We start from the raw sequence: 55220 nt of genomic DNA, 5'->3' as shown, positions 1-55220 counted from the left end.
CGGCCCGCAACAATTTCCGAGACAGAAACAGAGACAGCAGCCCGCAGGAATCCAGGGGAAATTATTACAAAGACAGAGACAAAGACAATAGCCCGCAGGAATTCCGGGGCAACCATTTCAGAGACAGAGACAAAGACAGAGACACTCGCCCTGTTGACACTGCCTCCAATACAGTCGTGCAACCAGACGCAGACACAGACGACATGATTTACGGCCGCCATGCGGTACAAGCAGCTTTAGAAACAAACCAAGTCCTCAACCGGATCTGGGTTGTTCCCCACCTGCGCTACGATCCCCGCTTTCATAGCTTGCTAACCGAAGCCAAAGCCAACGGCAGCATCATTGACGAAGTTGACGATTTGCGCCTCGACTACATCACGCGCAAAGCAAACCACCAAGGCGTAGCCGCCCAAGTATCAGCCTACGAATACCTGGATTTGAGCGAACTGATCGCAAAGGCTAAGTCGGCTTGCGAAGATCCAGTAATTGTGGTAGCAGAAGGACTCAACGACCCGCACAATCTAGGGGCGATTATTCGCACCGCAGAAGCATTGGGATCTCAGGGCATGGTGATTCCGCAGCGGCGGGCGGTTGGGATTACCTCAGCAGTGAGAAAAGTGGCAGCAGGGGCATTGGAAAGCCTGCCTGTGGCGAGGGTTGTCAATCTTAACCGGGCGCTGGAAGAACTCAAAGAGGCTGGATTCTGGATTTATGGCACTGCAGCAGGCGTCGGTCAATCTATAGAGACAGTCAAGTTCTCCGGGCCCACTGTTTTAGTGGTAGGTGGTGAAGCTGACGGTTTGAGCCTTTTGATACAGCGCGGATGTGACGGATTAGTTTCAATTCCTTTAAGGGGTCATACTCCTAGCCTGAATGTCTCGGTAGCAACGGGGATGGCTTTATACGAAATTTACCGTCAGCGCGGGCCCAAAAAGTTTCACGTACACGGATCGTAAAGGTGGTTGAAAAAAAGAGCACAACAGAGTAGTTTATTGTCAATGCCGCCCAGCATGGAGTGGCACGACACCCGGAACAAGTAAGGATAGCCGATCGACTGTCGTTACTTGTTCAGGCGAAAGTAGAATGGGCCTGCCCCCTAGGTTCAAACAAGAATTCGACACCAATCTATTTAGATATCAGCTTTAAATAGGTTTGGATCGGTTCTTGGCAGCAGTCAGCCACGTGTAAATAACAAAAGCCTAGGCGTGTTCGCAGCACCCTGAAAACACCGTCAAATACATTAGAAAAGCACATGAAAGAATTCTTGATTAGCTTGCTCAACTTTTTCGGATTGGCTTGGTGGGTTGAAGTTAAAACTTCAGCGCCGCGGTGCATTTACTATTTTGGCCCGTTCTTAACCAATGGAGAGGCGGAAGCTGCAAAAGCAGGATATGTAGAAGACATAGAAAATGAAGGGGCCGAAGGTGTTAGTGTTTCGATTTACCGCTGCAAACCAATTACTTTGACTGTTGCAGAAGATTTGGGAAAGTTTGGTGATGGAGGGCTGTGGCCGGTTTTGAGCGGTCAGTAGAAGCAGGGGGAGTTTTGAGTTTTGAGATGGCTACGCTTCCCTCGCAACGCTGTGCGGTTTTGAGTTGTGAGTTTTGACACTCCCCTGGCTAAAGCCGAGGGGATTCTTGATTCGCAGAATCGACTTGCCGATGCAGAATTACTTCAACATCGGTAGCGGTCAATTCTCCACAAGCGTTCGGATCTAAGATCCAAGTTCCGACGTGCCCCGCCGTACTCAATCCCCGACTTAGGATGTTTTTGGCTGCGTTCCAATCCCTGTCAATTACGCACCCACACCGACAAGCGTGAGTTCGCGTTGACAGACTTTTCTTGACAACTGTCCCGCAGCTAGAGCATTCTTGACTTGTTCCATTGGCTGGCACGGCAATTGTAATTCTTCCGAATACTTTGCCAAAATATTCCAGCCACACTCGAAACATATACCAAGATGCGTCGTTAATCGATTTAGCTAAACAGTGGTTCTTCACCATATTTTTAATCCTCAAGTCTTCGTAGGCTACACAGTCGTTTGACTGGATGACGTATCTTGCTAATTTCACAGCAAAATCTTTACGTTGTCTACTTATTTTGAGGTGGCGTTTCCCTAGAATCACTCTAGCTTTTTTTCGGTTTTCTGAACCCTTGACTCGCTTTGAAACTCGTCTTTGGGCTTTCTTTAATCTGCGTTCTCCTTTGCCCAGGAAGCGCGGATTATCAACTGCAACGCCATTAGAGTCTGTGTAGAACTCTTTTAAACCAACGTCTAACCCGATGGCGCTGCCTGTAATTTCAACCTTCTCGGAACGGTCAACTTGAACGCAAAACTGGACGTAATATCCATCGGCTCGTTTGACTAAGCGCACTCGCTTAATTTGACTGCGCTGATAGAAATGTAAGTCGCGAGTTCCTTTCAGTTTGAGTTTCCCGATTCCTTTTTTGTCAGTAAAAGTGATAGATTTCCGATCGGTTGCCATCCGCCATCCCGTAGTCTTGTATTCAACCGAGCGGTTGTCTTTCTGAAATTGCGGGAATCCTTTTTTACCAGGAACTTTCTTCTTGCAGTTATCGTAGAATCGGGAGATTGCCGACCATGCTCTTTCTGAGCTAGATTGTCGAGCCATGCTGTTCAAGTCATCGCAAAACGTCCATTCTTTAGCTAAAACAGCGCTGTACTTATTTAAGTCATACTTATCGACTTTTTCGTTCTCCATCCAAAAGCGCAATGCTTTGTTGCGGATGAATTGTACTGTTCTAATTGCTTCGTCTACAGCGTCAAATTGCTGTTTTTTTCCGTATGCTTTGAACTCAAAAACTAGCATGACTTCGACCTCATCACGATACTTCTTATACTAACAACATCGGCTTAATGCACCTCAAATAGTTCATAAAGATTTACATAGTTGCACTCTACAGCGCAATCCTGAAATCCAACAAAAGAAACTGGGAGGCTAAAGCCTCCTTCTGCCTTTCATCCCCGGACTAAAGTCACGGGGTTTTCATGCTCGATCTTTATAACTTCAAAACTCTTGAGTGTTGGGTAATAAATTGCTTGTGACAAACTCAAAACTCAACACTCGCAATTGCCAACTGCTTCGGGGTGACTCTCAATCCAGCGATCGATGTCTGCGATTACCCGATCGGGAATTTCCCAAGGGAACAAGTGGGCTGTATTGGGATAACACTGCCACTGACAATCATGGAGGTGGCGGGCGGTTTCTAAACTGGATGCTGAGGTGATGTGCCGATCGCCTTCTCCGGCCAACACCAAGCTGGGACAATGAATGTCGTGCAGGTGCAGCAGTCGATCGTATCCAGCCCTCAGAGCGGTATTTAACGCCTTGGTGGCCGTGTTGGAAGTCTTGAGGTAGGCGGGGGTACCTGCCTGTGCTAAGTAGCGGTAAGGGGTGGCGTTATGCTGCTGTATCAAGTAGCGAAAGAGCGATCGCCTAGCAAAAGTATCAATATTCCATTGCCAACCGGGTATCATCCAATTGATAATTCCGGCTAAACCGGTGTAAAAGTTATCTTGCCAAGAGATGGGAGGATGACTTCCTCGCGGTTTGGCTGCGGATGCGAGTAGAATCAAACCTGTGACTCGCTGGGGATATTTCATGGCTAATTCCAGGGCTAAAATCCCTCCCAAAGACCATCCGATCACCAAACACCGATCGACTCCTAATTTGTCTAATAGTGCTTCTAAATCGACCAGATGATCGGTCATTTCAAAGAAAGTTGAGGTGTGGCTGTTGCCGTATCCGCGCAAGTCTGGGGCGATGGTTTGGAACCGCTTTGATAGGTGTTCTGTAAAGACCGACATACAATCGCCGGAACCTGGATGGCCGTGCAAGCAGAGAATAGGAAATCCTTTGCCTTTGACGGAAACACTGAGTTGTTGATGCGGCATTTTTTAACTGTTTAGGCGGTGCGTTGTCCCCGCTATAAATTGTATATTCCAGCGGTCAAAAGCTGGGGTTTCGGACCATGTAATCGGCAATTTTAGAAATAGACTGGCGCATTTGTAGCTCGCCGCTGCGGCTGTCAATCACAGTAATCACATAGGCCTCGTCGTCAATGCTCATCGCTAAAGTTGTGCCTAGCACCTTGGAATTTTGACCGGTTTTTTCGCCCAACCACTGAGCTTTAGTTCCTTGTAAGGCGGCAAATCCCAGAGCGTGATCGTACTGGCGGTTGAGAGTTTCTATTAATAGTTTAGCACCGGGTGTTTCGCCGTTGTAAATTTGCACCATCATTTCGGTGAGTTCGTTAGCAGTCAGGCGGTTGCGACCGGAACCGGGGTTGGAGGGCATAATTCTTTCCCCCATTAATTTGAAGTTGACGCGGGTGACTTCGTAGCCGCTATTATCTAAATATTGATTGATGTAATCCGAACCTAAATAATCGATTAGTTGATTGGTGGCGATATTGCTGCTGCGATAGATCATTTCTTCTAACAGTAGCTGTAGCGGATAATTGCGATTAGACCTAATCTTTGCCGATGCGTCTTCGGTGAAATTACCGCGAGTGACTAATACTTCCTGGTTCAGACTAATTTTTTCTTTTTCGACTTTTTGCATCAGGGCGACAGCAATCGGCAATTTAATTAAGCTGGCTGGACTGACAGGAGGTACATCGCCCCGCAGGTGTACGCACTCTCTAGAAAGGTTGCAAATGCCTATCGAAGCTTGAGCCGACAAACCGCTTTCCCGCGCAAGCACACCCAACAAATCTGATTTTGCTTGCTGGACTTGAGAGGTGGCTGCTGTTAAATTTTCCCGGTATTCTTGAGTTTTTGAGGCAGTGAGGGAAGCTAAAAATGAATTTTGAGGAACTTCCTGCAAGTTGTTGAGGGCTTGATGCCAGAAAAATTGAGTTTGCTGCGAAGATTCGATCGACTTATTTTGCTGCCCTTTAGTTTCTACGGCTCTGTTGGCTAAACGGACTGCTTGCTGTAAGTCGTCGTTAGCCCTCTGTTCTACTAATATTTGAGCTTCCACCGCTTGCAACTGCTGTAGCAGTTGTTCTTGAGGATTGGCGGTGAGGGGAACTAAGCGGGAGAGGAGGGTTGGTTCTGGGGAGGGAGAGGAGGGTTGTTCTAATTCGGCGATTAGCCCATCGCGAATTTTGTAGAGTTCGCCTAGGGAACGCGGGTTAGATGATTGAGAGAATGAACTTGCGATGGTTAACATCTGAACCAGTCCAATGCCGGCTACTACTGCCGCCATCTTGTTGGCGATCGACAAAAAACGCCTGAGCTCTGGCATATTTAACATCCTCAACACAACCAAATTCTATATAAGCAGCTATTGTTACATCAGTCAAACGGTTTTAGATTTTAGATAGGAGAACAAATCTAAAATCTAAAATCTAAAATCTAAAATAGTTCGATCGCGCCAATGTGGCAAAATAATCAAAATAAAGGGAGCGATCGCACGAAGGCAATCAACCCCCTCTAAATATTGCGAACTATCTACTTTTTGCGCCGCCGTCGCCAGTCAGCACCCAACCGCTTGAGGTAATCCCAGCCGCGTTGGGGCCAGACATGATCGCTACCAATCTTTTCGGCAATCCAGCGAGCGACTTTGGGGCCTGTCCAGTCTCCGCCGTCGGGGGCAGGGCCTAGCAGGGCTTGTCGCAGTTCTTCTTGCTGTTCAGGATTCAGCAAGGATTTTGCAGGAGGGGGCTGGCGGTCTCCGCTGCGATTTCTCACAGAGTTAGGCCCTTCTCGGTTATAGCGCTGGACAATTTCTTTGGCGTAGTCGTAGTTGAGGCCTACGACTTGGGCTGCTTGTTTGATAGTCCAATTTCGGGACACTAACAGCAGCAAGTGCCAGCGGCGCGACTCTGTGGTGTTTTGTGCCTGCCGGTAGCGAATTTTGAGTTCCTCTGCCGTCAGGTGGGATTCTAAGTGAGCTTTAGGTGGCATTCCTCCAACGGGGCATCGGGAACTTCTTACCATATATCTTTGGTTTTGGGGATAATTCCGGATGAAATTATTTTCCTGGGGATCGTTCGGGCAAATAAGTAGCTTTTTTTACCCCAGATGCACGCAGCTAGTCGCATTTGAGGAAGGACTGCTGTTTTTTTGCAGGTGCGGGCAACAAAAGACCTCGGCGTGCCGGTGAGCGTTTCGAGCTTTTTTGTGAACGCCAGATTTCTGACAGCCTTTTTGACCTTTGGCACAATGGGCGTGGATCGGAAAATGTCGATCGCTATTTTCTTCGATCGCGCAGCCCCCATTAATTCACTCGGCTGACTGATAACTTTCAGTCATTTTTGACTAAAAAAGTGTTCTTCATAATCTGACCCTAATTATTAGGGTATCGACCCCCATAATCTAAAATTAGATTATCAGGATTTTCTATTTATAGTTCATTTTTTCGGGGGTTTCAGGAGGGGATTAATCTCGTAAAAAATCAGCTTCAGATGCGGGCAAGTCTGCTTTTTGAAATAAATTCAATCTAACAAGACTGGTATTTTTTATAAAAATTAGTATTGTCTGAATATTCCCAAGAATAAAGCAGTCATAATCTGGTATTAGTGGATTTTTCATGCCATATTCTTCTCCCATAAATCCTGGGTTGCGTCGAAGAGAAGCTGGGTTCTAATATTTTAGAATTTAGATTACAGAATTGGGAATGACTGATTTCCTAATGATTGTGATCTTGCATACACATTCTTGAAGACCGAACCTAATTATGTAGGGGTCGCATTGCACACCTTACCCCTTACTCATATAAATCTCGCGTTAAACCACTTTTTGCATCAGTCCTGATACAGTTGCATTCTTGGTTTGTTAAAAAATTAGGTAAAAAACTCGATCGCTATTTTGTGTTCGGTGGGATTTGGGGAATTTAATCTATTGTATATAAAATGACCGATCGCCCGTTAGCTGAGCCCTCTTCGAGGCTCGAACTTTCGCCACAAAAATAGCCGACTTTGCCTTCGGGCTGTAAGCAGGTACAATTGCCAGTTATATTAACTGTATTGTCTCAAAGTAGAAATGATAAAGGTACGAGCATGGCATCCATCCGCGAGTTGCACCGACAACTGGTCAATAAAGAACGCTCTGCTGTGGAAATTACTCAAGAAGCATTAGACCGAATTACCCAGCTAGAGCCGAAGTTGAAAAGCTTTCTGTGCGTGACAGCAGACAGCGCATTGGCGCAGGCCCATAAAGTGGATGCCCAAATCGCAGCCGGAGAGCAAATTGGCCTGTTGGCCGGCATCCCGATCGCCGTTAAAGATAATATGTGCACCGAGGGCGTTCCCACAACCTGCGCCTCTCGGATTTTGGAGAATTTTGTTCCTCCCTACGATGCCACCGTCGTCTCGAAACTCCAAGCAGCCGGTGCGGTGATTGTGGGTAAGGCGAATATGGACGAGTTTGCAATGGGGAGCTCGACAGAAACTTCTGCTTATCAAGTTACCGCGAATCCTTGGGACTTGGAGCGCGTGCCCGGAGGGTCTTCTGGCGGTTCTGCCGCAGCGGTAGCCGCTGGAGAATGCGTCGTGAGTTTGGGTTCGGATACTGGGGGCTCAATCCGCCAACCTGCAGCTTTTTGCGGGTTGGTGGGGCTGAAACCGACTTATGGGTTGGTTTCTCGCTACGGTTTGGTGGCCTATGCTTCTTCTCTCGATCAAATCGGGCCCTTTGGCCGGACTGTTGAGGATTCGGCGATTTTGTTGGGGGCGATCGCCGGTTATGATCCGAGAGATTCCACGAGTCTTAATGTCCCAATTCCTGACTACGCTCAAGCTTTAAGACCCAGTTTGCGACCGAAGGGTCAGATTAGAATTGGTGTAATTAAAGAAACTTTTGGTGTAGGGCTGGACTCCGGGGTTAAAGACGCTGTTACTAAGGCGATCGAGCAATTTCAACAATTGGGCGCAGAAATTCAAGTCATTTCTTGTCCCCGGTTCCGCTACGGTTTGCCCACTTACTACATTATTGCTCCCTCGGAAGCTTCGGCAAATTTGGCGCGATATGATGGAGTTAAGTACGGTTTCCGGTCAAAAGACCCCGATAATCTTTTGGATATGTATGCCAAAACCCGCTCTCAAGGGTTCGGTGCGGAAGTTAAACGCCGGATTGCGATCGGCACTTACGTATTGTCGGCTGGATATTACGATGCCTATTATCTAAAAGCTCAAAAAGTTCGGACTTTGATTAAAGAAGACTTTGAAAAAGCTTTTTCTCAAGTTGATGTTTTAGTCTGTCCCACTGCTCCTACTACCGCATTTAAGGCAGGCGAAAAATTCAATGACCCCCTGAGTATGTATTTGTCAGATTTGATGACTATTCCGGTGAATCTTGCTGGTTTGCCAGCTTTGAGTTTGCCCTGCGGATTTGATGATAAAGGACTGCCCGTGGGTATACAACTGATTGGTAATGTTTTGCAAGAATCTCGGCTGTTTCAGGTGGCTCACGCTTACGAACAGTCTACGAATTGGCACTTACACCACCCGGAATTGCATTAATTTCTGAAAATCGGCGGAATACGGTGGCGGAAGTTAGTAATCGATCTTGGCTAATTGTCTGAATTAATAATTTGCCATTAGCTTTTGAGCGATCTCTAATTTCCCGCGTGCTCTATCTATGAACAATCTGCTAGTATTCCTTTTGTCTAAATCGCTAATAGCTTTTGGGATAGTTTTGGCCGTTGCTTATTCTGCTGCTTGTGTATTCCTCTTTGTAGCGCAAGGTAAGTTTATCTTTTTTCCTGCGCGGGCGATCGAAACTACGCCAGATGATTTTCAGTTGAAATATCAAGATGTCTGGCTGCCAATTCCAACTAAAACAGGCGCGGTGGACAGCGTGCACGGGTGGTGGATTCCTGCCTCGGAAAATCCCCCCAGCCCCCCCTTAGCAAGGGGGGGAGCAAGAAAGGGGGAGGCTGTTCCCTCTGTTAACACCGGAGACTCGGATACCCCCCCCAGCCCCCCCTTGCCAAGGGGGGGAGCTAGAGGAGTCGGAACGTCCCCGCAAAGTGAGAGACCGGCAGTCGCTCCGGTTCCCCCCCTTAACAAGGGGGGGTTAGGGGGGGTAATTTTGTATCTGCACGGCAATGCTTCAAATGTGGGAGCAAATGTCGAACACGCTCATCGATTTCATCGGTTAGGTTTGTCGGTATTTGTGATGGATTATCGTGGTTATGGAAAAAGCCAGGGCGATTTTCCGAGTGAATCTCAGGTTTATGAGGATGCTCAGCTTGCTTGGGATTATTTGGTGAAACAGCGGGGGATTAACCCGAATCAAATTTATATCTACGGTCATTCTTTGGGAGGGGCGATCGCGATCGATCTAGCCGTGGGTCACCCGGAGGCGGCAGGGGTAATCGTAGAAGGCTCTTTTACTTCCACGCGGGCGATGGTGAATTTCCAAAAAGGGCTGTTTTGGATGTTTCCGATCGATGTTTTGCTGACACAGCGGTTTGATTCTCTTTCAAAAGTCGATCGCCTGCAAATGCCTGTGCTGTTTATTCACGGGGCTGCTGACAATGTAGTTCCAGTGGAAATGACCAAAAAACTGTTTGATGCAGCACCTGAACCCAAACAGTTGTACATAGTTCCTGATGGAGGTCACACTAATGTGGCACAGATCGGGGGCGCAGAATATATGCAAATACTGAGCCAATTTATAGGTTCTTCAAAGTAGTAGATAAAAGCTATTGGCGGTAACAGGTTAAGTTTGATATCTGTACCGCCTACTCGCACTTCTAACAGTACATATTAAACAGAGTAGTGATGGGGATAATACTGCTTAGTAGAACCTTAATACATTCAGCCACCAGTCATTCAAAGCATAGCAGTAATTACAGTAATTGTTCGTGCTGATCGCTGGTTCTTTCTTAACTTCGCAGCCTCGCCGAGATGTTTTTTGGTCTGGCATCCGGGCACCGCAAAGATTGGCATCTGTGAGATTAGCTTTGTTCAATCTCGCATCCCTCAAGTCGGCATTTCTCAGGTCTGCACCGCTGAGATTTGCACCGCTTAAATCGGCTTCTTTGAGGTCTGCACCCCTGAGATTTGCACCGCTTAAATCGGCATTTCTCAGGTCGGTTCTACTTAGTTTAGCTGCGCTCAAATTACTGCATTTTAAATTAGCCAACTGGAGGGATGCGTCTCGCAGAAAACTCTCGCTGAGGTTGGCATTTTCTAAGTTGGCTCCCCTGATGTCGGCCCTGCTCATGTCGGCTTTGCTGAGGTCGGCGTCAGCCAAAAAGGCGTTTCTCATGTTGGCGTTGTTTAAATTAGCTTCCATTAAGTCAGCCGCAGTCAAGTCGGCATCAACTAAGTCGGCCCTGCTGAGAGTGGCGCGGCTCAAGGAAGCGCCAAACAAATCTGCACGGCTCAAGGAAGCGCCAAATAAGTCGCATCCGGGACATCCTCTGGTTTCTAGCAGCCGCTTGACTAGAGACAGATTTTGAGCTTGTAAGGGAAGTGCGGCGCAAAATGGGAGTAGCATTATCGCTGCAGTCAGAATTTTCAGTTTGATTTTGGTCATAGTCTTGGTAAGTCCTGTAACTGCCTTTCAACACCGATTTGTCTGCTGGACTTACGCGCGGGGGACCAAAAACCCGGTTTCCTCGTTAATTCCTGGCTGTCAAACCCAATATTCTAAGCAGAAACTGGGTTGTTTGCGTAAGTCCTAGTCTAGTGGATGGACGCGACTCAACGGTGTAAGGTTCGATCGCGCTCACGGAAGTTACTTACGCCTTGGGGATGAAAGCCCGCACATCAAGGCTCCCCTGCAGCGGCGATCGGCCCGAGGCGCTAAATGCCGGGGATTCTGGCGACGGCTGCAGCAAGTGGCAGACTCCGACAACGGATAAGTATTTGTAATCGATGCAGTTGGATTTTGCTGCCGAGGGCGATCGTTCTCCGTACAGGCGATCGGTAAATAAGCCAATTGGCTTAGACTCTTAAGACATATTGCTGATGCGCTGCCTTCTCTAAAAAAGATAGCATTTTTGTGTGATCCCCGAAATAATACCGAGCCAGCAAGTATAAAAAAAATACCACGTGTCTCGGCGGGTGGGAAAATAGGGTACAGCTAATACTTTCAGACGAGGAAAATAGATGTCGAACAGCATAGATCAACTTGCAGAAGGCGGGAGGGGGATCAAACTCATGTGGCAGATTGCAGACGATCTCAGTTACACCCGGACTCTCGACAATCGAAATTGTTTGTCGCTGAGCAAAAATTACGAAGTAAAAGGCTGCAATCGCTCCCAAAATATAAAAAAAGCTAGCGTTTTAGATGGGTTAATGAATTTATTAAACACCTGGGATTGGCAGACTGAAACAGAGCAGGAAGAAGAGCTGCATGAAACTTGTATTCAACATATTAGCCTGCAAGTCAACACAGATGTCAATGCTTTAACTCAAGTTTTGTTGTGGTTTGAGCAGTTGAAAGATTTATCGCTCCCCAATGAGGTTTGGTGTAAGTTTCAGTTGGCGTTGGCTGAAGGTTTCAGAAATGCAGTTCGCCACGCTCACAAAAATCTGCCAGTAGAAACTCCTGTTCAACTGGAAATTAGGGTGTTTAACGGACGGTTGGAACTCAAAGTTTGGGATTGCGGCCCGTGTTTTGATTTTGATGCTAAGCTAAAGGAAATTCTGGCAGCAGATAGAAATAACGGCTTGGATTTAGAGGTTTTGAACGATGCTTGCTTAATGCCTAGCAGACAGAAAACTTTGGAACCGTCTCTCTTTCTAATTGCTGGGTAAGCTGTTGTGCATTTAAATTGAATGTCAAAAAATAATCTAAGCTTTGTGGGGAGTAGGGTTGGGCCTAAGAACCCGCCCTCAATATGCAATTTAAATGCGTGACAGCTTAGCTTTGGGGTGATGGACAATTAACACACTGGCACGGTGAAAAATGTGTTATTCTAAAAACGGTGTTAGGGAAAAAGTTACGGGTTTTGTCTCCGCGTGGCTGAGGGGTTTTGAATACTGCCGACTTGCTGCGGCTTGGGTTAAGAGCTATGGTATTGGGTGATTCTATAGCGGTTCGATTGAAACGGGTGCATCTGTCTAATTAAATATTAAAAACTCAACATTAAAAGTTAAAAATTATTCACACTAATTTTTGACGTTTTAATTTATCATAGTATCTGGTCGCTCACCGATTACTAATGATTTCCAAAGAAACTTTATTTGTTCTGTCTCTATTTCCCTACTTGGGATTTCTCTGGTTTTTGACTCGATCGGGAAAAACACCTCGTTTAGCTCTGATGGGTTTTTACGGCACTCTCGTTTTTGTAGCGGTGACGATTCCCGCCGCAATTTACGCAAAAGTTACCTACAACGAGTCACTAGCAAATGTCGATTGGCTTCACGGTTCTGCGGAACTATTCTTAACACTTGCCAATATTTTATTAGTTTTAGGCTTTAGAGAAGCGGTGATTAAAGCCAAAGCATCCTCACAAGAATAAACTTGAGAGGGTAGTCGGGATTAATCCGAAACTTTGATTTGACTAGCGTCTGTTTAGGATCGCGAATTAAATAACTTACAATTTTAATTGTTATTGTGGGATGGGCGGGACGCCCATCCCACAAACTTGTGGAAGTTATTTAATTCTCATTCCTTAGTTGGGCGAGATAATTGACATACTTGTGAAGGCGATCGGTTTCAGTGTCGAGTAAACGACTAGCCCAAGAATGTACATTAAGTTGCGATCGCATTTCTCGAAATACCGCAGCATCCCCGCGATTGTGTAGAGAAAAAACCCAAGCATCAAATCCAGCAGACTTGAGACGGCTAACAGTTCCCTCGCCATCTTGCACCCACAATTGAGGGTTAATGCGAAGGGGTTGACAGGAATATTCACCGACAACAATTCCCCCCACCGACACGCTAGCACCTTCTCCCCGATTGGAAAGTTCTTGCAAAATAGCTTTGAGGGAATTGAGTTTTTTCCCGTCTTGTACTTGTTGCGGTGTCAGCTTGACAATCACCATTTCTAGAACTTCCACAGGTTTTGTCGATCGTACAACGTTGACTGGTTCCGCCGGCCAAGAGTTATTTATTTCCGGTTCCGCCTTCTGGATTTCCTCTGCAACCTGTACTGTTTCAACCGGCTTTGCAGTGTCTACAATTATCTGAATTTCCTCCCCATCTTTCTCAATTTTTCCACTAATCAGTAAGATCGCATTCTCTACAATGTAAGGTTTCACTTGTTCGTAAGCCTTGGGGAACACCACAGCTTTTATTTGAGCAGTCAAATCTTCTAATTGCAAAATTGCCATCGCATCGCCTTTTTTAGTCACTACCATTTTAATAGCGCTAAGCATGACAATAACTGATACTTTCCCCTTTTTATCTGCTAACTGTTCGAGAGTCACAACATCGGGGTCTTCGTTTACTTGCATGAGAAACTTTAGGGGATGTTCTGACACATAAAAGCCAAGCAGTTCTTTTTCTAAACGCAATTTCTCCTGTTTTTCAAAATCTGGTACCACTTTAGATTTGGGCGCGGACTCATAGGTATTGACTGACTTCCCGAAGCTATTCGCACCTAACAAGTCAAAAAGATTACCTTGGCCACTTTCCCGGTCTCTTTTGCGGTCTTGCGCCCATTTCATCACCCCTTCGAGATCGTTTACTAATTGCTTGCGGTTGCTGTCAATTTTATCAAAAGCACCGCATTGAATTAAAGCTTCTAGAGCGCGACGGTTGACAGAATGGAGATTTACGCGATCGCACAAATCAGCCAACGATTTAAACTTACCCCCTTCCTGCCGCGCCGCCAAAATATTTTCAATTGCCGATTCTCCCACATTTTTAACCGCCGAAATTCCAAACAAAATTTTATCTTTTGCAGAGCCAGTCATCTGTTTCGGCATCGGTGTAAAAGTAAGTTCCGAGCTATTAACATCTGGCGGCTCAACCTCAATACCCAGCTTGAGACAATTGGCAATATATTTCTGTACTTTATCCTGATCGCCCCTGTTAGCAGTCAGCAGTGCAGCCATGTATTCTAGAGGATAATTCGCCTTTAAATAGGCAGTTTGATAGGTAATATAGGCATAGGCCATTGAATGGGATTTATTAAAGCAGTTAGATGCCACCAAACTATTTTCTAGGATAAAGTTATGTTCTCGTTCAACGCCTATGTCATAGACTTCTTGAGTTCCTAGTGATTTTCTACTAATAATTTTTACCATGTTTCTAACTCCTGAGAATAGCCTCTATTTTAGTTTTCTTTCGTTGCAATCCCAAGCGGGGATATTGATACACAAAATCATAGAATGCTTGTATATTTTTTCGACTAAAGATTCTCCAATAATAAACTTTTTTTAATTGATGCTCTTGTACAGAACCCATCCCTAGGTGCATTGCTAGTTCGCGGGCAAATTCAAAGGAACCAACAATGCAGACTAAACCGCCACTTCTACCTTTGTTTGCATAAGCACAACCGTCACCGTCAAAATAGCCTAACACATAAGACCCTAAATATTTTAAGTTAGGGAAATAGGTAACTTCCGAAAAAGTTCTTCCTGTTATGATGCCGTAGCCCTGTAAAGAGCTGGCCAGCTTTTCAGAAGAAAAATTTATTCGGTAGTGAGGAGCATAATTTTGAGGCTGAATAACTCTAATTTCACCAGAGTATTGTAGCTCTATGCTGAGCATTTCTGTAAGTTCTTTGTCAATAGATTCAAAAGCTACATAATTAGTTTGAGTAACGCAGCCATCAGCAGCTATCAATCCTAATAAATAAGCTTTAGCTTGAGAGTCAATTACATCAAAATAGCTCTCATTTAAAGTATAGCGGTTGCGCCGCTTAGTATTAATGTCTGCTTCTTTTAAAACCCTTGAAACTGCTCTTTCACTCACACCAAGGTAGTTAGGAATGTCTCGACACTCCATGCCCTGATTAAAAGCAGAAATGATTTGTTCCTTGTGTTCCGATTTTAGCTGCCTATAGTCGAGATACATTTTATATATCTGAGCTAGAGTTGATTTGTTTTAAGTCTAATCCTTGTTCAAAGATTTCGTCAATGGGCAGCATTTGACCGCCAACAGTCATAAACTTGTGATCTTTTGTGGCGCGAATTATCGAGCCATCTTCCAGGCAATACTCAAAGACCTCCTGCTGCCCCCGGCGATGCCACTGTGCAATTGACTGTGTATAAATATAACCGTTGCTATCCACACTATAAACAGTACATTCAATTTTTTCCTCAACAATTTTGCCAATAGCCATCGGCCCATATTCCACTGTCAATATCTGCGTATCATAGCTCAAGCAATACTCTGCAAATTGTAGCATCTGCGCGAACAACTTTTCAGCAATTCTTTGACTGACTCCATTCTTAGTTGCGCCGTCGATAAACGTTTCTTTTTGCTTCTGCATTTCATCAGCTTTCTTCTTGCCCATTGCCCGCCGCAGCAAGTCAGCTTGCCCCAAAGAATAGCCTGCCAAATCTTGAGCCATCCGCATAATTTGCTCTTGAAAGCAAAGCGTTCCGTAAGTCTCTTTTAAAATCGGTTCTAATAGCGGATGATCGTACTCAACTGTTTTACCGTGCTTGCAGTCAATAAACTGAGGAATCAAACCTGCATCCAGCGGCCCAGGTCGGTAAAGTGCCAAAATAGAAGAAATATCATCCAGACAGGAAGGTTTGAGTTTTTTCACTACATCCAGCATTCCAGAGGATTCTAACTGAAAAATACCTTCTAAATCTCCTCTTTCTAAAAGTCTATAGGTTTTATCTACATCATCGGGTAACTTTTTGATTCGGCCAAAAGTCTCTTGAGCTCTGCGCTCTATATCAGAAGGTAGCATTTCTGGATCGACAATTAGATTTTGGGTTTGCTTAATATAATCAACAGTTTTCTGGAGCGTTGTTAAATTTTTCAATCCCAAAAAGTCCATTTTCAGCAGCCCCAAAAATTCCAAATCTTCCATGAAATATTGGGTAATCACAGCACCCTCATTATTCTTTTGCAGCGGTACAAGTTCATCCAACGGCTCTGAAGAAATTACCACACCGGCCGCGTGAACACCATAGGTTTTGTTAGTTCCTTCAATGCGAATTGCCATGTCAATCCACTGACGAACGGGGACTTCAGTACCAGTTTCTGCATTTATGCAAATTGTATTTTCATAGTTGTCTTTAAATTCCTGTGCAGGTGTGTCATTGGAAATCATCACTTTAAGTTTTTCCGGTTTTCCCCTGGACACGGGAATTAATTTTGCCATTTCGTCGGCTTTTTTGTAGGGAATACCTAACACCCGGGCAACATCTTTCAATACAGCTTTGGATGTCATTCTGTTGAAAGTAATAATTTGCGCTACGCGCTCGCTACCATATTTTTCTGTAACGTATTTAATCATGTCGTCCCGCCTTTCTATGCAGAAATCGCTATCAATATCTGGCATAGATTTGCGTTCGGGGTTGAGAAATCGCTCGAATAGTAGCCCGTGGTGTACGGGGTCGATATTGGTGATTTTGAGGACGTAAGCAACTAGAGAACCTGCTGCAGAACCGCGTCCTGGCCCTACTGGAATATCGTTGTCTCTCGCATATTTTATGTAGTCCCAAACTACTAAAAAGTATTCCGAAAAGCCCATCTGCTGAAGCATTTTCAGTTCGTATTCTAGTCTTTGTTTGTAGACTGGGGGGATTTCATTTCTGGTGCGGGCTTTGAGGCGTTCTAACAGTCCCAGCCAGGATATTTCTTCTACATAAGTATCGGCTGTATGTTCTGGAGGAATTGGAATTGTGGGAATTCGAGCTTCTCCTGTGAGCTCGTATCTCGATACTTTATTTGCGACCTCTAGGGTATTTTCGATCGCCTCTTTGATCGTTTCATCATCCAAATGGTCTCGAAACAGTTGCGCCATCTCCTCTGCGGACTTAAGATATTCAGTACCGCTGTAGCGCATCCGCTTGTCTTCTTCAATCAGTTTGTTGGTGTTAATGCACAGCAAAGCATCGTGTGCTTCTACGTCGTTGCAGGAAATATAGTGAGAATCATTAGTGGCAATTATTTTAATCTTGAGTTCGCGGGCAATTTTGACGATTTCAACATTAACAATCCGGTCTTCCGGGGAACCGTGGTCTTGAATTTCTATATAGTAATCTTCTCCAAATACTTCTTTATACCATGTGGCTACTTCACGGGCAGTATCTAGCTTGTTTTGCAGAATCATTTGGGGAACTTCGCCGCCCAAACAAGCACTGGTAACAATTAAACCTTCGGAGTATTGTTTTAGCAGTTCCTTGTTGATGCAGGGGCGGGCAAAAATACCTCTTTCAGGCATTCCCTTTAAGTGGGAAATTGTGGTTAGTTTGACGAGGTTTTTATAACCTTGAGTATTTTTAGCTAAAACAACTTGATGGTATTTTCTTCTACCTCGAACTTTTACTTCTATGTCGCCGTTGACGACATACATTTCATTGCCAATAATCGGCTTGATGTTTTTATTTCGGCAAACTTTGATTAGCTCGATCGCCCCGTACATCACCCCGTGGTCTGTAAGGGCGATCGCGGGCATCCCCAATTCCACCGCCCGTTCTGCGAGCTGTTGTAGCTGAGAAGCCCCATCTAGTAAGCTATAATCGCTGTGAATGTGCAAACCAACGAAGGACATAGGGATTTTAGATTTTAGATTTTAGATTTTAGATTCTACACTATCCGCGTGTCAAAGTGTAAAATAAAAAAACAAAGTTTTATGCTACTTTTGAAATAATTTTGGTAGGGGTACGAGGCAGCAGCGCATCAGTTCGCCTCCGTCGTATTTGTTAACAATTATCAATTGTTGAGTTACGATTTCAAAGTTATGCGTTAAAAATTTGATTACTAAAGTTAAGCATTTGGTGTTATTTTTACGTTCAAAAAAACGTAATTAAATGCTGCATAATTATCAATTAGCTATCGCAAAAATTCCATTAATTGCTCAAACTATTGGGGATAAGTTTAGCAGTTTGGCTCAAGTTGTAGCCGTCGTTTTAGCAGGTTATCGAACAACTATAGTTACGGATGAGTCGTCAGATTTTGATTTTTACGTGTATTTTGAAGAGGAAATTCCTGTTGACATGCGGGAGGCGATAGCGAGACAATTTTCAGATCGCATCGCAATCAACAATCAATTTTGGGAACCCCGGGACGAGTGGATAGATATTAACACTGGCTGCGGTATAGATATATGGACGGGATTAAAAACAGTTGTCATGATAGTTAGTGAACGACGGCTGTGGAAGAAAACCACCACGCTCAGATCGTTTTTACGCTTAGTAGTTTAAGCTGTAATGCTGAGACAATTGCTGGGGCTATCCTCCGTCATTGGGGCATTGAAAATAGCTTACATTGGACGCTTGATGTTACATTCTCTCTTATATGAAAGCCGGATTCGGAAACAGAACTCTCCCGCAAATTTTGCACTTCTACGTCGCTTGGCTATAAATTTACTAAAACAAGAAAAAACTTCCGGCACAAAGTCTAAAAATGAAGCGGTATCGAGCAGCAAGGGACAATAATTATTTAGTTAATTTTTTAAACTCTGCCAGTTAATGCTCGAAATCTAACACCTATCTAAGAAGGAAAATTATCCGGTTTTAAGAAGTTTAGAAAATCTTAAGGTTCTGATTTTATCTTCTCAAGTGGGGTGAAAATTAATGATTTTAAGAAGGTTTTTTTAGTTATTTAGTAATGCATAAATTCAGGGTTTTGTCAAATTAATTTAGATGCGTTTACCCTGGTTCTAGTTGCACCGCGTTGATAGGATTCGACATCGTAGAGTCGTTGCCCTGCTTCGTTTTTGATGCTTTTGATCTTCCCTTCGTCTGCATATTTTCTTAGGGTGTGTGGATGCAAGCCCAGAAATTCGACTGCTTTTCTAAGTGGGACGTATGCCATATAGCAAATCGTAGCATACGTTAGCAAAAATAAGCAAACTATCTACTGTGCCCTAACCTCTTGACGATCGCCAAGAATGTTAAAAAATGTTTCGCCAACAGTATCGTATCTCGGCTATACCCCTAAGTGAATAGATCCCAAATAGGTTCTATAAGTATTAAATTTTTACAGTCTCTACATTTTCTTAATGTTCATTAAGAATCACAAAGAAGTAAATCCCCCTTGACAATCATCTATCTAAAGGAATATAGTCTGTATGTCCAAGTGCGATTCGTTCTCTCAACACACTACTCGGGACTTACGCCATGACGCTATATATAGCGCGTTAAGGAGCGGGCGATCGCCTAATTCAGGCTGTTGGCGATCGCGTTTGAGTTCCTCAGCGATATCTAACTCATTAGTACGCTACATATAGCGTAGCTGCGTAACTCCTGACTACTGATAAAGTAGATGGGGAGAGAGGCTAGGTTCTTTGAAACCGAGACAACTTCACAGTTATGAGGGTTAATTTCCCTCCCTCCAAACCACAGGAGTGAATATATAGCCCACACTTAAGAGGATGGTATCTCTTACTTGCGGTGCATGGGTTAAATGACGGTAACTCGAAGCAAATGCGAGAATCCCGGCTAGTGGAGTCAGACAAGGTTAACGTACAGTAAACCTAGTAACAGAACTATCGTCAACAGACGTGACTCGAAAGTAGCTGTAAAAGACATCTAAATCGATGTCTCCCTTAGAGGGAAGATGAGTAAATAGTAACTCATAACAAGCCTACAACGCCGGACAACTGTACGGGGGGATGAGTCTAATGCGTACAGTAAACCAAAGTATGAAGGGGTAGATGCTCCCGTGAAAGGCAACCGCAAAACGTCCCAGTAGTCATCAAGGCGGTTAGAACTAAAAGAGTAAAACACGCCTGTGAAAACCTTAATCAAGGAGATTTTAAAAGTGACTGACCCAGCTTGTTTTGAGCGAAATCCTGATGTTGAAGTGTTGGGAATTGTACAAGCACCAATTCATCAAGTTTGGAAGATATTTAGACCGTTTGGAAAAGAAAACCTACAATGGTGGAAAATCTACGAAACGATGGATATTCTTCCCCCAGGAAATGATAAAGTCGGTTGTATCAGGCGATTCAAACTTAGTGTTCAACATACTACGTTTGATGAATTGCTTGTAGCGAGGGATGATGATAAATTCTCCGAACGATATGACTTTGTGCAAGTGGAACCCCAAATCCCTGGTTTAAAGGCAGTATCTACTTTTGTGGAATTTACTCCTTTAGTCGATCCCATGACTGGGAAAGAAACTTTAACAAAAGTCAGATGGTTTTCATACACTGAAGCATCCCCACCGCAAGTAAAACAGGCACTTATGAACGTACAACATAATGCTTATACTGATGCGATAAAGTATTTGAATAGTGCATTTAATTTGATTGGAGAATCTCAAACAATGAATTTACCTAACTATGCTGAGCAATTGAGCCATAATCCTACAAGCGTTGCTGATTTCATAGCGACTCTTGAGAAAATACTAAAACAGGTACTTACTGACGTTGTGGTCGAGCAGCCAGAAAAATGGGAATATCAGACATATGAAAAAAATGCGGAGTTGCCTGATGTCGATTTGACTAGACTTCCTCGGGCTGTTAAGGGACTTCCACAATCTGAGGCTCTAGACCCAACAAGAGCTGGTATGTTTTTTAAGCGACTAAATGAGGTTCTTTATACTGAGCTTGGCATACAAGAACGTCTTGCCAAGTCAGGTGATATTTACCAAGCTGTACAAGGTGGATACATTGGTGAAACCCCATACATCAATGAAAATTGGCGTAAAGATAGAGAGTTTGCCCGTCACTTCTTGAACGGTCTTAATCCTATGACAATCAAGGTTGTAGGAAGTATTGAGGAAGTTCCAGAAAATATGCGCGACCTTAGTTATAAAGGAAAGTCTCTACGTGATTTGCTCCTTGAAAAACGCCTATTAATAGTCGATCTTCCAGAACTGAAGAACGTTAAGCCGCACCAAGGTATGTATACATATCCTGCTACGGGGCTTATCGTGCAAGACTCTGAGGAAGGAGAGACTTTTGTGGACATGATAGGTATCCGACTAAATGATGATCTTCCGGTTTACACTCCGCAGTCCCCAACAAACCGCTGGATGCTCGCGAAACTGCACATGAAGAGTGCAGACAATCAGGTGATGCAATTTATTTGGCATCTCGGATTCGGCCATATTGGTGTCGAACCTTTTGCCGTTGCTTTTCACAATTCTTTTCCACCTAGCGTAGATCACCCAATCAGGGACTTGCTTGCACCTCATTTCAAGGACACAATTGGTATCAACTATGTGGCACGGCACACCCTCGTTTCAAATGTGATGCCGTTTACAGACAGCACGTTTTCCACTGGAACGGCTCAAGGTTTGGAGATTATGCTCAACGCATGGCTCAAATGGGATTTTGAGAAATCAAGTTTTCCTCAGCAACTTTCGGAACGTGGATTTGACCGCGAGCAATCAGAGGGCATTCAAGATTATTACTACCGTGAAGATGGCTTCAAGTTATGGGATATTTTTGGCGAGTACACAACCGACTTTGTTAATGCAGCATATCCTAATGACGATGATGTAGCCACTGACGCGATGATCAAGGGATGGGTTACAGAGATGAGAGACCCAAATAAGGCTGACATCCCCTCATTCCCTGAAAATATTTCCAGTAAAAAGCAATTAGCTTGGGTACTACAAAATATAATCTGGAAAACGAGTGCCGGACACGCCATATTAAACTTTGCTCAGTTTGACTATGGTGCTTATCTTCCTAATTACCCTATCGCAATGTTGGCACCAATGCCAGAGGGGGAAGATGAGATTTCTGATGAGTATGTGAAAGCTGCCTTGCCTCACACTATAAAGCGGATTTTATTCCAGCTTACCTCTGCTTATTTGCTCACGGATGCTTCACGTTTTCGCCTTGCAGGCCCTTTAGCGATCGCCCCTTTGGAGAAGAGATTTCCAGAAGTACAGCATCGTGCAAATCTTCGCTTCACAGCACTTTCAACGGATATAAAACTACGTAACATGAAGCTACAGGATGCAGGTAAACTTCCCTACCCCTATTTAGACCCTGAAAATCTACCCCCCAGTATTGACATTTAGTCCTTTTTTATTTTAGGAGATAGGTACAATGCCGTTTTCTTTTTCACAAGTAGAGGTTGATTATTTAGCTTCTGGCAAACGCCTCTCGCGTACCAGTAATAACTTAACCTCGTTATCGCCTGATGAATTTTGGTCAGCATTTGACGACTATTTAGCACTTCAAAAAGCTTTAAGTGATCACCCAGATATTAGGTTAGAAACAGGAGAAAATCAGCCCACTAATGGCATAGGATCAACAATACGATTTGAGTACAAAGGCTCTCTTACCCGCGAAACATTAGTTGTTTACGACTCGCAGAAAAGAATTTGGAAAATTAATATCCCTGAAGCCAATTCTTTTTTTAGCTTCTATGAGCTTACCATCAGAGTTTATCCGATGAGTGATGGTAGCCAAGGCTCAGAAGTAACGCTTACACTTGACTTTGCTTTACAGGGACAAGAGGAAAAGGAGCGAACAAAGTTTCTGCAAATAATAGCCACGGCTCCTGAACGACGAGTTGAGGAATTTAACAACTTTATTCTTGAACGAGACGGTCTGCGTTGCTCCTTCGAGGTTGATGTATATTGTCCCGCCGAGCAATTATGGGCAATAATCGGCAATTGGGAAGATATATCTTGGGTACAACATGCTATAGATGTCAGAATGATTCCTGTATCGGGAAGACGAGTATTTTTTCCTCAGAATAAGATTCTTGAAGAAAACTTAATCTATGCCTCTGATGCGGAAAAACTCCTAGTGTATGAAGTAACAAAAAGCGTAATGCCTGTCAGTCTCTATCGAGGGACAATCACGCTTTCAGAGAGAAATTCTCAATTGACCAAGGTACAGTATAATAATGTCTTTATTCCTCAAAAAGGACAAAAGCCTCAACAAGTAAAGGCAGAGATAGAAAAGAGCTTCCAAGAGCGTTTCTCTTGGTTTCAGAATGAATTTGATACCAGATCGCTTTCTTAAGGCCAACTGCAAACAAAATACCGGAATTGGCGAGGGCGCTATATAAACGGCCACTCAGCACGTAATCCCAAAGCCGATAGAACGATTCGCTCATAAATTGGGAACGTTGTGCAGACTGATTGAGAATTTGAGGAACTTAGTCTTGCACAGCCCGAAATAAGAGCGAACTTTTCAATAAAAACTTTGGGATAACATTTCCATCTTGAGTTCACCTAAAACGACACCCACACCCTAAAAATTATAAATGCCATGCCAATTGAAAAAGTACCTAATACTTCCTTGAATTACTACCTGATTGCCTTTGATAAGGATGGCAATGAACGCGATGAAGCTGATGGAAAGAAACTGAGCGAACAAATCTTCTCAGCACTAGCCAATGAGCCAATCACAGATGTATTCCTTATGAGCCACGGGTGGATGGGTGACATCCCCGCAGCGCGACAGCAGTACAACGACTGGATTGGCGCTATGGCTAAACAAACAGCCGATATTGAAAAAATAACACAGGTGCGATCGGGATTTCGTCCCTTAATGATCGGACTGCACTGGCCGAGCAAACCTTGGGGCGATGAAGATTTGACAAGTTCGGTGTCCTTTGACGTGAACGACGAAGATCCAGTTGAGGGGTTAGTAGATGAATATGCCTCGCGCATTGCTAACACTGAAGCAGCACGGCAAGCCCTGCAAACAATTCTCCGGGCGGCGAGCGAAGACAACACACTTGATAGCTTGCCACCAGAGGTACTCAACGCCTACCAAGTGTTGAACCAAGAGGCTGACTTGGGTAGCGAAGGTGAAGGTGCGGCACCGGGTTCGGATTGGGAAGGTTTCGATCCAGAAGCCATCTATGAAGCCAGTATAGATGAACCAGTAAGTTTCAGCACCGACAGCAGCTCAGTCTGGGATAAGGTTTTGGACCCCCTGCGGGTACTGTCTTATTGGAAAATGAAAGACCGCGCTCGCAAAATCGGTGAAAGCACTGGTTTCAACTTGTTAAAAACACTGCAAGAGAACGCTGCAGAAACGGTGCGATTCCACCTGATGGGTCACAGCTTTGGATGCGTTGTTGTCTCTTCCATGCTCAACGGTCCGCAAGGGAAGGGTAGCTTAGTCCGCCCAGTGAATTCTCTGGCGTTGGTACAAGGCGCTCTATCGCTCTGGTCTTATTGTTCAAAGATTTCATACGAACGCGATCGCCCCGGTTACTTTAATACAATCATCGCTCAAGGTAAAGTCGCAGGTCCGATCGTTACAACTCACTCCTACTTAGACTATGCAGTCGGCCGGATGTACCCCCTAGCGGGAAAGACTGCCTTTAGTGCTGTGGACTTTGCCCCCGGTCAATTGCCTAAGTATGGTGGAATTGGCAGCTTTGGTCTAGGCGGAGATGACCTCGCAGCGGAAAACATAAATATGCTCCCCTGCGAAGGCTTTTATGATTTTAAACCGGGCAAAATCTATAACCTCGAAAGCAGCGAGTTTATTTGTGCGAACCTGGGAGGGCCAACAATGGGTGCCCATTCCGACATTGCCAAGCCGGAAGTAGCTCATGCTGTGTGGTCGGCAGCTTATTCCAGTTAACCGCCAGAGTTAGACCCAATTTTTTTGCCTGTGAGAACGGATAGAGACTCAGAAAGCCCTTGTTAAAAAAGCTTGTGGGGTTTCTATCTGATTCACTCAAAACTCAAATTGTGATTATTCGCCCAGCCCACCAGGAACCAAAAATATGAACGAAGAAGACTTGCTATTTTTCAATGGAATTAATGGCTCGACGGGCGATTATTTGCTTCCCCCTCTGACCGCCGAGCAAGTATCTAGAATTGCCCAAGGCGAAGAGTTTGATCCAGACGATCTCTACGACCTCCAGCAAAAAAAGAAATTGGTCGAAGGGCTAGACGCGGATTTTGCTCCCGTGGAGGGAGTAGACCCTAAGAAGTTAGAAGAAACGGGTTGGGGAGTAATCTTTGCTTACAATGCCGAGCCTGCAATCCAGGAAGCACTCAGCGAACTGTTAGAGCATCGCAAAAGGCAAGCAACCCAGAAGAAAGAAAAATATTACCAGGAATACACCGGTGTCAGGGGTTATCGTCCAGGCGAGTCAAAAAATCAGTTTCTCTCGCGTCAGGGAGTAGGGCCAGGTCCAGCCGATCCAGACAAAATGCCCTACTACCTGCTGATTGTTGGAGATCCAGTAACAATTCCCTATCGTTTTCAGTCCCAGCTCAGCGTTCAGTACGCAGTGGGTCGCATTTACTTTGATACGCTACAGGAATACGCGCAGTACGCTCACAGTGTAGTAGAAGCTGAAACTAGCAATTTATCTCTATCCCCTAGTGCTGCCTTTTTCGGCGTGTGCAACCCAGGAGACGCTGCGACTAATCTCAGCACTCAAGACCTCATCATGCCACTTTCGGAATGGGTTGTTGAGGAACATCCCAACTGGGATGTGAAAACGATTCTTAAAGAAGAAGCAACCAAGGCCCGACTAGGGCAACTGCTAGGAGGTAGCGAAACGCCTAGTTTGCTGTTCACTGCCAGCCACGGTATGGGCTTTAAAAATGGCGATCCGTTACAACTGCGCCACCAAGGCGCACTGCTGTGCCAAGACTGGCCAGGTCCCAAGCAGTGGAGACAGCCGATCCCGGAAGATTTTTACTTTTCTGCAGACGATATTAGCGAGGACGCTCGCTTGCTGGGGTTAATTGCTTTTCACTTTGCTTGCTATGGCGCAGGTTGCCCCCAAAAAGATGAATTCGACGGTCACAAAAAATCCCTTTCTGAACGACCAGACATTGCACCGTACCCCTTTCTTGCTCGCTTGCCACAGAAACTCCTGAGCCATCCCAAGGGAGGTGTTCTCGCTGTAATTGGTCACGTCGATCGCGCGTGGGGCTGTTCTTTCTCCTGGTCAGATATTCGCGGTTCTAGTGCAGATCGCAGGCAGATCGCAGTTTTTCAGAGTAGCGTGAAGCGTCTGCTGGAAGGTCATCCAGTCGGGTCTGCGGTAGAGTATTTTGACGAGCGCTATGCTGAAATCTCCTCCGACCTCAGCATGGATCTAGAAGAAATCAAGTGGGGGGCAGTCCCGAACAATCAGAGTTTGGCTGGTATGTGGACGGCTAACAATGACGCCCGCAACTATGCGATTATCGGCGATCCAGCAGTCCGGCTAGTCGTCAGTGACAGTAAAGATGCCAGCGCCGATCGCCCTACGATAGGACCTGTGCAGGTGCGTGCTGGCCTGGGACAAAAGCCCGCAGAAAGCAGCGCGGACTCAGTGGCTGGTGAAATTGACCTCAAGCAGGCTCAGACACAGCTTATTTCATCACTAGAGCAATTTGTCAATACCGCGCCCAAGGCGACCGTTGACAGCGCCGAAAGCCTGCAAACAGCAACATCAATAGCCACTAATCTCTTGAATGTGTTGAAGGGATTGAGTTAATAGCGAACGCAAATATCGCAACTATGTAAACGGCTGTGTGGGAAAACTCCCGCACAGCTTTTAAATTTTCAGGCAGCAGCTAATATTCTCAGTTAGGTTTAGGTAAATTACTAGCAGTGCCAATACCATCACAAACGTGACGTTCTTCAGGCATAACTTCGGAATCAGGATTATTGAGATAGTCACGTACCCAAGTGCAACCCCGCACCATCAGCTCATCTAATCCTTCAACCCGCCATAACTTAACCGTTCCATCTTCGCCACTCGTAGCTAGAAGCTTGCCATTGAGACTAAAACCGACGCTCTTGACCTCACCTTTATGACCTTTGAATACAGCTACCTCTTGACCGGCTACATCCCACAGACGAGCAGTTGAGTCAGCTCCGGCAGTTGCTAGCAGCTTACCATCCTCACTCCAACGGAGTTTCAGAACCGGGCCTATATGACCTTTTAATTCATTTAATTTATGACCGGACAAATCCCACAAGCGGACAGTGCGATCGTTACTACCGGTAGCCAATTTTTGACCGTCATTGCTCCAAATGACGCTGTTGATCCAGTCTCGATGCGCGGGGAATTCTCTTACCTTCTGACCAGATAAATTCCACAAACGTACAATGCCATCCATTCCGGCGGTAGCTAAAAGTTTGCCATTCGGGCTAAAACTGACACTCAGGACGGCACCTTCATGACCTTTTAATTCTCTCAGTTGCTTACCATACAAATCCCACAAGCGAGCAGTGCCATCCTTTCCTGATGTAGCTAAAAAATTACCATCCGGGCTAAAGTTCAGACCCAAAACTCCACCTTTATGACCCTTTAATTCTCTCCGTTGCTTACCAAATAAACTCCACAAGCGAGCGGTTCCATCCTCTCCTGATGTAGCTAAATGTTTGCCATTTGGGCTAAAACTTACCTTCCAAATTATACCTTTATGACCTTTAAATTCTCCCAGATTCTCGCCTGATAAATAATCCCACAGGCGGACATTACCATCAGCTCCAGCAGTCGCTAGTATCTCACCATCAGAGCTAAAACTGACACTCCACACTTCTCCTTTGTGCGCTTTAAAATCAGTTAGCGGCGGGCGATATTGCTGCAAATTCCACAAGCGTACAGTGCTGTCGTATCCCGCAGTTGCCAAAAGCTTGCCATTTGGGCTGAAAATAACACTCCTAACTGAGTCTGAATGCCCTTTAAATTCCTTCAAGAGTTTTCCATTCAAATCCCAGAAACGAACAAACCCGTCCTTTGAACCAGTGGCAAGGTTCTGACCATCTGGACTAAAACTGACGCTAAACACCCAGTCTTTATGTCCTGACAATTCTCTCAACTCTTTTCCTTTCAAATCCCACAGCTTGACAGTGCTGTCCATAGAGGCAGTGGCAAGTTTTTGACCATTGGGACTAAAACTAACACTAAACACCGTATCTTTATGCCCTTTAAATTCGCTTAAAAGTTTGCCGTTCAAATCCCACAACTTGGCGGTGCCGTCCTCAGAACCTGTAGCGAGAGTCTTACCATCTGGGCTAAAACTGATGCCCCACACTTTTTTATTCCTAGTGGTATTATGGGCAGGAAATTCTTTTAATAATTTGCCCTCCCAACTCCATAAGCGAACCATGCCATCCCCAGAACCAGTGGCGATAGTCTTACCATTAGGGCTGAAAGTGATATTAAATACCCCCTCCTTCTGCTTAGGAAATTCCCTCATTAGGTTTCCCTTCAAATCCCACAATTTTGTAGTCCCATCCTCACCACCAGTCGCCAGTAGCCGACCATCCGGGCTAAAGTAGATATTTCTAACACGTTCTTTACTCACTCCAAATTTAATTAGTTCTTTGCCATGTAAATCTGACAAACGAACTGTGCCATCAACTCCAGTACTCGCCAGTAGCTGGCCATCAGGGCTAAAACTGACATCCGTAACGGGGCGTTTATGCCCTTGTAGGCGATTGATTTCTGTGACTTCAGAAGTTACTTTGTGCAGCCTGCCCATGACTTCGTTCATTAAAATTGTGTTTGATATCCACAGGTGCTTAACTTCTTTGGCTGCTTGTAAACTTCCTATCAATGCCTCTAATTGATCGACTTCCAACTTAGCTTCTGAGGAAGTACTTAACGCCTGAATTCGCTCAACTTCTGCTTGCCGCCACTGATATCCAGCAAAGATAGCAAATCCAGCAAAGACAAAAGCTGAGCTGACAGCGGCGAAAAGCAGGCGATGTCTGCGTTGTTTTTCTTGCCTGCGGATGCGATCGCGCAACTCCAAACAAGCCAAGACATATTCAGCTTCTTCTTGGTTGAGATGCACAAATTTGGGCTGTTTCAACAGCACTTGTGCATCTTCTAATCTTCCCCCCTGATGGATTAAATAGCTGTTTTGGTCTGGTTGTTCCTTATGCTGGTGCCAATCTTCTGCCGCCTGATTTATGTTTTCTCGCAGTTGCAAGTCGTTGCGGTTCTGATTCAACCACTCCTGCAACGTTGGCCAATAGCGGATTAAAGCTTCATGGGCGACTTCTACTTCTTCCTTCCCAGTAGTTTCGTTCCGACTGGTGACGACTAGCCGTACCCCTTCACCAGCTAGCTGCTGTACCAACTTCTTAGTGTCTGCCAGATTGCCCGCACTGGACACGAGATCCTCTAATTCCACTCGCTGGCGAGTGTCCCGTCGCTTCTCTCCGTGTATGGCATTCTTATCCAGGCGAGTTAAGCGCAAGAAAATATTCTGGATTTGCTCTTGTTTGTTAGCTGGTAGGCTATTGTAAAAATCATCGGCAGTTTTAGCGATCGCCTGCTGGACTCCACCGATGGCTTGGTACTCCTCATCGCACAGCCAGCGTCCCCGCCGTCGCTTCCACAGTTCCTGCAACGCATATTGCAGCAGTGGCATTGCCCCAGGTTCCCCCTGCACATCATTGAGAATGGCGTGACTCAAGCCAGCTTCAAAGCGCAGTCCCCCCCTGTCTGCCTGCATCTTCATCGCTGTAATTAGTTCGGCAGGTTCCATCGGTCCAACCAATTTTTGTCGGGTTTCAATCCGCTTTCTCAGTGGGGGGTAGAAGGTACACTCTCCTAAAAAGTCCGCCCGCATCGTTATGACAACTTTTCGGCGTTCGGCAAGGTGAAACAACTTGTCGATAAATTCTTGCCGATTGGCTTTATTCTCGCAGAGGGTGAACAGTTCCTCAAATTGGTCTACCACCAATATTGAATGCTGTTCCGATACCTTTAACAGTATTTCTAATTGTTTGAGCGGCTCGTTGCTGGGTGTGATGCGAACCGACTGTAGGCTTGGTTCCTGCTGTTTAAGCTTAGGAATCAGTCCAGCTAGTACCACCGATGACTTACCGCTGCCCGAAGTACCGATAACAGCTAAGAAATTATCCTTCGCCAATTCATGTTGTAAATCTCTAATCAGCTCATCGCGCCCAAAGAAGAACTTGTGGTATTGTTCTTCTGCAAAGGAAGATAGACCGGGAAAAGGACACTGGGCCTTGTATTCTGGTGGTTGTTTGCCCAAAGCCGAGAGAGCATCAAAGCTAATTTCCAGGACTTGCTCGCACAGGTTATCGATCTCTACTATTGCCTGCTGGCGCTGTTCGCGCGCTGTGCGTGACTCGGCTCCCCGCGTATCTTTCAGCGTCTTTACCTGGGTTTCAAATCTCTGCTTGAGTACGTCCGCATTAGGGGCGCGTTCTACGAGGAGTTTGCTCAGCTTTTCCATACCATACTCGATTTCCTCGTCTGTTAGCTCGCGATCGTCAAGGCGATCGCTAAATAAGGGACGCCCACCCAAGCGACTAAACAAAGCCGGGACAGCAATATCGTGACGCTTGGACAATCCGGCTGTTGCCTCTTGTAGCGCCGTATCTACCTCTCCTGACTCTCTGAGTCGTCGATAAAAGTTCTGTCCTAAAGCCAAGCCTGTTTCTACGCTCACCTTGCGTGTCATCGCTACTACCGCAGGCATCCCCAAGTTTCTGACTAATCTTTGCCCTAATCCACCTAATCCTACTTCGGCTCTGGGGTCGGCACTTTCGCAAGTACACAGAAAGGTAAAGTGAGGTAAGCTCCTCTGATAATTACCGATGTTCTTGAGCTCTGAAAGTAATTCTTCTCCCGTAACTGGCTGAACTTGGTTATCGGCTTTTGCCCAGTACAGAACTGTTTCTCCGTTATCGAGCAGTTTGCCGTGGGCGACAAAGTGTAGCAATGTGTATGGCTTCTTGGCGTTAGTCAGTTGCTTAGATAGTTCTTGTAGGGTTGGGGGCCCTATAGCACCTGCGACATCATTTGCCAAAATTTCGTAAGGAATTTCACCCAGCGCTTCCTTGACTCCTGATAAGACAGCTTCAACGTCAAAAGGTGCTAATTGAAACTTACCGATATTAGAGGGACTCGCTACGAGTACCAGTGCCCGCAAGTCACGCCGTCCAATGGGGGGAAAGCGGCGATCGATAATAGTAGGAATGTACAGAGAAAAGGGTACGCGCTGGTTGCGGGCTAAAAGATGCCAACTGCCATCGGCATCAATCGGAGCGCACAGCCTTTCCCAATGCAAGGTTTTGATAGGGTCATTGTCAGCCGCTTCGATCGACAGCAAAATTCGTAACAGGGAGTCCTGACTACTTTTGGATAGGGCACGAACAAAGGTGTCGTACACAGCCCCTTGAAACAGAGCTTTGCCAAGATGGGTGCCGTATTCCCTCTCGTTTTCTTGCTGTTGAGTGAGTTTGTTCAAGTCCTCCTGATTTAGCTGGAGAGTTTCTTTTGAATGGATGGTTAGTCCGTCCGGTTGCTTACACCTGACAACAATGGGCCAGCTACTCTCGCCTGATTTGCTCTGAATGGTAATCTCAAACTCAAAGACGTTCATGCGTCATGTCCCCTCATTATTTCTCACAGAAAGCGGCTCCGAAGCGCACCATATAAGGGGTGGGCTTGAAATTCTTTAACTCGGTTCATAGCGCTTGCACTCCTGGTTTTCACGGGTGATAGTGGCTCCCTAATGGCAATAGTTTCAGTTGGCTTTGCGTAGATTATTAGCAGTACCGATACCATCACAAAGATGGCGATCGCTCTCACTGAGATCGACACTGGGGTTCTTTAGATAATCGCGCACCCAATCGCAATTCATTGCTAGGAGTTCATTCATTCCTGCGATTTTCCACAGGCGGGCGGTGCCATCTTTTCCAGCAGTGAGTATGAGCTTGCCATCCGGGCTGAAGGCCACGCTATTGACCTTACCTTGATGCCCTTTGAAAACCGCCAACGGCTTGCTAGACGACCTGTTCTCAAGATCCCACAGACGGGCGGTGCCGTCTTCTCCAGCAGTGACTAGGAGCTTGCTATCCCCACTAAACTCCACACTTGTGATATGACCTTGATGCCCTTTGAAAACGTTCAACGGCTTGGCTGACGGACTTTCCCACAGACGGACGGTGCCGTCTTCTTCAGCAGTGACTGCGAGCTTTCTATCGGCACTAAACTTCAGACTCCCGGCTAAGCGCTTCTTCCGTTGTATAGAAGCCAACGGCTTGCCAGACAAAATATCCCACTGGACGATACCGTATTCTCCAGTAGTGACTAAGAACTTGCTATCCAAACTAAACGCTACACTCCAAATCTTTCCGTTAGGCGATTTGAGAACTTTCAACTGCTTGCCGGAAGTGTCCCACAGGCGGGGGATGCCGTCTTCTCCTAAAGTGACTACGATCTTGCTATCCGGGCTGAATAGGGCGCTCTTGACCTTACCTTTATGCCCTTGGAGAACTTTCAACTCCGTGCCTTTTGTGTCCCACAGACGGGCGGTGCCGTCTTCTCCACCAGTGACTATGAGCTTGCCATTCCCGCTGAAATGCACACTCCCGACCTTTCCTTGATGCCCTTTGAGAACTTTCAACTCCTTGCCGGAAGTATCCCACAGACGGACTTTGCCGTCGTCTCCAGCAGTGACTAAAAGTTTGCCATCCGGGCTGAACATAGCGCTATTAACCTCACCTTGATTCATTTTAATGACGGTCAACTGCTTGCCAGAAGTGTCCCATAGGCGGACGCTGTCGTCTTTTCCAGCAGTGACTAAAAGCTTCCCATCCGGGCTGAACATAGCACTCTTGTCCTCACCTTGATTCATTTTGAGGACGAACAACGGCTTGCCTTTTGTGTCCCACAGGCGGACGCTGTCGTCTTTTCCTACAGTGACTATGAGCTTGCCGTCCCGGCTGAAGGCCACGTTATAGATATCACCTTGATGCCCTTTGAGAGTGACAAACAGTTTGCCTTTTGTGTCCCACAGGCGGGCGGTGTCCCACAGGTTGGCGGTGTTGTCTTGTGCACCACTGACAAAAAGCTTGCCATCGGGACTGAACGCCACGCTATTGATATCACCTTTATGCTTTTTGCGGACAGTCGATCGCTTACTGGAAGTGTCCCACACACGGGCATTGCCGTCTTGTTCAGCAGCGACTAAAAGCTTGCCATTCGGGCTGAACGCCACGCTATTAACCTCACCTTGAGGCTCTTTAAAAACGCCCAACTGCTTACCAGACCTGTCCCACAGGTAGGCAGTGTTGTCTTTTCCAGCAGTGACTATCAACTTGCCATCCGGGCTGAACATGACGCTATTGACCTGACCTTGATGCTTGCGGACAGCCAACGGCTTGCCAGTAGCGTCCCACAGGCGGGCGGTGCCGTCTTCTCCACCAGTGACTATGAGCTTGCCATCCTCGCTGAACATGGCGCTCTTGACTTCGCCTTGATGCCCTTCGAGAACTTTCAACTCCGTGCCTTTTGTGTCCCACAGACGGGCGGTGCCGTCTCCTCCAGCAGTGACTAAGAGCTTGCCATCCGGGCTGAACGCTATGCTATTGACCTTATCTTGATTCGTTTTGAAATCGACCAACGGCTTGCCTTTAGTGTCCCACAGGACGATGGTTGGCACCGGGCTAAATAGCCTTTCAGAGCCACTGGTAGCCAGTGTCTTGCCATCCGGGCTGAAAGCTATATTATCAACTTGCCTTTGATTGCTTTCTAAACGGTTCAGTTCCTGTCCTGCATAAATTGTCTGGGACAGCTTACCTAGCACTTGATTCCTTAACCCAGCCTCTGGCCAAAGTGTTTCCCAAAATGAATGCTTGAGTGCTTGAGCAGCCTGTAAACTTTCTATCCGTGCATCTAGTGTTTGATTGGAAGCCAAGCGGGCTTCAGCAGATTCTAAAAAACCTAGAATTTGCTGAAGTTCTGCTTTCCTCCACTGAATTCCAGCAAAAATGGCAAATCCACCCAAGACAAAAGCGGCGCTCACAGCCGCCATGAGAATACGGTGTTTGCGTTGTTCCTCTTGTTTGCGAATGCGATCGCGCAACTGGACACAAGCCAAAACATACTCCGCCTCTTCTTGATTAAGATGCACAAATTTGGGGTGCTTTAACAACACCTCAGCATCTTCTAATCGTCCCCCCTGATGTACTAAATAGCTATCTTTGCCTGGTCGATCCTTGTGATTTTGCCAATCTTCTGCAGCCTGATTAATAGTTTCTCGCAGTTGCAAATCATTGCGGTTCTGATTCAACCAATTTTGCAACGCCGGCCAGTAGCGGATTAAAGCTTCATGAGCCACTTCCACCTCTTCCTTTCCCGTAGCTTCGTTCCGACTGGTAACTACCAGCCGCACCCCTTCACCAGCCAACTGCTGCACCAACTTCCTTGTTGCTGCTAGATCATCGCCTGTTGGCACCAAATCCTCTAACTCCACCCTGCGGCGCGTGTCCCGTCGCTTCTCCCCTACTACAGCACTCGCATCCAAGCGAGTTAAGCGCAAGAAAATATTCCGAACTTGCTCTTGCTCAGCAACTGACAAGCTATTGTAGAAATCATCGGCAGTCTTAGCGATCGCCTTTTGGACTCTACCGATCGCTTGATACTCCTCATCGCACAACCACCGTCCCCGCCGTCGCTTCCACAGTTCCTGCAACGCATATTGCAGCAGCGGCATTGCCCCTGGCTCCCCTTGCACGTCATTGAGAATCGAGTGGCTCAAGCCAGATTCAAAGCGCAGTCCTGCACTATCTGCCTGCATCTTCATGGCTGTAATCAGTTCCGCAGGTTCCATCGGCCCAACCAATTTTTGTCGAGTTTCAATCCGCTTTCTCAGTTCGGGGTAGAAGGTACACTCTCCCAAAAAATCTGCCCGCATCGTGATTACAACTTTCCGTTGTTCGGCAACATTTAATAACTTTTTAATGAAGGCTTGCCGATTGTCTTTATCGTCACAGAGGGTAAAAAGTTCCTCAAATTGGTCTACTACTAATATTGAATGTTGCTCTAATAGCTTCGATAATCTTTCTAATCGTCTTTCTAGCTGCTTCAGAGGCTCTTTTCCAGGCGTCATGTAAGCCCACTGGAGGCTTAGCTCCTCCTCTTTAAGCTTAGGAATCAGTCCTGCTAGCACTACCGATGACTTACCACTACCCGAAGTGCCAATTACGGCTAAGAAATTGTCCTTCGCCAGTTCCTTTTGTAAGTCTTTAATCAGCTCATCGCGCCCAAAAAAGAACTTGTGGTATTTTTTATCCGCGAAGGAAGACAGACCTGGGAACGGGCACTGGGCCTTGTATTCTGGTGGTTGCTTACCCAAGGCTGCCAGAGCATCGAAACTCAGGTCGAGCAGTTGCTCGCAGAGGTTGTTGAGTTCTACTATTGCCTGCTGGCGCTGTTCGCGGGCGGTGCGTGACTCGGCTCCGCGTGTATTTTTCAGCGTCTCTACCTGCGTTTTAAACCTCTGCTTGAGTACGTCCGCATTAGGGGCGCGTTCTACGAGGAGTTTGCTCAGCTTTTCCATACCATACTCGATTTCCTCGTCTGTTAGCTCGCGATCGTCAAGGCGATCACTAAATAAGGGACGCCCACCCAAGCGACTAAACAAAGCCGGGACAGCAATATCGTGACGCTTGGACAATCCGGCTGTTGCCTCTTGTAGCGCCGTATCTACCTCTCCTGACTCTCTGAGTCGTCGATAAAAGTTCTGTCCTAAAGCCAAGCCTGTTTCTACGCTCACCTTGCGTGTCATCGCTACTACCGCAGGCATCCCCAAGTTTCTGACTAATCTTTGCCCTAATCCACCTAATCCTACTTCGGCTCTGGGGTCGGCACTTTCGCAAGTGCACAGGAAGGTAAAGTGAGGTAAGCTCCTCTGATAATTACCGATGTTCTTGAGCTCTGAAAGTAATTCTTCTCCCGTAACTGGCTGAACTTGGTTATCTGCTTTTGCCCAGTACAGAACTGTTTCTCCATTATCCAGCAGCTTGCCGTGGGCGACAAAGTGTAGCAATGTGTATGGCTTCTTGGCGTTAGTCAGTTGCTTAGATAGTTCTTGTAGGGTTGGGGGCCCTATAGCACCTGCAACATCATTTGCCAAAATTTCGTAAGGAATTTCACCAAGCGCTTCCTTGACTCCTGATAAGACAGCTTCAACGTCAAAAGGTGCTAATTGAAACTTGCCGATATTAGAGGGACTCGCTACGAGTACCAGTGCCCGCAAGTCACGCCGTCCAATGGGGGGAAAGCGGCGATCGATAATAGTAGGAATGTACAGAGAAAAGGGTACGCGCTGGTTGCGGGCTAAAAGATGCCAACTTCCATCGGCATCAATCGGAGCGCACAGCCTTTCCCAATGCAAGGTTTTGATAGGGTCATTGTCAGCCGCTTCGATCGACAGCAAAATTCGTAACAGGGAGTCCTGACTACTTTTGGATAGGGCACGAACAAAGGTGTCGTACACAGCCCCTTGAAACAGAGCTTTGCCAAGATGGGTGCCGTATTCCCTCTCGTTTTCTTGCTGTTGAGTGAGTTTGTTCAAGTCCTCCTGATTTAGCTGGAGAGTTTCTTTTGAATGGATGGTTAGTCCGTCCGGTTGCTTACACCTGACAACAATGGGCCAGCTACTCTCGCCTGATTTGCTCTGAATGGTAATCTCAAACTCAAAGACGTTCATGGGTCATTTCCTCTCATTATCTCTCGCTTTCCAGATGCCGGAAAACGAATTATTTTCGGTTATTAATACACTAATTATAACGTCAATATAAAACTGTCGAACTTAATCCTGGAAGGGCATAGGAGCATAAATTTTTAATTGATTTTTTTTTATGGCTAACAGGACTTAAACAAATTTTAAGCCCAAACCAAGCAAAAACTGGCTTTATATAGCGATCCTAAATGAATTGTGTAATTGTTGTAGGGGCAAACCCCCCGTGGTTGCCCCGATCCCTGGGGGTAGGCACTCTTAGCACTACCCCTACATATTGGTACAGATTTAGGATTGCTATAGATAGTAAATACGTCCATATTTTCTTGCAGCCAGCGCACAAATCTATAAGATATAGCTGTTGTCAAAGCTGACAAAGCGGAGCGTAAATGTCTCTATAGCCTTTCTCAAATAAATGAGGTCTAATAACAGCAGTGGGTCAACCACAAGACAGAGGTCTGGTTCACCAAGAGAGTTCAAATGCGATTACCCAGAACCCTTCGCCAATGGTTTATATGTTCTCGTACTCTGACAACAAAGAATACCTTTAACCTTTGACCCTACATTTTTGGGAGGCAAAAAAATGCAGAATAGGGGGGTAAAAATATTAATTGTCCCCGCCTTTTGAATGACTTGTTCTATTTCTTTACCCTTATACATACTATATAGTTTCCCTGACTACACAACCATACTTTAATAGTTAGGTAACGAACTTTATGATGATAAAAACCTCGAATATGCTTCCATCTATTCCCCTTAATAAATTTACAGAGAGCAGCAACTAATCGAAAATTCATTTCCTTGATACAAACGAGTTTAACATCACTTTAATCCAGGTAAACTCCACCCCTGCACCACCTTTGTAACAGCATCTCTGGTAGCCTCTGCTCCAAAACCCCAAGCCATCAGTGCAGAATAATCGTTCCAAGGATTATCTCCAAAAGTAGGTTTATCAACATAAAGTTGGCTAAAACCTGCTCCGGCTAAAAACACGATCGCAATTATGTAGCTAGTCACAGTAAAAACCTTCAAACGTACATTCGCACCCGACGCTTGCTCTTCCCAACTCACTAAGCTAGTAGAGGGTGCGGCTCCCAGTAAATTTATCATTATATCCCGGATTTGGACTCCTTTGGCGATCGCCCCCGTCACGTTTACCCCGAAATCGAGTTCTGTCGGATCTACCATATCTGCTTGCTGCGAAAGCAGTTCTGTAATTTCCGCGATCGCCCCTTCTACCTCATCCCTTAAATTAGCATCTTTTGTTAAATCAGCAGGCTGTAAACTTTGTATCCGCTGTTCTAAATTCTGTATTTTAGGCTGCCAATTTTTTGCCTGCTCAACAGACAACTCCTCGCTCAAACTATAAAGTTGTTTTATCTTAGCTTGCAGTGAAAGGTAAGAATTCACTTGTTCAGCTAATCCTTGGAGGCGATCGCGCAATTGCACGGGACTGTCTAAATCGGGAGCGTCTCTTAGCGCATCTTCCAAACTGCGATGCACCGTCTGTACAAAAGGAAGGCTCCGCTCTAGATCCTGTAACTGCTGCTTGATTTCATCAGAATAACCTAACTGTGCCAACCAATCTGCACGACCTTTGAGCCATTTACTCTCGACTAACTCTGCTTGCTGAACTGCATTTTTAGCCTCGTCCCAGCGTTCCCCTTGAAGCGCCATTTTTACATCAATTAAATGTGCTTCCACTCTCGCTTTAAATTCCTCAAATTTTAGAAAATCTGCATCATCTTGCATTTGGATGCGAACTTGGCTAACTCGGACTAAAATCTCATCGCGCGGTCTCCCTTGAGTCCGATAAATGGAAACACTGATGCCTAATGCTGAGCCTATTAATAGGATGAGTAATGGTAAAAACCAATGGTCTTTCACTTTTATAGTTACAGGGATAACTTGCTCTCCATCTTGGTAACTCAACCACAGCTTTCCGTTAAATTCTCCACTTCTAATGACTTTATTCAGGTCAAACTTTACCAAGGTCATCATGAGATTCTGGTTGGTTGAACTGACCGAAGGTTTTTCCACACTAATTGCCTGTGCCGGAAAAATACTATCCCCATCACTCCTATTCAAATCCAAGGGGATTAACTGCAAATTATTTATCGGCGTATTAGTTTGCAGGACGATATTGCGAGTTGCAACAGTTCCACGCATCCCTGACACTGTGACTTGAGCAGGCTCAGCCACGATTTGGCCTTGAGCATTAGCACTCGTAGGTGCTAATAGCTCCAAACTTACTACTAATAATCCAATTGTTACTAACTTCAAATTCAGGGAGGAGAAATTTTCCAAATTTTGGGCAATAAAACTTGGAAAATAGGTGACAATTTCGGCGATTTGGGTAATTCTTTCTTTGAGGTTAACCATACCTAACTCCTTTTTTTGTATTTATTAGCTAAACTTCTATAATTGAGAATAAGCTTGAAAGCAAACGATATCCAATTATTTTCACTATTCGCTGAATTTAGCCTGAGAGCGTACCCCTAACTTAAAGATTCAATATTGGCCTGTTTATATGGCATATTACCATGCTTTTGCTCCGCTAACACGCCCTAAAAATAGAGACTTTACGTAAGTCCTATATTCTTGATAAAGCTGATACTAGGGGCAAAAAAGTATTCACCGCCTTTCATGGTAACCCACAGGCTAAAGTCATATTGTTCGGTTTCCGCTTCCCCCCACTTTTTCGGCCATTTCTGAGTTCCTATGGGTTGACCAGATGCCTTACCGCTAACCTGACCAATCAGCGGATCAGGCCCCACATTGATTTGGCAGAAGTTTTTTTGATTAGCCCATGCTGATTGCATAAAATTGAATTGATTTTCAATATCAGCTTGAAAGCACAAAAAGAGCAATCCTGACCCTGTTTCAGGTTCCTTTGTAAGGTCATCTTCTCCATAACTAAGGCCCCGACGAGCGATGCGATGCCGCCTTTCTAATTGTAAGGAATCTTCGTAACTAACCGAAGATTCTATACGTCCTGTATCTCCTCGCGGGTTACTTTTACGGAGGTGAGAGTGGAAAGGACACTTTGTTCCTTGTGTATCATCACTGTAATCGAAGTCGTTGAGGGTATCCAACGGTCGTATCGGGTTTGCATACAGAGGTTGATCTTTGAGAGTGAGTGGCGTTCCATCGAAGAACCGACCAACAACCATCGCACCAGCTAAATCGTCAGTTATATTTAGTTTGTTAGCTAGGTTTCGCTGGTCTTCACGAAATCCTTTGACATTTTGTTCGAGTTGGCGAAACACTAAATAACTGCCGTAACTGTCTTCTGTTTTACCGTTGCGGTCTTTAACTAAGATCAGATCGAGAGACGCTCTCGGGTCCCATTTGGTGAAGTCACAGCCCTTTTCTTTGGTTAATTCAATTTCCCGTTTTAGAAATAAAGGTTGACTGATATTATCAACAAAGCCAAAATGCTCAACAAATTGTCCTCGATAATTTTTGAGAATAAAACCATCTTGTCGGTTAACAATTTCGGCAACCTGACGTATGTCTTGCATCGCTTTGTTAACTTTTTGTAGTAACTCTACTAAGCTATCATCTGCCATTACTACTAAGGCATGAATGTCAGCTTGATATCCTAGTTCCCATTCCTTAAAAGGTGGATCGCCTAACGAATTCTGAATAGCTGAATTTTTCATACCGGAACGAAAAGGTTGATCATTAGGGATTTTCGCTGGAGGAATTCGCAGATACTCATAACCCTTACGTGATAAAAAGAAGTTGCTAAATACACCGCCATTGATGTGATCTTCTCTATACCGACGTGCGCTATCTGCCTGCTGGCTAGCAGATTTTACATACTTCTGGGCAAAATCTCGAATCCACTGCTTTGCCATATCTGTTTGCTCTAGCTTGAATTGCAAAAACAGATACACGCTATAATCTCGTCCGTGAGAGTTGAGGATGTTGCCCTGTAAATCTTCAAGTAATTCTTTATATTTACCAGGATTATCTGGGTCAATGCCTTCGCCATTTCCAGGTAGGCTTTGCAAATCTTCGTCTGTTAGTGTCATTGTATTGACTCCCTTATTCTAGAGTTTAGAGCGGACTGTTGCTGCGATGCCGATCTCGCAATAGATAACAAATTTTGAAGAGGTTTAGAGCTTACGTAAAGAAATCAGATTTCTCGCCTCGTCAAGCGTAAGCTCTAATGTTTTTAAGCCGCTTCTAGCTTCACCATCTTGGCGTGGGAAGGTTTGCCTACATCATTGAGGTAGAACATCATGTAGTACCCTGGTGGGTAAAGATGGGGATTTGTTGGTGCTTTAAAGTCGATTTCCGACTGCTCCCCCAGAGCTATTTTTTCTATCGGTAACTCAACCAATCGCTGCCCAAAATCGAAAGAATGTGTTTCTGCACCCAGTTTAACCAAGACTAAAGAACCATTTTTGGTAGCCTCCTTAACTGATATCTTGTCCAATTGACTATATTTGAGAATGCTAGGAGCTTCTACAATTTCAGGTCTAGAACCAGGTTTGAATAGGTAGGGGGGACTAAAGATTTCAGCTTGCCAAATTTCAGCAGGTACAAAGGGTTCTGTGTCACCCTTAGCAAAATAAATTTGAGGAGATTTGTAATACTCTTCCAGGCTAAACTGTTTAGCCTGACCCGATTTGTCGGTTAGCTGTGCTAGGACGAAGTTATTTGCCGCATCTCGCCCGATGTCAACGTGAAGAGTTCCATCTTTTTCCCGTGCTACCCGATTACCATTACCACCAATCGTTAAAACACGAGCGTCTGGTAACAAGATAGCTCCATTATGATAAAGTCTGGGTAGTTTGGCTGAATTCATTGACTTGATGCTGTAGCCTCCTGGCTCCTGTGAATTAGGAGTCATGAGTACAGGCTCATAGATAGGCTTGTATTCTGGATATTCACCACCATTGGCTACTAAAATTTCCTTGCTGGGTAGAATCACTGCTTCCACATTGGCGCGAGGTTTGTCTAGAAACTTCTCTACAGTTTCCCACTTGCCGTTCTTTTCTTTGCTTTGTTCGGGAGACACCCAACGCTGTAAACTAGAGGCAACTTTAGATCCTGGATAGTTATCTGTTTTACCTCCACGTCCAAAATTAATATCATTAGTACCAATCATCCCAGCGATTAGTAATACATCTTCAGAGTTGGGAACTTGAATGGCAGTTCCGTAAGCTTTAGAAGTTTCAAATCTTTCAGGCCCAACTTCAAAGCTGACAGATAATTTACCCGCTGCGTCTTCATGGACGGACATTAAATAGCTTTTCTTGCTTTTACTTTGAACTAAAACATTAGCAATGCCAGCTTCATCCCCAGTAATCAAAAGTCTACCGTCAGCAGTTGGAAAAACTCTAGGATAGAGGTCAATGCTATCGTAACCATCAGCCCCTTCGATGTAGGTGTTGAAGGGACTGTTATCGATTGCTGTAAGGTCTATATAGTGAAATTTTCCAGTTTTAGGGTCGTAAATTTCAATACTGGGGTTAATTTGGTTGGGGGCATTAATTTTTAGACCTGAAAAAATTACGATTTTGCCATCGGCTAGGGAGACTAAAGTTGGATACCAACGCCCCTCTTTAAGTTGACCCGCAGGCGACCACTTGCCTGTTTGCCAATTATAAATATTGGCTTGCCTAGAGCCTGTAAATCGTCCGCCAGGGTAATAGCGTCCAGTTCCACTAATAAAAAGGACGTTGCCATCGTCTAGTTGCAAATGACCAGCACAAAATAAATCGTTACTCTCCGCATATTGCATTGCAGGTGGAGAAGGAATGCGCTCAAATTGCTGGGTTTTAGGATCGAAAAGGGAGGCATTATTAATAGCATCATAGTCTCCTGCTCCCACCCCTTCTATAAAGACATCTTCTCCTTTGTCATTCTTAGTTAGGGTGTTCCGAAAGCTGCTGCCGTTAACGCTCAAAACCTTTCCATTGGGAAGGAGTACGGTATGAACAGACTGCATCCGGCTTTCTGGAGGAGCCATTGGGATGGTTTCCCATTCTCCCATTTCTTCTTTAGAACCGACTAGGGGAGATGCGATCGCCTGCTTCCATCCACAGATGGTAAAAGTTGCAGTTAAAATCAAAACAAGAAAAAGCGAGATAAGGGTAGTTCTTTTAATTGATTTGTTGAGTATCATAGTTGCCTTTTGTCGAATTTTCCGAAATCCTGAAAAACCTGCTTGATTTAGGAAACTCTAGTTCCAGGTCTTGCTCAGTAATCTCAGGCTCTCAGTTGCGCTCAATGTTGTAGAACTGTTTTACTAAAAATTCAACAACATTGAGTGATAGTTAATGAACTGGCAACCCTGAACTCACGAGTGTTCAGAGTGCTTGTCACTCCCTTCTAACCTAATTACTGATCTAGCGAACTAATGTAGTCTGTCAACGTTTTTATGTTCTCTTTATAGGAAGATTCATCGTCCAAGAAACTATGGCTACTATATACAACAAACTTGAATGGTAGCTCTCGTTCGCCCAAAAAAGTAACACATCTGTCCGGCTTAAATGTATCTGTCTTAGCCAGATCAGGAAAGCAGTTGCGCCAAGAGAAATAGAACTGTTTTACTCAAAGTTGTATAACAGTTCTATTTCTACTGTTTGGAGGTTATTTGATTTAATTCCTTTCGTGTGACGACGATCGCCTCTCTGGCAATGTCGTAGGCACTTGGGTATTGATTCTCAGGATCTTCTCCAGGTATCCAAAACTTGCGTCGAGTCAGACGAATGGAGTTAAGAAACTCTGGGATAGCATTAAAAATCTCAATTGCCATGGGTCCCTTATAGACTTGGAGAATAGGTTTAAACAGCGACTCCCAAGGAATCCAACTTGTATGCACAGCTCCTCGATCCGGATGAGAAACTTGGACGTAATGAAGCCGCCCCTCATCTGCAAGCCAATTTACTTGTTCTTCAAAAATCTCAGGTCCGTCACCATCAAGTATTTCGTGAGAACTATCAATCACAACACCAACTTGTTTGCTGTCAACTTTCTTAAGAAACTCAATTAATTGTGATAACTTGTTAGGACCTGGAGTTTCCCAGTGAGTTACTGGCTCGATCGCCAATTTGACGTTTTTATCCTCTGCATATAGACCTAACTCATTTAGGATCGGTTGCGCGTTAGTATAGCGAACTGCAAGATCATTTTGGAGTTGGTCACTCCACAGGGAATTATTGAAGTATCCGTAAGGTACAATTAGCGGACCCATCATAATTTCACCCCGTAGCGCCGCAGTGATGTCAACCCGAGCCTTAAGATACTCCAAGGCTTCTTTCTGTACCTCTGGGGAAGGTGAACTCGGATCGAATCTCGGAGTAGTACCAACGTTTGTTGTAATTTGTACATCACTCAATCCTTCATCGTCCATAGCACGACGCAGGTTGGCGTAATTCTCAATTTCTTGTGGGTAATCTTTAGGCTCCCCTGGCGCGATCGGAAACTCAAAGCCAGTGTAACCGAATTTCTTCAGCTCTTTCATGTGCTGAATGACAACTTTCCTATACTCGGAGTCATGAGGTTTCAGATTAGTTGTAAACATGAAAAAACTAAGATAGATATCCTTGGGAACAAACATCTTGTCACTCCTGTTAGAATTACTTCGTGTTGTATATATCATCCAATAATCAGCGCGCGTTTTGAAAGAAGAATCATTATTGATGCTGAACTTTTTACTAAACGCGCCCCGACACTCTACCGCTCATTTTTTTAGGTAAAGCTTAGCCTTACAAAGGCTTTACATTCCAAATCTGGCGAGCAATCTTCCAGATGTCTTCCTCTTTTTTCATTAACCATAGTGCTCGAAATTTGACTTCCTTAGATGCACTGCCATCTTTCGGGTGAATCGTTGCTTGAGATATACCGACGACATAACCAAAATCGCCCATCACTTCGATTTCTTCAGCGACGAAGATTGGATCGATATCTTGCTCAGCGATCTGAGCGGCAAAGGCTTCAACAATCTCAGGAACTCCCAGCCGATCGGGTTGATCGGGTGGCATCCAGACAGCCGCTTCGGTGTACATCTCTGCATAACCCTGTAGATCGCATGACCTAACATTTGCTGCATAGACTTCTTCAAATATCTCTCTGATCTGGTCTTTATCGTTATTCATAGCTAAACTCCGGTTGAGGAACTGTAGATTTTCACGAGAGGAACTACCCAGACCTAATTGGTTGAGGTCTGGGTTGCTGTTGTTGCTACAAACCAGTCACTTCGCGTAGATAACTGCGAGCAATTACCGCATCTTTCAAAGGATTAGTGTTATGAGGGTCTTGTTCTGCCTCCACCATCAGCCATCCTTTATACTTAGCTTTAGCAAGCTCTTGTAAAATTGGCTGAAAATCAATTGCGCCCTTTGAATCTCCCGGAACGGTAAATATCCCTGCGCGGATCGAATCTAAAAAGCTACGACCCGTTTTTTTAGATGCGTCTAAAACTGACTGACGAATATTTTTCAAGTGAACGTGTTCGATCCGATCGGCATATTTTTGAGTGACGGCCAGCGGATCGACTCCTGCGTAGTACAAATGACCAGTATCGAGCAGCAGCTTAACAGTTTCAGGATCTGTACCGCTCATTAAGCGATCGATATCAGCGAAGTCTTCTACTCCCGTACCAATATGGGGATGATAGACCAACTGCATACTTTGGCCCTTGGCTCTTTCACCAAGGTCATTCAGCCCTTCTAATAAATCCGACCATTGCTGGTCACTAAAATGCGGTCTGTTAGTTAAAGGGTCCACACCTGGGACTTGTTGATGAACGGCACCCCCCAATTCAGCTACCACAATCTTTGTACCACCCATGTCCTTCATGAATGCTACTTGTTTATCGAATTCTTCAATAGTTTCCTTCCCCTGCCCTTCCTGAGTAAAGTGAGTTCCGACCCAAGGTTCAGAAATTACCACGTTACGAAGTGCTAACTCGCTTTTTAAAACATCTTTCTCCTCTGGATATTTTGGATATTTAGGTGACATTTGCGTCCCTACGAAGCCAGATAGCGCTATTTCACTGAGAATCTGCTGGTAAGGGATCCGAGGGGTAAGATCGATAGAAAGATCGTCACTATTACTCCAACCTGTTGGCGTAATACCAAACTTCACTTTTGTGCGATCGAATGTTGGGTTTAAGCTCCCAGGATATGAAGGGGGAACCAGAGATACCAGGATCGAATTGTTTCCCGTTGTAGCAGCCGTGGCGGGAAGCGTTAAGCTAGTTATCCCAAAGATTAAGACAACTAACAGCACGGATAGATGACGAATAGCTCTCATTTGCTCGAAAATTCGATATTTTTTCATCTTGCGCTCATTTTTGGTCAACATGACTTAGGATTCCTAGTCTGTGAAGTGGAGTTACTGAAATTCTTGTTCCCTACATCGGCAAAGAGTTAGGGATGAGACGAAGAAAATGCTTAAAGGATAGATTTAGGTACACTGGCGAAGATGGTTTTCAAATCTTCTTCCCCCTCGTCATGAAAAGAATCCTTAAGGACTCATATCTCATTGAGAAGCGCCAAATCGGGAGACATTTCCATTATAAGTAGTCCCGTCAGGCATCAGCGAATTCAACAGATCTGCTGCCTTAAAATTAGTGCCCGTTAGAGTAGCATTTGATAACTTTGTATTTCTCATCTTGCTACTGGAAAAATCTGCATCTACTAATATGGATCTAGAAAGAATTGCTCCTTGTAACTTTGCATTTTTCACCACAGCATTAGACAAATTTGCATCAGAAATAACGGCAGAGGTTAAATCCGACTCCGTTAAATTTGCCCTCGTTAAATTTGCTTTAATCATGAGGGAATTATACAAATCTGCATTAGAAAGATTAGCGTCTGTTAAGTTAGCCTCGGACAACTTACTACCCATCAGTGTAGCGCCGGATAGATTGGCTCCGGTTAAAGTAGCTTTTTCAAGGTTTATCTCAACGAGTAGGGAACCGGAGAGATTGGCGTTGGATAGATTTGCCCCAGTGAGTAATGCGCCATATAAATCTTGATTCGATAGATCCAGTCCCGATAGATCGCAGCTAGCACAGGCGTTCTTCAAACGCAACAGCTCGTAATCTGTCCCAACGAAAGCGTTAGCGGGAGCACTAAAAATCGTTAAGCTAAGGAGAATCGACAAGGCAATAGTAGAAAGTCTACGAAACCAAGAGGCAATATTCATGTTCAAGGTTAAAATTAGAAAGGGTGGGCTATTGTGTCCGGCTCAAAGATAAAATTTTTAGAGGTTAACTGAGGCATGGTGCCAGGTCATTAGCCGCTAGGCCGAATGACTCTTAGCCTCTACTAAGGTGACTGAAGGGGGTTCGCTCCAAGTTGCATATCCGGGACCTTTTGCGCCCGGTGGGTTAACACCAATCGTAGGCCATAAGAGTCCTTCTGGATAGGCTTGTGGACTCGGAATAAAGGTTTTATCGTTTTCTGGGCTCCCAAAAACCTCCCGCCAATCTTTTGGCATTTCATACCAGGTAGCCACATACCAAAGCTTAATGATATTGCGGGCGATCGGTCCTAATTTTTCAGACCCCAGAATTTCAGAACGAAGCCCGTTAGTCAAGATAGACTCGTCATTGTTGTTTTGTGCTTCGAGATCGAGGCGATGAAAGGTTTGTAATAATTCCCCGAACATATCTTGACCAATGATATCCCGAATGGTGCCAAAGTAAAGAGAAGCTTGTCCGGTTCCCTGTAGATGAAACCGCGAAAAACCCGTTAACACCACTGAGAAATCGAGAAAATACTCCATAAAATCAGGTGCATTAATATCCATCAGTTGTTTACCTCCACAAAAATTTTCTAGCAGCAAGTGCGTTCTAAGTTTTCTAGCACTAAGTCATCGAGCATCAGCAAAAGTCTTGCTATTGATAAGCGATACCGTGTGGTGATGTCCTAATCTTTGAGCGTAGTGCTAGAAATCCGTCAAAGACTTTGAGGAAAAATAGGGGTGAGAAATGGATCTCTATTAGTCTAATCGGAAGATAGGAGCGGCATGAACCCCATCCATACCGGGGATAGGATTACGAATTAGATTAGTAGCTTGTTCCTTAAGCCGGAACATTCCCCCGACTGCGGGAATCAAAGCTTCAGGATGTCCATCAAAAGCGAATTCAAGGTCTGCGAGGAATTTACTGTAGGCGGACTGGAATTCTTTAGCTGCCGCATACACTTCTGTGCCTTCAGGATAATCGCTAAGTCTGGCATTGTTCTTCAGCGGATAAACTGCGTCCCAATCTACCTTAAAAGACGCACCAGTTGGATGACCCGGATGATCTGACTGTTCCGGATCATCGTTGTCGATCACATAGTAGCGTTGTAATTTGAGTTGTTGAAAACGATAGTAATGACCTAGTTCTCGTTCTGCGTCATAGATAGCGTCGCCTCTTGACCCCTCTCCCTGCTCTTGAATCATTTTTAAGGCCCGGATTGCTGAACGCAGATCCCTCACGGGGATAATGTCGCCACCACCGTTATAGTAGTATTGTGGGGTGATTTGTCGCTGAGGAGCGCCACAAAACAGAGCATCACCCATCTGTTTATGCAGCGCATAGAGACCACGAACGATCTCTGCATAGAATAACCCAATGCTGTAGAAAGTATCGGACGGATTACCATTCTGAATCGTCAAAAAGTGAGAATGCTCTTGTCTGGGTCGAGACACGACTAAGGGCTTGTCTTCTTCGACTTCTTCGGCCCGTTCAATTTTAATGAAAGTCTCAACTGTCTCTGGGGAAAACTTGCTTAAACCCACTTTAAAATCGGTCGCTCCCGTGGGTAGACCTGTTGGATATTGGGGAACAAAATCGGGCGCTGTTAGGGTGGATTTCATATTTCCGCCCACCGCATTAAAAATATTGGCGATGAGGGTTAGGTGTAGCATTTCTTCTACAGCAACCGCGCGGATAATATGAAAAGCCTCTAAGTTAGTTCCAGGTTTGAGGGAGTAAAGTGCAGTGATGTATGGAGGAATGGTTGCGTGTTCTAGCTTCAGGGCTTGTTTGAGGTAGTAATGCAAATGTTCTACCTCTGTAATCAGTTCATAACCGTCGTTTGTACTTTCGTCTGTGGTCATAATACCTCTGGTGGCAATGTGTTCTCGATTTTTTCAGGACTACGACGCTAATTGCAAAGCGGGAGACTGTAAATCCTCAAGCATCTTTTCCGTAGCCCTAAAAGTCAGTGCGGCAATGGTCAAGGTTGTATTTGAACTCCCAATCGTTGGCATACTTCCTGCACCGACTAGGAAGAGATTGTTATGATCCCAAGAACGTAGATGTGAATCAACAACTGAGTTGTGTTGATTTGTTCCCATGATATGAGTTCCAGAAAAGTGGTTTCCCCCTCGGTAGAAGAAACCTTCGCCCTCAAATTTAAAATAAGCGGGGTCTGAAGGATCGTAGTGGGTATAATCTTCAGCTCCCAAACGCTGGAAAATTACACGAGAGAGTTTTCGGGTGTAGGCAAGGGTTCGGATACTGTAGTCGGGGAGATTAAAGTTAATAACGGGACGATAATTACCCAGTTGATCCGTGTAATTTGAATCGATGGTGACTCGGTTACTGTACTCCGGAAGTAATTCGCACATGAAAGCCAGCAGCAGTTGTCGTGAAATGCGACTAATCAATGTCTGGCGCAGGTCTTGTCCATATTTGTTTTTGTTGTCAATTGCATCAGTGACTTCAGTGGAGGGCGATCCCGTTGCCCATCCCCAACCATCATTGTGAATATCTACCGCGAAGGCGGATTGTTGGCTACGAAACTCGCCTTTACGAAAGGTTCCAATTCCTGATGTAACAATAGGTCCTCGCATAGTGCCGGTCACTTCAGGCATCAAAGCCCAAGCTAACGTAAAGGGGTGATCCATGAGATGGTGGCCTATCATTCCACTGGTGTTAGGCAGGTCAGAAGCGAGCATCAGCCGAGCATTTTCGATCGCATTAGCCGCTAAGACAAATAAAGCACCCTTGGCGAGTCCTACCGTGTGTTTAGGAGAATGGGGGTCTTCATAACGCTTATAGTGAATGGCAGTGACATTACCAGTTTCGGGATCTATTTCTACTTTAAAAGCCACCGCTTGGGAGAGTAAATGAACCCGATCGGTTTGGAAGGCCTTAATTAAAGTTCTGCGAGCATCATATTTTGCTTGAGCTGGACAAATAGGAACACAGTTGGCGTTCCCCTGGCAACGTTCCCCATACTGAACCGGACTGGTACTGCTAACGCCTTCGGGAACAAAGAGATTACCCTGATCGTAGTCAGCGTATTTAGGATTCGGTACACCATTGCGACCTTGAGGAAAAGTCGAGAAGTTTAACTCGTAAGGCTTGCCATAGAGTTCTACTTTAGTCCCCTCAACTTTCTCAATAACTTTCTGATCCAAGTAAGAGGGGGGCATCTTTTCCATCGGGAAAACATAGCCAGGCTCAAATGGAAGGCCTAGTTTTTCTTGCTCCTCTACGTCCCCAGAAACCCCAATTTCGTACTCTGCTTTACGGTAGTAAGGCATCAGATCTTCATAGTTAATCGGCCAGTCCAACCCTTGTCCGTACAGAGTCTGTAATTTGAAATCCTCCGGTAACATCCGGGGGGTTTTCGCTTCCCAGTGCATCGTTGTTCCACCAGGAACTCTTGTATAAGACCCACTAAGTCTCATAGGGCCTTTTTCTACAAAATAGTGATCGTCATCCGTGGGGCTTAGAGCATTGGGATTTTTGGGATAGGGAGCGTTTGGGTTTTTCGCTGTCGCACCGTAGAAGGTGTCAATGTAACTTTGAAAGCCTGCAAGGGTTAAATCCTTAGCTTCTCCTGCCTCCAGGATTAAAACCCTTTTTCCTTGTTGACTCAATTCTTTAGCAACAATAGCTCCAGCAACACCAGATCCTACGATGACAGCATCATAAAACGTTTTAGAGACAGTCTCACAATCAACGGATAGTACGTGCTCCGGAATTGGACTCATTGCTTACTCCTTAAAAATTACTCTTTGACATGGATTAATGGGGGAATACCTTCAGAGCAGGGGAGAAATTTTGCTTCAAATTTATCATTAGTGAAGATTCCTTCACCGCTTAGAGGTCGTAAACACTGACCTGCTTTTGGTTGGGCTGTTAGCCACTTGTCCAAAAAAGTCTATAGAGTACAGGTGTCATAAAGTTTAGGAACAGACTCATCTGGTTATGTTTAGTTCTCTTGATTAGTAGGTTGATTGGAAAGGCTATCAAAGTTCTTATTTTCCCTAGCCTATTTTCCGCGATGTTGGGGGATTTAAACAATCCCCCCCGTCCAGCCTATTTAAGGTTTTGCATCTTCCTGCTTTGGTTGAGCGTTTTCTCCCAACTGCTGAATTAGATTGGCCACTACCCCAGTCCAGCCAGTTTGATGGCTGGCACCAACTCCAGCACCATTATCTCCATGAAAATATTCATAGAAAAGAATCAAATCGCGCCAGTACGGGTCGTTTTGAAATTTGTCTGACCCGCCATAAACAGGTCGCCAATCATTGGAGGAGGAGGATTGCGAGGGATTGGAACCGGTTTTTTTAAGAAAAATACTGGTTAGCCGATGAGATAACTCCATCGATACTTCCCAGAGGTTCATCTCTTTGATTTCCCCATTGGCGGTGGAACACTTAACTTTTATTTCATCTCCCCAGTAAGAATAAAATTTCTGGAGGGACTCAATAAGCAGGAAATTCACAGGCATCCAAATCGGGCCGCGCCAATTGGAATTTCCACCAAACATCGGATACTTGGATTCGGCGGGTTCATATTCCACGCGATGTTCCTGACCTTGCACACGTAATACATAAGGATTCTTTTCGTGGTATTTTGACAAACCACGGATCCCGTAATCGCTCAAGAATTCGGTTGAATCCAACATTTTACTCAAAATTTGTTGCAACCGCTCTTTATTCACCAGAGACAAATATAAGTCTTTTTCTACTGGGGCGTTCTCGGTTTGGTTCTGCGAGGAAAGAAGTTCGATGTTTTGGTGTGTTAAAAGCTGGGGGCGATTTTTAACGAACCAATTCATGCGAACTTGGAAATCGGAATTTAAGTATTTATTCACGATTTCTTTATCAATGGTTTCTACAGCAAAGAGCGGAATTAAGCCTACTAGCGATCGCACTTTCATTGAGAGTGCACCCGAACTGTCAGCACCCTCTACCTTACCCGGAGGAGCGTTCAAGATGTCGTAGTAAAATTTGTCTTGATCGTCCCATATATCGATATTGTTGCCACCCACTTTATTCATCGCATCCGCTATCAACAGGAAATGCTGAAAATATTTTGAGGCCATATCTTCGTAGTTGTTTCTCGCCGATTTGGTCACCAGGGTCAGATAAGTTGAGATCAACTCTTCATCTTTTTGCTCTTTAACTATACCTTCATATTTGTGGCGGAGCTCTTCATAAATTCTCGCTAAATCCTTGTCTTTTTTGGCTAGTTCCGTCGCAATCTTTAGCATATTCAGGCAGAACATTGCCATCCAACTCGTCCCATCTGACTGCTCAATACTCGTGCCTTCAATCGGAATTTTGCTTCTGTCAATTACCCCAATGTTGTCTAATCCTAAGAATCCCCCTTGGAAGATATTTTTTCCCTCTGCATCCTTCCGGTTGACCCACCAGGTAAAATAGAGAGATAACTTTTGAAAAACATCTTCCAGAAAATTTGTATCGCCTTGACCATAGATCTTTTCTTCGAGTTTGTAAACGCGCCATGCAGCCCAAGCATGAACGGGCGGATTTACATCCCCAAATGCCCACTCATAGGCAGCCATTTGACCGTTAGGATGCATATACCATTCCCGCGTGAATAAATAGAGTTGCTTCTTTGCAAACTCTGGATCGATCAGGGCAAAAGGAACGGTATGAAATGCTAAATCCCACGCAGCAAACCAAGGATATTCCCATTTATCGGGCATCGAGATAATATCCTCATTAAATAAATGAGTCCACTCGTGGTTTCTGCCGGATTTACGATTTTCGGGTGGCTTCGGCTGACTTGGATCGCCATTGAGCCAGTCGGATACTATATAGTGATAGAATTGCTTGCTCCATAACATCCCCGCAAAAGCTTGTCGCTGCACGGAACGCATATCCTCGGAAATTGGATGTGGACAAACAGCCTGATAAAATTCATCAGCTTCCTGCTTTCGCTGGCGGAAGATGTCCTCAAATTCATTACCGAATGGGGAATCTAAACCTTCTCTGCTACTGAGGCGTAAGCGCACAATTTTGGTTTCCCCAGGCGGGACGATTAATTCATAATGTGCTGATGCTTTTGTTCCTACCTGATTGGGATTTACTGTCTTTTTATCACCTTTAGACAGAATATAATCGTTAATGCCATCTTTGACATAGGACGAATTTTTACCCCAGCCCAATCTTTCTTTATTAGTCTCGTTTTCTGTATACAGGAGTTCTTTGGGCGCTTCACAATACAGCCATCTTTTCCCTAAGCCTTCATTGTTACACAAAACTTCTATTACGCTTAAGTCTGGTTCTGACTTAACGGTCTTTAAGGATTTATCTTCTTTGTTCTGATTTGGATATCCCCAAGACCAAGTATTGCGAAACAAAAGGGTTGGCAAAAGATGTAGCGTTGCTTGTTCTTGACTACGATTGCTAACCGAAATTTCGATCAGGATATCTTCTGATGATTTTTTGGCGTACTTTACCAAAACATCAAAGTAGCGATTCTCATCAAAAATACCTGTATCCATTAGCTCGTATTCCGGCGCTGCTTTGTTGACGGATTTCCGGTGCCGATTTTCCGCAATTAACTTTTCATAAGGAAAAGCTTCTTGGGGGTATTTATACAGACAGCTCATGTAAGAATGAGTGGGGGTATTGTCCGTATAAAAGTAATATTCTTTGACATCTTCTCCGTGATTACCTTCGGAGCCTGTTAAACCAAATAGCCTTTCTTTGATGATGGAATCTTTTTCATTCCACATGGCGATCGCAAAACAAATATGCTGGTGATTATCGGAAATGCCAGCAATACCATCCTCACCCCAACGATAGGCGCGAGAACGAGATTGATCGTGGGTAAAATAGTCCCAAGTACGATCGGGATTATCGCCGTAATCTTCCCGCACCGTTCCCCACTGGCGATCGCTCACATACGGCCCCCACTTCTTCCAAAGTGCTTCCTTATTCTGGCGTTCTTCTGCTAATCTTTTTCCTTCGGCTGTCTGTTGAATTGAGGTCATGGCTTTTTTGGGTGGTGTAATGCTTGCTGATATTGATTTAGTTTTTCGGCGCTGCTGAATCAAAATATGAGTTTGCCTGTAGGGGTAATTCTAAGTGCTTACCCCGTCAGCGGTGGATCACCCACGGGGGGATTGAGCCTACAACAAATTTCCAACCCAATTCAGCAACGCCGGTTGACGATATATTTACAATTATTTACCATCTAGATATCGTGGGTTGACTGTCCCTATCTCTCTCCTATCATAGCTTCAGGCCACTGTCATAGTAAAGTCGGAAAAGTCGGATCGTAAAGTCGGAAAAGTCGGATCTTGCATAATCTCTCAAACTCAGGTCACGTTAATATCGGCAAAAAATAGTTACACGCTTATATCACACCTTGTCTCTTAGGGACTACCAAATAAAAAAAACGTCCAAAATCAAGCGGTACTGTAAACAATATGTAAGGATTCAGAGGGTGGGTATTGACAAGTGTGATACTGGAAAGTAGAATATAGCAATTATGAAAAAAAACCTGCCACCAAAACTCAACAGTGAGTAAGGATTCAGGTCTGAAAAAGGGGAATGAGCTCAGGCCGAGCCAAGTCACAAGAATGGGCAGAAATAGCCTCACGGAAAAAAGCCATTACTGAACGAGCTTGAAAACGACAGGTTTGAATCACACTAAGTAGATTAGCAGTTTCCTCAAATCGTTTCATCGAACGAGAGCCGCCCGAAACTTTCCGCTTAGTTACAGCTAGCCGTAGGGAACGTTCGGCTTTATTATTATCCGGAGGAACCGAGGGGTCAGTGAGAAAATACCACCATTGTTCTGCCTTATCCCGTAAGGATTTTAGTAACAGACAGAAGAGCATAACCAACTTGGTTCAACCAAGTGGCAAGGGCTTTATTCAATCGTATTTTGAAATCAGTTGCCCAGGAGTCGTAGGTGAGTTTATCCTTCGTGTTTCGCTCCCGACTCATGGGATCTAAAAGCTTCATCAATTAATGACAGAAATATTTGAGCGACTGCTGCATTATTGTTGCCAGGAAGTTCCAACACTTTCTTGAAATGCCGTCGTAAATGGGCTAGACACTTCTGTTGGGCTGCGATATTCCCGCCATTATAAACGCTGAAATCATCTGAGCTTAAAACCCCAGCAAATTCTGTGCCCAGCATGGTTTCTAGTTCCACACGTCCCCTGGTATCTGCGGCATGAAATAAACAGAATCCTTCGATACTCGCCGTCCATAGCCATTCTTTGACTCCCATGACACACTCTTAGGGTTTCATCTACATGAACGTTTGATTGTAAAGGTGCCCATTCCCACAGTGCTTTGATAGCTGGCTTTACTGCTGCTGCTACTCGTTGATTGGTTTTTTGCAATGTTCCTACTCCCACTTCAATCCTGCCGAGTTCCCACAAAAGCTCAGTCAGCTTGGAGTAGGAAAGATGCCCATAATTACCTAGCCAGACTAATAGTGCTTGCAGATTAACACTTAAGTCTTGTCCTGGAACCACTCCCGCTTGGTGGTTCTCCTCTAACT

At 45.0% G+C, this 55220-nt stretch carries 36 protein-coding genes; 12 read left to right on the top strand and 24 right to left on the bottom strand.

Annotated elements, in window-relative coordinates:
• The coding region (gene rlmB / locus QUB10_RS20655; protein ID WP_333205117.1) for a 23S rRNA (guanosine(2251)-2'-O)-methyltransferase RlmB at window positions 1–956 on the top strand (956 nt) is incomplete at its 5' end.
• 296 nt (window positions 957–1252) lie between these two features.
• Window positions 1253–1531, top strand: coding sequence for a DUF1816 domain-containing protein (locus QUB10_RS20650; protein WP_333205115.1), 279 nt, complete (start codon window positions 1253–1255; stop codon window positions 1529–1531).
• An 88-nt stretch (window positions 1532–1619) separates the two neighbouring features.
• On the opposite strand, the gene QUB10_RS20645 is transcribed toward QUB10_RS20650, so the two are convergent.
• The 4 genes from QUB10_RS20645 to QUB10_RS20630 form a co-directional block, all read right to left on the bottom strand.
• Window positions 1620–2831 (bottom strand): transposase, encoded by a 1212-nt coding sequence (locus QUB10_RS20645; RefSeq protein WP_333205113.1) that lies wholly within the window; start codon window positions 2829–2831, stop codon window positions 1620–1622.
• A gap of 248 nt (window positions 2832–3079) precedes the next feature.
• Entirely contained in the window at window positions 3080–3916 is an 837-nt protein-coding gene (locus QUB10_RS20640) for an alpha/beta hydrolase (protein ID WP_333205111.1), read from the bottom strand.
• A gap of 55 nt (window positions 3917–3971) precedes the next feature.
• Window positions 3972–5273: a serine hydrolase gene (locus tag QUB10_RS20635; RefSeq protein WP_333205109.1), complete on the bottom strand. Its 1302-nt coding sequence runs from the start codon at window positions 5271–5273 to the stop codon at window positions 3972–3974.
• Window positions 5274–5479: 206 nt separating this feature from the next.
• On the bottom strand, window positions 5480–5935 hold the full coding sequence (locus tag QUB10_RS20630; protein WP_333205107.1) for a helix-turn-helix domain-containing protein: 456 nt from the start codon (window positions 5933–5935) through the stop codon (window positions 5480–5482).
• A gap of 165 nt (window positions 5936–6100) precedes the next feature.
• On the opposite strand from QUB10_RS20630, the gene QUB10_RS20625 reads away from it, so the two are divergent.
• The 3 genes from QUB10_RS20625 to QUB10_RS20615 all read left to right on the top strand — a co-directional run bounded on the left by QUB10_RS20625 (window position 6101) and on the right by QUB10_RS20615 (window position 9667).
• Window positions 6101–6265, top strand: coding sequence for a hypothetical protein (locus tag QUB10_RS20625; protein WP_333205105.1), 165 nt, complete (start codon window positions 6101–6103; stop codon window positions 6263–6265).
• A gap of 764 nt (window positions 6266–7029) precedes the next feature.
• A complete protein-coding gene (gatA, locus tag QUB10_RS20620; protein ID WP_333205103.1) occupies window positions 7030–8490 on the top strand; it encodes an Asp-tRNA(Asn)/Glu-tRNA(Gln) amidotransferase subunit GatA in 1461 nt (486 codons plus the stop codon).
• 118 nt (window positions 8491–8608) lie between these two features.
• On the top strand, window positions 8609–9667 hold the full coding sequence (locus QUB10_RS20615; RefSeq protein WP_333205101.1) for an alpha/beta fold hydrolase: 1059 nt from the start codon (window positions 8609–8611) through the stop codon (window positions 9665–9667).
• A gap of 105 nt (window positions 9668–9772) precedes the next feature.
• Here the strand turns inward: QUB10_RS20615 and QUB10_RS20610 are convergent, their stop codons facing one another.
• Window positions 9773–10516, bottom strand: a complete 744-nt coding sequence (locus tag QUB10_RS20610; protein ID WP_333205099.1) for a pentapeptide repeat-containing protein — start codon at window positions 10514–10516, stop codon at window positions 9773–9775.
• A gap of 575 nt (window positions 10517–11091) precedes the next feature.
• On the opposite strand from QUB10_RS20610, the gene QUB10_RS20605 reads away from it, so the two are divergent.
• Window positions 11092–11742 carry an ATP-binding protein gene (locus tag QUB10_RS20605; RefSeq protein WP_333205097.1) on the top strand — a complete coding sequence of 217 codons (651 nt, stop codon included), beginning with the start codon at window positions 11092–11094 and terminating at the stop codon, window positions 11740–11742.
• Between the two features lie 407 nt (window positions 11743–12149).
• Window positions 12150–12449 (top strand): DUF3593 domain-containing protein, encoded by a 300-nt coding sequence (locus QUB10_RS20600; RefSeq protein WP_333205094.1) that lies wholly within the window; start codon window positions 12150–12152, stop codon window positions 12447–12449.
• A 139-nt stretch (window positions 12450–12588) separates the two neighbouring features.
• Here QUB10_RS20600 and QUB10_RS20595 read toward each other — a convergent pair whose 3' ends face one another.
• Genes QUB10_RS20595 through QUB10_RS20585 form a run of 3 tightly spaced genes read right to left on the bottom strand, consistent with a single transcriptional unit; the run spans window position 12589 to window position 17615 of the window.
• Window positions 12589–14181 carry a helix-hairpin-helix domain-containing protein gene (locus tag QUB10_RS20595; protein WP_333205092.1) on the bottom strand — a complete coding sequence of 531 codons (1593 nt, stop codon included), beginning with the start codon at window positions 14179–14181 and terminating at the stop codon, window positions 12589–12591.
• A gap of 4 nt (window positions 14182–14185) precedes the next feature.
• The gene (locus tag QUB10_RS20590; RefSeq protein WP_333205090.1) at window positions 14186–14953 is read right to left on the bottom strand and encodes an LAGLIDADG family homing endonuclease; all 768 of its coding nucleotides are present in this window, start codon (window positions 14951–14953) and stop codon (window positions 14186–14188) included.
• Window position 14954: 1 nt separating this feature from the next.
• Window positions 14955–17615: a DNA polymerase III subunit alpha gene (locus tag QUB10_RS20585; RefSeq protein WP_333205088.1), complete on the bottom strand. Its 2661-nt coding sequence runs from the start codon at window positions 17613–17615 to the stop codon at window positions 14955–14957.
• A gap of 259 nt (window positions 17616–17874) precedes the next feature.
• Here QUB10_RS20585 and QUB10_RS20580 point away from each other — a divergent pair, with 259 nt between their 5' ends.
• Window positions 17875–18267 (top strand): hypothetical protein, encoded by a 393-nt coding sequence (locus QUB10_RS20580; protein WP_333205086.1) that lies wholly within the window; start codon window positions 17875–17877, stop codon window positions 18265–18267.
• A 427-nt stretch (window positions 18268–18694) separates the two neighbouring features.
• Here the strand turns inward: QUB10_RS20580 and QUB10_RS20575 are convergent, their stop codons facing one another.
• Window positions 18695–18880, bottom strand: a complete 186-nt coding sequence (locus tag QUB10_RS20575; protein WP_333205084.1) for a MerR family DNA-binding transcriptional regulator — start codon at window positions 18878–18880, stop codon at window positions 18695–18697.
• A gap of 918 nt (window positions 18881–19798) precedes the next feature.
• Here QUB10_RS20575 and QUB10_RS20570 point away from each other — a divergent pair.
• The 4 genes from QUB10_RS20570 (at window position 19799) to QUB10_RS20555 (ending at window position 26442) form a co-directional block, all read left to right on the top strand.
• Complete coding sequence (locus QUB10_RS20570; protein ID WP_333205082.1) at window positions 19799–22045, top strand: lipoxygenase family protein; 2247 nt, start codon at window positions 19799–19801, stop codon at window positions 22043–22045.
• 28 nt (window positions 22046–22073) lie between these two features.
• Window positions 22074–23000: an SRPBCC family protein gene (locus QUB10_RS20565; protein ID WP_333205080.1), complete on the top strand. Its 927-nt coding sequence runs from the start codon at window positions 22074–22076 to the stop codon at window positions 22998–23000.
• Window positions 23001–23249: 249 nt separating this feature from the next.
• Window positions 23250–24581, top strand: a complete 1332-nt coding sequence (locus QUB10_RS20560; RefSeq protein WP_333205078.1) for a hypothetical protein — start codon at window positions 23250–23252, stop codon at window positions 24579–24581.
• A gap of 145 nt (window positions 24582–24726) precedes the next feature.
• Window positions 24727–26442, top strand: coding sequence for a hypothetical protein (locus tag QUB10_RS20555; RefSeq protein ID WP_333205077.1), 1716 nt, complete (start codon window positions 24727–24729; stop codon window positions 26440–26442).
• An 88-nt stretch (window positions 26443–26530) separates the two neighbouring features.
• On the opposite strand, the gene QUB10_RS20550 is transcribed toward QUB10_RS20555, so the two are convergent.
• The 15 genes from QUB10_RS20550 to QUB10_RS20480 form a co-directional block, all read right to left on the bottom strand.
• Window positions 26531–31324 carry an nSTAND1 domain-containing NTPase gene (locus QUB10_RS20550; protein WP_333205075.1) on the bottom strand — a complete coding sequence of 1598 codons (4794 nt, stop codon included), beginning with the start codon at window positions 31322–31324 and terminating at the stop codon, window positions 26531–26533.
• A 144-nt stretch (window positions 31325–31468) separates the two neighbouring features.
• Window positions 31469–36439, bottom strand: a complete 4971-nt coding sequence (locus QUB10_RS20545) for an nSTAND1 domain-containing NTPase (RefSeq protein WP_333205073.1) — start codon at window positions 36437–36439, stop codon at window positions 31469–31471.
• Window positions 36440–37291: 852 nt separating this feature from the next.
• On the bottom strand, window positions 37292–38851 hold the full coding sequence (locus QUB10_RS20540; RefSeq protein ID WP_333205071.1) for a hypothetical protein: 1560 nt from the start codon (window positions 38849–38851) through the stop codon (window positions 37292–37294).
• A 200-nt stretch (window positions 38852–39051) separates the two neighbouring features.
• Window positions 39052–40509, bottom strand: a complete 1458-nt coding sequence (locus tag QUB10_RS20535) for a Dyp-type peroxidase (RefSeq protein WP_333205069.1) — start codon at window positions 40507–40509, stop codon at window positions 39052–39054.
• Window positions 40510–40652: 143 nt separating this feature from the next.
• Complete coding sequence (locus QUB10_RS20530) at window positions 40653–42557, bottom strand: galactose oxidase early set domain-containing protein (RefSeq protein ID WP_333205067.1); 1905 nt, start codon at window positions 42555–42557, stop codon at window positions 40653–40655.
• Window positions 42558–43064: 507 nt separating this feature from the next.
• Entirely contained in the window at window positions 43065–44048 is a 984-nt protein-coding gene (locus QUB10_RS20525) for a sugar phosphate isomerase/epimerase family protein (RefSeq protein ID WP_333205065.1), read from the bottom strand.
• Between the two features lie 148 nt (window positions 44049–44196).
• The gene (locus QUB10_RS20520) at window positions 44197–44586 is read right to left on the bottom strand and encodes an SgcJ/EcaC family oxidoreductase (RefSeq protein ID WP_333205063.1); all 390 of its coding nucleotides are present in this window, start codon (window positions 44584–44586) and stop codon (window positions 44197–44199) included.
• 85 nt (window positions 44587–44671) lie between these two features.
• Complete coding sequence (iolE, locus tag QUB10_RS20515) at window positions 44672–45796, bottom strand: myo-inosose-2 dehydratase (RefSeq protein ID WP_333205061.1); 1125 nt, start codon at window positions 45794–45796, stop codon at window positions 44672–44674.
• A gap of 177 nt (window positions 45797–45973) precedes the next feature.
• Window positions 45974–46642 (bottom strand): pentapeptide repeat-containing protein, encoded by a 669-nt coding sequence (locus QUB10_RS20510; protein WP_333205058.1) that lies wholly within the window; start codon window positions 46640–46642, stop codon window positions 45974–45976.
• A 96-nt stretch (window positions 46643–46738) separates the two neighbouring features.
• On the bottom strand, window positions 46739–47248 hold the full coding sequence (locus tag QUB10_RS20505; RefSeq protein ID WP_333205056.1) for a hypothetical protein: 510 nt from the start codon (window positions 47246–47248) through the stop codon (window positions 46739–46741).
• A gap of 192 nt (window positions 47249–47440) precedes the next feature.
• Window positions 47441–48547 carry a ferritin-like protein gene (locus QUB10_RS20500; RefSeq protein ID WP_333205054.1) on the bottom strand — a complete coding sequence of 369 codons (1107 nt, stop codon included), beginning with the start codon at window positions 48545–48547 and terminating at the stop codon, window positions 47441–47443.
• A 39-nt stretch (window positions 48548–48586) separates the two neighbouring features.
• Window positions 48587–50434: a GMC family oxidoreductase gene (locus QUB10_RS20495; RefSeq protein WP_333205052.1), complete on the bottom strand. Its 1848-nt coding sequence runs from the start codon at window positions 50432–50434 to the stop codon at window positions 48587–48589.
• Between the two features lie 332 nt (window positions 50435–50766).
• Window positions 50767–53694, bottom strand: coding sequence for an MGH1-like glycoside hydrolase domain-containing protein (locus QUB10_RS20490; RefSeq protein WP_333205050.1), 2928 nt, complete (start codon window positions 53692–53694; stop codon window positions 50767–50769).
• Between the two features lie 543 nt (window positions 53695–54237).
• On the bottom strand, window positions 54238–54546 hold the full coding sequence (locus QUB10_RS20485; RefSeq protein ID WP_445300781.1) for an IS66 family transposase: 309 nt from the start codon (window positions 54544–54546) through the stop codon (window positions 54238–54240).
• An 80-nt stretch (window positions 54547–54626) separates the two neighbouring features.
• Entirely contained in the window at window positions 54627–54944 is a 318-nt protein-coding gene (locus QUB10_RS20480; protein ID WP_333205048.1) for an IS66 family transposase, read from the bottom strand.
• Window positions 54945–55220 lie beyond the last annotated feature (276 nt).

It is taken from the genome of Microcoleus sp. B5-D4, from assembly GCF_036705145.1.
In the GTDB taxonomy this organism is placed as follows: domain Bacteria; phylum Cyanobacteriota; class Cyanobacteriia; order Cyanobacteriales; family Microcoleaceae; genus Microcoleus.
This window is presented reverse-complemented; position numbering and strand designations above follow the sequence as displayed.

What these genes read in the sequence shown, in the direction of transcription:
- QUB10_RS20525 (WP_333205065.1), bottom strand. Translation starts at nt 44,048, where the DNA reads ATGTTTGTTCCCAAGGATATCTATCTTAGTTTTTTCATGTTTACAACT.
- QUB10_RS20590 (WP_333205090.1), bottom strand. Translation starts at nt 14,953, where the DNA reads ATGTATCTCGACTATAGGCAGCTAAAATCGGAACACAAGGAACAAATC.
- QUB10_RS20545 (WP_333205073.1), bottom strand. Translation starts at nt 36,439, where the DNA reads ATGAACGTCTTTGAGTTTGAGATTACCATTCAGAGCAAATCAGGCGAG.
- QUB10_RS20495 (WP_333205052.1), bottom strand. Translation starts at nt 50,434, where the DNA reads ATGAGTCCAATTCCGGAGCACGTACTATCCGTTGATTGTGAGACTGTC.
- QUB10_RS20630 (WP_333205107.1), bottom strand. Translation starts at nt 5,935, where the DNA reads ATGCCACCTAAAGCTCACTTAGAATCCCACCTGACGGCAGAGGAACTC.
- QUB10_RS20480 (WP_333205048.1), bottom strand. Translation starts at nt 54,944, where the DNA reads ATGGGAGTCAAAGAATGGCTATGGACGGCGAGTATCGAAGGATTCTGT.
- QUB10_RS20555 (WP_333205077.1), top strand. Translation starts at nt 24,727, where the DNA reads ATGAACGAAGAAGACTTGCTATTTTTCAATGGAATTAATGGCTCGACG.
- QUB10_RS20520 (WP_333205063.1), bottom strand. Translation starts at nt 44,586, where the DNA reads ATGAATAACGATAAAGACCAGATCAGAGAGATATTTGAAGAAGTCTAT.
- QUB10_RS20640 (WP_333205111.1), bottom strand. Translation starts at nt 3,916, where the DNA reads ATGCCGCATCAACAACTCAGTGTTTCCGTCAAAGGCAAAGGATTTCCT.
- QUB10_RS20490 (WP_333205050.1), bottom strand. Translation starts at nt 53,694, where the DNA reads ATGACCTCAATTCAACAGACAGCCGAAGGAAAAAGATTAGCAGAAGAA.
- QUB10_RS20510 (WP_333205058.1), bottom strand. Translation starts at nt 46,642, where the DNA reads ATGAATATTGCCTCTTGGTTTCGTAGACTTTCTACTATTGCCTTGTCG.
- gatA (WP_333205103.1), top strand. Translation starts at nt 7,030, where the DNA reads ATGGCATCCATCCGCGAGTTGCACCGACAACTGGTCAATAAAGAACGC.
- QUB10_RS20645 (WP_333205113.1), bottom strand. Translation starts at nt 2,831, where the DNA reads ATGCTAGTTTTTGAGTTCAAAGCATACGGAAAAAAACAGCAATTTGAC.
- QUB10_RS20550 (WP_333205075.1), bottom strand. Translation starts at nt 31,324, where the DNA reads ATGAACGTCTTTGAGTTTGAGATTACCATTCAGAGCAAATCAGGCGAG.
- iolE (WP_333205061.1), bottom strand. Translation starts at nt 45,796, where the DNA reads ATGTTGACCAAAAATGAGCGCAAGATGAAAAAATATCGAATTTTCGAG.
- QUB10_RS20575 (WP_333205084.1), bottom strand. Translation starts at nt 18,880, where the DNA reads ATGGCATACGTCCCACTTAGAAAAGCAGTCGAATTTCTGGGCTTGCAT.
- QUB10_RS20600 (WP_333205094.1), top strand. Translation starts at nt 12,150, where the DNA reads ATGATTTCCAAAGAAACTTTATTTGTTCTGTCTCTATTTCCCTACTTG.
- QUB10_RS20540 (WP_333205071.1), bottom strand. Translation starts at nt 38,851, where the DNA reads ATGGTTAACCTCAAAGAAAGAATTACCCAAATCGCCGAAATTGTCACC.
- QUB10_RS20605 (WP_333205097.1), top strand. Translation starts at nt 11,092, where the DNA reads ATGTCGAACAGCATAGATCAACTTGCAGAAGGCGGGAGGGGGATCAAA.
- QUB10_RS20615 (WP_333205101.1), top strand. Translation starts at nt 8,609, where the DNA reads ATGAACAATCTGCTAGTATTCCTTTTGTCTAAATCGCTAATAGCTTTT.
- QUB10_RS20535 (WP_333205069.1), bottom strand. Translation starts at nt 40,509, where the DNA reads ATGACACTAACAGACGAAGATTTGCAAAGCCTACCTGGAAATGGCGAA.
- QUB10_RS20565 (WP_333205080.1), top strand. Translation starts at nt 22,074, where the DNA reads ATGCCGTTTTCTTTTTCACAAGTAGAGGTTGATTATTTAGCTTCTGGC.
- QUB10_RS20580 (WP_333205086.1), top strand. Translation starts at nt 17,875, where the DNA reads ATGCTGCATAATTATCAATTAGCTATCGCAAAAATTCCATTAATTGCT.
- QUB10_RS20635 (WP_333205109.1), bottom strand. Translation starts at nt 5,273, where the DNA reads ATGCCAGAGCTCAGGCGTTTTTTGTCGATCGCCAACAAGATGGCGGCA.
- QUB10_RS20500 (WP_333205054.1), bottom strand. Translation starts at nt 48,547, where the DNA reads ATGACCACAGACGAAAGTACAAACGACGGTTATGAACTGATTACAGAG.
- QUB10_RS20485 (WP_445300781.1), bottom strand. Translation starts at nt 54,546, where the DNA reads ATGCTCTTCTGTCTGTTACTAAAATCCTTACGGGATAAGGCAGAACAA.
- QUB10_RS20650 (WP_333205115.1), top strand. Translation starts at nt 1,253, where the DNA reads ATGAAAGAATTCTTGATTAGCTTGCTCAACTTTTTCGGATTGGCTTGG.
- QUB10_RS20595 (WP_333205092.1), bottom strand. Translation starts at nt 14,181, where the DNA reads ATGGTAAAAATTATTAGTAGAAAATCACTAGGAACTCAAGAAGTCTAT.
- QUB10_RS20560 (WP_333205078.1), top strand. Translation starts at nt 23,250, where the DNA reads ATGCCAATTGAAAAAGTACCTAATACTTCCTTGAATTACTACCTGATT.
- QUB10_RS20610 (WP_333205099.1), bottom strand. Translation starts at nt 10,516, where the DNA reads ATGACCAAAATCAAACTGAAAATTCTGACTGCAGCGATAATGCTACTC.
- QUB10_RS20585 (WP_333205088.1), bottom strand. Translation starts at nt 17,615, where the DNA reads ATGTCCTTCGTTGGTTTGCACATTCACAGCGATTATAGCTTACTAGAT.
- QUB10_RS20505 (WP_333205056.1), bottom strand. Translation starts at nt 47,248, where the DNA reads ATGGATATTAATGCACCTGATTTTATGGAGTATTTTCTCGATTTCTCA.